Source organism: Afipia sp. DC4300-2b1, assembly GCF_049895725.1.
GTDB classification, from domain to species: Bacteria; Pseudomonadota; Alphaproteobacteria; order Rhizobiales; family Xanthobacteraceae; genus Afipia; species Afipia broomeae.
On sequence record NZ_JAFCSX010000002.1, the window covers coordinates 167,924 to 224,585 of the forward strand.

A 56,662-nucleotide genomic window follows, 5' to 3' on the forward strand; every position below is an offset into this window, starting at 1 on the left:
AGTTCAGCTTTTCTAGTTTAAAGGGCGCGGCGTGATCGCTTCGGGCAGCGACAGAAGCTGCGCCAGAGGCGCCGGCGAGACCCTGAATGCGCCGTTGAACGGATATTCCTGCAGCGCGATGATTCCCAGTGTGACGATCACCGCGCTTGAAAACACGGTCATCGAAGCAGCGAATGCGCGCGGGCGTTCGAGATGAACGAGGGCGATCGCCACCTGCGTGAACAGCGCCAGCAGGATCACGACGAGCCATTTCAGGTCGTTCGTGTGGTCCGACGAGATGGCCACGCGCTCGTTGCGCGTTGTGCCGATCCGCAGTGCGGAGCCAAGCATTGCGGATTGGACGGCAGAGCCCGACGCTTTTCCGATTGATGGGACGCTTACTTCGTGCAGCAGGTCGTCGTATGCGGCCCCTGTGATCGGCGACGTCTGGCCCCTGTCGAGCGTCGGCCACTCGTCGGTGACGACCGATGTGACATACACTTTGATCGCCCTGCGAATGGACTGCATGTCCGAGACCGACGCCACGCTCAGCGTATGAAGGTTGTGGATTTCACCGGCTTCCGTTTCGACGGCGCGATGGGCGCGCCGGTTGCGTTCGCTGACATCGTTGGCGAGGAAGCCGGTCAGGAGCGCGAACAGGATTGCAACCGAACCGAAGAATGGCGCGACCACGCCGGTCAGCGATTGCACGTGCCGGGCCAAAGGGCTGCGAAAAGAGATCAGCGCCAGAAACAGCGAGAAGCCGAAATAAAGCACGATAAGGACGGCAAAAATTCCGATCGCGGACAGGTCGAGCCAGGCTCGGATCATGAAAATAGCCTTCTTGTTGAGCCTCGCTGCCGGCTCCGTTTCCTGTGTCACGGCAACAATACCTGAACTGGTGCGGCTTGGTCATCGGCTCAAATCAGCGTAGGTAGGCGTATCGGGAGAGATCATGAATCAATTCAAACACGTCGCAGTGCTGATGGGCGGATGGTCGTCGGAGCGGGAGGTCTCGCTGCGCTCTGGTAAGGCTTGCGCCGATGCGCTGGAGCGCAAGGGCTACAAGGTCACGCGCATCGACGTGAAGCGCGACATCGCGACCGTTCTCGAACAGTTGAAGCCGGATGCGGCGCTGGTGATGTTGCACGGCAAGCCCGGCGAGGACGGCACCATTCAGGGCGTGCTCGAAACGCTCGGGATTCCCTATTCGCACTCCGGCGTGCTGTCGTCGTCGCTGGCGATGCAGAAGGATCTCGCCAAGACGGTGATGGCGACAGCGGGGGTGCCGGTGCCGGAAGGGCTGACGCTGACCCGCGCCGAAGTGGCCAAGGGGCACGCCATGGCGCCGCCTTATGTCATCAAACCGGTGGCGGACGGCTCCAGCGTCGGGGTTTTCATCGTCACCGAGGCCCATGCCCACCCTCCGCAGGAGCTGTTCCGCGAGGACTGGCCCCATGGCGACCAGCTTCTGGTCGAGAAATACATCGCGGGTAAGGAACTCACCTGTGCCGTCATTAACGGCGAGCCGACGGGGGTGATCGAGATCGTACCTTTAATCAAATTCTACGATTACGAGGCAAAGTACTCTCCGGGCGCATCAAAACACATCCTGCCTGCACCTATTTTACCTTTTGTTTACCAGGAAGTCCGAAGGTTAACGCTGGCGGCGCATGTGGCGCTTGGCTGCCGGGGCGTAAGCCGTGCGGATTTCCGTTACGACGATCGCATCGAGGGAACAGGGGGATTGACCTGCCTCGAGGTAAACACCCAACCCGGCATGACCGAGACGTCACTTGTTCCAGAGCTTGCGGCTCACGCAGGCGTAACATTTGACGAGTTGGTGCAATGGATGGTGGAGGACGCCTCTCTCGATCGGTGAGATCGCAGAGGCCCCAATCTAATCCTCAGACGAGGGGCGCTTCCGCAGCCCAGCGTCCGCGCGCCCGCGCGCAGGGTGCGGCTCGCCGCGCGAACACCGCACCCGTCACCCGATACGAAGAGCCGCAATGGATCGCCGTGCTGGAGCGCCGGCGTCCGCGCGGCTTCGGACTGTTCGCGACCGCCGTGGTGCTGATCGGCGCCGCCGTGCTGGGCGTGGTCAAGGGCGGTCACACCGACGAAGTGCTCGGGGCGCTGAGCGACGCCCGCAACGCTGCGGCCAATTCCGTCGGCTTCCGAATCACCAGCGTCGCTATCACCGGCCGCAAACAGCTTACGCAGGACGAGATTCTCGCCGTCGGCGGCGTCACCGGCCGCTCGTCGCTGCTGTTTCTTGATGCCGCGACCGCGCGCGACAAGCTGAAGGCCGACCCGTGGATTTCCGACGCCACCGTGCAGAAGCTTTATCCGGGCCGCTTGCAGATCGACATCACCGAGCGCTCGCCCTTCGCGCTGTGGCAGGAAAACGGCCGGGTGTCGGTAATTTCGTCCGACGGAACGGTGCTAGAGCCCTATGTGGCGCGGCGTTTCGTGTCGCTGCCGCTGGTGGTGGGCAAGGGTGCGGAAACCCGCGCCAAGGATTTCCTCGGACTGCTGGCGCAGTACCCGCAGGTGCGCTCGCAGGTGAAGGCGATCGTGTTCGTCGGCGAGCGGCGCTGGAATCTGCGTCTGGCCGACGGCGTCGACGTTCGCCTGCCGGAATTCGAGGTCGAGAAGGCGCTGGCGACCCTATCCAAGATGGACAAGGAGACCGGCCTGTTCTCGCGCGACATCACCGCCATCGACATGCGGCTGCCGGATCGGCTGACCGTGCGCCTGTCGGAGGACGCGGCCAAGGCGCGCAATGATCTGCTCAAGGACAAGAAAACCCCGAAGAAGGCTGGAAGCGCATGACCAGTCTTGATGGCGTTCAAACCCCGAAGACCCGGCAGATGCCGCCGAACAAGACGGCGCTCGTCGCCGCACTCGACATCGGCACCAGCAAGATCGCCTGCCTGATCGCGCGGCTGAAGCCGTGCCCGCCGAGCGATGCGCTGCGCGGCCGGACCCATGCCGTCGAACTGATCGGGCTGAGCCATATCCAGTCGCGCGGGGTCAAGGCCGGCGCAGTGGTCGATCTCAATGAATGCGAGCAGGCCGTGCGTCAGGCCGTGGCGCTGGCCGAGCGGATGGCCAAGGTCCGCGTCGAATCGGTGCTGCTGTCGGTCTCCGCCGGCCGCCTGCAAGGCGCTATGGTCGAGGCCTCCTCGGAATTGCGTGGCGGCGCGGTGACGCCTGCCGATATGAGCCGCGTCATCAGCGCCGGCATGCATCATGCGACCCCGCGGGGACGCACGGTGCTTCACGTTCTGCCCGCCACTTACTCGCTGGACGGCGTCAAGGGCGTCCGCGATCCGAGCGGAATGGTCGCACGCCATTTCGGCATCGACATGAACGTCATTACGGCCGACGCGACGGCGGCAAAAAACCTGATGCTGGTGGTCGAGCGTTGTCACCTCAACGTCGAGGCCATGGCTTGCGCGCCTTACGCGTCCGGGCTTGCGGTTCTGACCGACGATGAAGCCGATCTGGGTGCCGCCGTCGTCGAGATGGGTGCGGGCACCACGACGATCGCGACCTATTCCGCCGGTCAGTGCGTTCACGCCAGCGGATTTGCCGTCGGCGGACAACACGTGACGATGGATTTGGCGCGCGGTTTAGGTGCGTGCATTGCGGATGCCGAGCGAATCAAGACGTTATATGGCACCGTGCTGACCGGCGGTTCTGACGCGCGCGAAGTCATGAGTGTGCCGACGGTAGGTGGTCACGACGGTGACGCGCCGCAGATTGTATCCCGCGCCACGATTGCAAACATCGTGAAGCAGCGGGTCGAGGAGATTTTTGAGATGGTCAGGGACCGGCTCGCGGATTCCCCCTTTGCGGCAGAGCCGCGGGCGCGAGTGGTATTGACCGGCGGCGCATCGCAGCTCACCGGCATTCCGGATCTCGCCAGCCGCATTCTCGGCCGCGAGGTGCGTATCGGGCGTCCGCTCGGCTTCGGCCGGCTGCCCAACGAGGCCAAGAGTGCATCATTCGCGGTGCCGACCGGCCTGCTGGTCTATCCGCAATTCGCACACCTTGAACACGTCGAACCGCGGCACACGCGGCAGCTCATGACAGGGACTAACGGCTACTTCGGAAAGGTCGGCAGATGGCTTCGAGAGGGCTTCTGATGATCTCAACACCGGATCGGACCAATTCATCAACCGCTTTGGCGTGCAGCCCAAGCCCCCACGCGCGCGCATAATCGAGAGGCAACCATGACCATCAATCTCACACCCCCGGATGTTCGCGAGCTGAGGCCACGCATCACCGTGTTCGGCGTCGGCGGCGCGGGCGGTAACGCTGTCAACAACATGATCTCCGCCGGTTTGCAGGGGGTCGATTTCGTCGTCGCCAACACCGACGCGCAGGCCCTCACCATGTCGAAGGCCGAACGCATCGTGCAGATGGGCACCCAGGTCACCCAGGGTCTCGGCGCGGGTTCGCAGCCGGACGTTGGCGCCGCGGCGGCCCAGGAAGTCATCGATGAGATCAAGGATCACCTCTCGGGCGCGAACATGGTGTTCGTCACCGCGGGCATGGGCGGCGGCACCGGCACCGGCGCAGGCCCCGTGATCGCTGCGACCGCGCGCGAGATGGGGATACTCACCGTCGGCGTCGTCACCAAGCCGTTCCACTTCGAAGGCCAGCGCCGCATGCGCACGGCGGAGGCCGGCATCGCCGAGCTTCAGAAGGTGGTCGATACGCTGCTGATCATCCCGAACCAGAACCTGTTCCGCGTCGCCAACGAGAAGACCACGTTCGCCGACGCCTTCGCGATGGCCGATCAGGTGCTCTATTCGGGCGTCGCCTGCATCACCGACCTGATGGTGAAGGAAGGCCTCATCAACCTCGACTTCGCCGACGTCCGCGCCGTGATGCGCGAAATGGGCAAGGCGATGATGGGCACCGGCGAAGCCACCGGCGAGAAACGCGCGCTGACTGCGGCGGAAGCTGCGATCGCCAACCCGCTGATCGACGATTCGTCGATGCGCGGGGCGCGGGGCCTGCTGATCTCGATCACCGGCGGCAAGGATCTGACGCTGTTCGAAGTCGACGAAGCTGCCACCCGCATCCGCGAGGAAGTCGACAACGACGCCAACATCATCGTCGGCGCGACGTTCGATGAAACCCTTGAAGGCGTTATCCGCGTGTCGGTGGTTGCCACCGGCATCGACACGGTCGCTGCCAGCCGCGCCGCTCCGGCGCCGCAGGTCACTTCAGGTGCACCTGAAAGCCGCCTTGCCGAATTGACGGCGCGTCTGCGCGCCGACAACCAGCGTATGGCCGAGCGCGCGCAGCAGCAGAAGACCGCTGCCGCACCTGCGCCGGTGCGTGCCACCGCCGACCAGATCGACCGCGCGGCGCTTGCTGCCATCGCGGAAGCCGTGTCGCCGACGGAGCGTCCGGCTCCGGCGCCGATGCAGCCCGCCGCCTATGGCGACGTCAGCGTGCGTCCGATTCCGCCGAAGCCCTCGCTGTTTCCGGATCACGACGAGCCGATGAATCTCCAGGAAGCCGCCCCGCCTGCGTCGTTCATTCCACAGCCTGCCGAGCGCATGCCGCTCCGTGCGCCGCGGATGCCGCAGTTTGAGGAGTTGCCGGTTCCTGCGCAGAACCAGATCCGTCAGGCGCGCGGCGAGACCGCCGAGGAGCATCCGCCTCAGAAGCGCGCTTCGCTGCTGCAGCGTCTGGCCAATGTCGGCCTCGGCCGCCGCGACGAGGAAACCGAGCCGCCGATCGCCGCCCGTGCGTCCGGCCCGGCCATGCCATCGATGCCGCCGTTGCCCGAACGTAAGCCCCAGCGTCCGGTTCCTGCCGAGTTCGGTGGACCCGGCGCTCCGGTATCTGAATACGCTCGACGCCCGGCACCTCAGGGGCTTGATTCGCACGGACGTCCGGCTCCGGCCGCACCGCAGGGCGGTGGGGAGGACCATCTGGATATCCCCGCCTTCTTGCGGCGCCAGGCCAACTGACAATTGTTACAATCGCTGAATGCGACAATGCCCCGGTCACAGGCCGGGGCATTTGCATGAGGCGCCCGCGCAGTTGCCGGGGTGTAAATTAAATATTTGTTTTTCCTGATAAAATCCTTGCGTTACAGGGTGCCCGGGATCGGGTGAAAGCCGTCCCGGGGATCGGGAAAATGGCCAGACCGGCGGCGTGATTGCGGCGAGTTTGGGGTAACAATCTGTAAACAAGCGTGAGTGGCGCTCTTTGTTGCAGAGGTTAAGGTTCTCGCACTTGGGGACGATCCACGGTCGCACCGCCGGCTCAACAGGCGAAACCAGTTCGGTTACAGCGACTTGGGATGACTAAAACTTTGGGCAATCGGGAATGAAATCGAGTCGGCAGACAACGCTCCGGTCGCAGGTCACCGTGACGGGCATCGGCGTTCATTCTGGATCTCCGGTCAGTGTGACGATCGGACCAGCCGAAATCAATTCAGGTTTCATCTTCACCCGCGCTGATCGTGAAGTAGCCGCCATCGCGGCCTCCGTCATCGCCACTGATTTCGCGACCGTGCTGGGCGACGACCAGGGTCCGCTCGTTTCCACCGCCGAACATGTTCTGGCCGCGCTGCGCGGCATGGGCGTCGATAACGCCACCATCGAAGTCGATGGGCCTGAAGTGCCGATCATGGACGGCAGCGCCGCGCCCTTCGTGGATGCGATTGATCAGGCCGGCATCGTTCAGCAGAACGCAGCTCGCCGGTTCATCGAAGTTTTGAAGCCCGTACAGATCGAGATGGGCGAATCGTTCGGCGAACTCCGCCCCCATGCCGGCGGGTTCCGCGCCGAACTCGAAATCGACTTTGCCAATTCTTCAATCGGCCGACAGGCTTACGCCTTCGACCTCGACGCCGGCAGCTTTCGCCGCGATATCTGCCGCGCCCGGACCTTCGGCTGCGTCGGCGACGTCAACAAGCTCTGGAGCGCGGGCTACGCCCTCGGCGCTTCGCTTGAGAATTCCGTCGTGTTCGATGACACACGCGTCCTGAACACCGAAGGCCTGCGCTACGCCGACGAATGCGTCCGCCACAAGGTTCTCGACGTGGTGGGCGATCTGGCGCTGGCCGGCCTGCCGCTGATCGGCCTCTATCGCTCGGTGCGTGGCGGTCACAAGCTCAACCATGCCGTGCTCACCGCGCTGATGGCTGATCGCCATGCCTGGCGGATCGTGGAAGCTGTCGAGCCGGTGCTCGAACGTCCGGCGGTTGCACGCCGCGCCGCGCGAGGCCACGCCGATGTCGCGGGCGGCATGGTCGCCGTAGCCTACGGCCCGGACGTCTCCTGAGCGTTTGCCGTTTGCGCGCTGACGGGTTTCGAAACTCCCTATTCGTCGGTTGACCGGGGTACCGTTTAACCAAGCCATTGTTGAACTGCTGAAATCCGCCTTAATCCCGGCGAATTGTCCACCTATCCGGTTGGTTAAGGCCCGTTTTTCAGTTACATAGGCGCGCTGAACGAGCCTTTGGGGATTGTTTGTGCGGCGATGGCGGCAGCAGGCTGGTCAGCGACCCAAACCAAGTCGGATTCAAATTCAGGTCGGCCCAAACGTATGACGCTCGAACTGCGCAATAGTCCCGACCCGTCCCTGATGAGCCGTATCGGCCGTCAGGCGCGCCTTGCGTTCGGCCTGATGGTTCTGGCCGTGCCGCTCAGCGGCTGCGGCACCGGCGCCCTGTGGGACAAGTATTTCGCCAAGGAAGAAACCTTCGTCGATGAACCGGCGGACAAGCTCTACAACGAGGGCTTGTACCTGATGAACAAGAAGGGTGACCGCAAGTCGGCGATGAAGAAGTTCGAAGAGGTCGACCGCCAGCATCCGTATTCGGAATGGGCGCGTAAATCTCTTTTGATGTCGGCCTACGCGGCCTACGAGAACGGCGACTACGACGAGTGCATTTCCTCCGCCAACCGCTACGTCGCGTTGCATCCTGGCAGCCCCGACGCCGCCTATGCGCAGTATCTGATCGCCGCCTCGAACTTTGACCAGATTCCGGACGTTTCGCGCGACCAGGGCCGTACCGAGAAGTCCATCGCTGCGCTTGAGGAAGTGATCCGCAAGTATCCGACGTCGGAATACGCTACCAGCGCCAAGCGCAAGATCGAAGCCGCCCGCGACCAGCTCGCCGGCAAGGAAATGACCGTCGGCCGCTACTACATGGACAAGAAGGACTACACGGCGGCGATCAACCGCTTCAAGGTCGTGGTGACTCAGTACCAGACCACCCGGCATGTCGAAGAAGCGCTGGCGCGTCTTACCGAGGCCTATATGGCGATCGGCATTGTCGGCGAGGCGCAGACCGCCGCCGCCGTGCTTGGCCACAACTTTCCTGACAGCCGCTGGTACAAAGACGCCTACAATCTTGTAAAGTCCGGCGGTGTCGAACCGGCCGCCAACAAGGATTCGTGGATGACCCGCGCATTCAAGAAGGTTGGCCTCGGCTGATCTTCTCGTTGCAGGACTAACTCCGCATGCTGGCCCGCCTTTCGATCCGCGACATCGTCCTGATCGAGCGGCTCGATATCGATTTCCTCAAAGGTCTGGCTGTCCTCACCGGTGAAACCGGCGCGGGCAAATCCATCCTGCTGGATGCGTTCGCGCTGGCGCTTGGCGGGCGCGGCGATGCGAGTCTGGTCCGCAACGGGGCCGAGCAGGGCCAGGTCACGGCCGTGTTCGATGTTCCGAAGAAGCATCCCGCCAGCGCTATCCTCCGCGAGAACGGCCTCGACGATACCGGCGAGATGATCCTGCGGCGGGTGCAGCTTGCCGACGGGCGCACCCGCGCTTTCCTCAACGATCAGGCGATCAGCGTGCAAACCCTGAAGGCGGTCGGCAGCACACTGGTGGAAATCCACGGCCAGCATGACGAGCGCGCGCTGGTGGACACCGCCACGCATCGGCGGCTGCTCGATGCCTTCGCGGCCCTCGAGAAGGACGTGACCGCCGTCGAAGCACTCTGGGATGCGCGCCGCGCCGCCCGAACGGCGCTGGACGAGCATCGCGCCGGGATGGAACGCGCCGCCCGCGAGGCGGACTATCTGCGCCACGCCTCGGATGAGTTGAAGAAACTCAATCCGCTGGAAGGCGAGGAGACCTCGCTGGCAGAACGCCGCACCGTGATGATGCAGGGCGAGAAAATTGCCGAGGATTTGCGCGAGGCGCAGGCCGCGGTCGGCGGTCCGCAATCGCCGGTCTCGTCGCTGGCAGCGGCCGTGCGCCGGCTGGAGCGTCGTGCGGGCACTGCGCCGGCGCTGATCGAGCCCGCGGTGAAGGCGATGGACGCCGCGATCAATGCGCTGGAAGAAGCCGACCAGCATCTCAATGCGGCGCTGATCGCCGCGGACTTCGATCCGCTCGAACTGGAACGGATCGAGGAGCGGCTGTTTGCATTGCGCGGAGCTGCGCGAAAATACTCGACACCGGTCGACGGGCTGGCGGCGCTGGCGCAGCGTTATGCTTCGGACGTCGCGCTGATCGACGCCGGCGCGGACCAGTTGAAGGTTCTGGAAAAGGCGGCCACCGCCGCCGACAAGGCTTATGACGCGGCTGCGCAGAAGCTTTCCGCCGCGCGCAACAAGGCCGCCGAGAAGCTCAACAAGGCCGTCAATTCCGAACTCGCGCCCCTCAAGCTCGACCGCGCGAAATTCTCGACGCAGATTGAATCTGATCCGGCATCACCCGGACCGCAGGGGTTCGACCGCGTCGAATTCTGGGTGCAGACCAATCCGGGCACCAAACCGGGACCGCTGATGAAAGTCGCGTCCGGCGGCGAGCTGTCACGCTTCCTGCTGGCGCTGAAGGTGGTGCTGTCCGATCGCGGTTCGGCGCCGACGCTGGTGTTCGACGAAATCGATACCGGTGTGGGCGGCGCCGTGGCCGACGCCATCGGCGCGCGGCTGGCGCGGCTGGCCGAGAAGGTTCAGGTCATGGCCGTGACCCACGCACCGCAGGTGGCGGCGCGCGCGGATCAGCATCTCTTGATCTCCAAGGATGCGCTCGACAAGGGCAAGCGTGTCGCGACGCGGGTGGCGACACTGGCCAAGGATCATCGCCGCGAGGAAATCGCGCGCATGCTGGCAGGTGCGGAGATTACCGCCGAGGCGCGCGCGGCGGCAGACCGGCTGCTCAAAGCCGCGACCGCGTGAGGCGCGTCATGGCAGTGAAACCGAAGAAGGCTCCCATCGCCGTCGACAAGCTCACCGAGACGCAGGCCAAGGTCGAGCTTGTACGTCTCGCGTTGGAGATCGAACGTCACAACGAGGCCTACTACAACGAGGACGCGCCGAAGATTTCAGACGCAGCCTATGACGAACTGCGTAAGCGCAGCGACGCTATCGAGGCGCGGTTTCCCGGTCTCGTTACACGGGACTCGCCATCGCAGAAAGTTGGGGCTGCACCCACGGGCCGCTTCGCCAAGGTGCCGCACAGCGTGCCGATGCTGTCGCTCGGCAATGCGTTCAGTGACGAGGATGTCACCGATTTCGTTGATCGGGTGCGGCGGTTTCTGAAGCTTGGTGAGGATGAGATTCCGGCCATCGTTGCGGAGCCGAAGATCGACGGGCTGTCGCTGTCACTGCGTTACGAGGATGGCGTTCTGGTACGCGGCGCGACACGCGGCGACGGCTCGGTCGGTGAAGACGTCACAGCCAACGTGCGGACCATCGCCGACATCCCGCATAAGCTGAGGGGCCGCAACATTCCGGCCGTCTGCGAAATCCGCGGCGAAGTTTATATGCTCAAGAAGGACTTCCTCGCGCTGAACAAGCGGCAGGCGGACGCCGAAGATACCGTATTCGCCAATCCGCGCAATTCGGCTGCGGGCTCGCTGCGCCAGAAAGACGTGTCGGTTACCGCGTCGCGGCCGCTGAAATTTTTCGCCTATGCCTGGGGCGAGATGAGCGAGATGCCGGCCAAGACCCAGTTCAAGATGATTGAATGGATGGAGAAGGCCGGTTTTGTCACCAATCCGCTCACCACGCTGTGCGACAGTGTCGAAGGTGTCCTGAAATTCTACCGCAAGATCGAAGCCCAGCGCGCCAAGCTCAGCTATGACATCGATGGTGTGGTCTACAAGGTCGATCGCCTCGACTGGCAGGAGCGGCTCGGCTTCATCACGCGCACGCCGCGCTGGGCGATCGCACACAAGTTCGCCGCCGAACAGGCGACCACGGTTCTCAACGATATCGAAATCCAGGTCGGGCGCACCGGGGCGCTGACGCCGGTAGCGAAACTCGCACCGGTGACTGTTGGGGGCGTGGTGGTGCAGAACGCGACGCTGCATAACGAGGATTACATCAAGGGCATCGGCAACGATGGCCAGCCGATCCGTGAAGGCGTCGATATCCGTATCGGGGACACGGTGATCGTGCAACGCGCGGGCGACGTGATCCCTCAGATCGTCAGTGTCGTGCTCGACAAGCGGCCCGCGTCCGCGAAGCCGTACAAGTTTCCGACGGTGTGTCCCGCTTGCGGCAGTCATGCGGTGCGTGAGGAAGATCCCAAGACCGGCAGGCCTGACTCGGTGCGCCGCTGCACCAATTCTCTCGCCTGTCCCGCGCAGGCGAAGGAGCGGCTGAAGCACTTCGTCGCCCGCAATGCGTTCGATATCGATGGGCTTGGCGACAAGCAGATCGAGGAGTTCTTCACCGACGGTCTGGTGATGTCGCCGGTCGATATTTTTACGCTCGAAAAACGCGATGCGCGATCGCAGAAAAAGCTGGCCGACCGCGAAGGCTTCGGCGCAACATCGGTACGCAATCTGTTTGCGGCCATCGATGCGCGGCGGACCATCGCGCTGCATCGCTTTATCTTTGCGCTCGGCATTCGTCATGTCGGCGAGGGCAACGCCAAGCTGCTGGCCCGGCACTACGGCACGGTCGAGGCATTCCGCGCGGCGATGATCGCGGCGGGTGAGGGGCCGCAGTCCGAGGCCTATCAGGATCTCAACGGGATCGAAGGTGTCGGCGCGGTTGTCGCAAACGCGCTGGTCGAGTTCTTCAAGGAGCCGCACAGCGTCAAGGCAGTGGACGATCTGCTCGGTGAGATCGAGGTCCAGCCTGCGGAGAAGGCGAAGACCGACTCCCCGATCGCGGGAAAGATCGTGGTGTTCACCGGGTCGCTGGAGAAATTCACCCGCGAAGAAGCCAAGGCCACGGCAGAACGTCTCGGCGCCAAGGCGTCCGGCTCGGTGTCGAAGAAGACGGACTATGTGGTCGCGGGACCGGGCGCGGGCTCCAAGCTGGCCGAGGCGAACAAGCTCGGCGTCCAGGTGCTGACCGAAGACGAATGGCTGGCGCTGGTGGGTGGTGGTTAACCCCACCTCTCCCGTGGGGAGAGGTCGACTTCGCAGCAGCGAAGTCGGGTGAGGGCGTAGAATCTCTCGATAGATCCAGAGCCCCTCACCCCAACCCTCTCCCCGCCGGGGAGAGGGAGTAGCAGCATTGAGGTGGCGAAGCCTCGATCTAAAGGGAAGTGGTTGCCCTAGATCAGCCCCGTCTCTTCGGCTTCCGCTTCGACAATCTTTTCCGTTGTCACCGCGACATGCGTGCGCGGCACCAGCAGAACGATCACGACGGCGCATGATGCCGAAATGATCAGGATCGCGATGTTGAGCGGCAGCGGCGTTGTGAACTGGCCGCCGAGGAATGCGCCGAGCTGAGAGCAGAGGGAGCCGAAGCCCATTTGCAGGAAGCCCATCGTACCGGCGGCCGTGCCTGCGGCCTGCGGACGAATGCTGATTGCGCCAGCGGAGGCGTTGGCCATCGCGAAAGCATTCCCGAACATCACGATCATATGCGTGCCGAACAGCCACAGCGGCATCTGGTTGAGTCCGGTGACGCCCCAGATGACATTGATAATCGATCCGCCGATCTGAAGCGCGATTCCGAGCCAGATCATACGGTCGATGCCATGGCGCGGAGACAGGCGCACCGACACCAGATTGCCGAGCAGGTAAGCCAAGCCCGACGTTGCGAACCACAGTCCGTATTCGGCGGTGGAGCGGTGCATCTGGTTGACGACGATGTAAGGACCGCCTCCGGCGAAGGTGAAGATGATCGCGGAGGCCAGCATTTGACACAGCACATAGCCGAAGAATACGCGGCTGGCCGACAGCGCGCGCACATCCTTGAAGAATCCGCCGTCCTCCGCCGGTCCGCGTGCCGGTCGGGTTTCCGGCAGACCAGCCGCAATTCCCGCCGCGACGGCGACCGACGTCGCCGCCATGAAATAGAAGATGGCGCGCCAGCCGAAGCTGGTTTCCAGCAAACCGCCGATCAGCGGGCTGAGCAACTGCGCGATCATCATCACCGCGATCACAAGGCTGATCATGCCGCCGACGCGCTCGCGCGGGTAGAGATCGCGGATGATGGCGCGGCTCATCACCATGCCGGTGGCGCCGCCCAGCGCCTGCAGGAAACGTCCGGCAATCAGTTGCGGCAGGGTCTGCGCGAACATGCAGATGACGGTCGCAATCACTGCAAGGCCGAGCCCCGCCAGCAGCACCGGCCGCCGCCCGAAGCGATCCGACAATGACCCGGTCACGAGTTGCGAGATCGCCAGCCCGACCATGAACAGCGAGACATTGAGCTGCACGGCGGAGACGTCGCTGTTCAGTGTCTTCGCGAGGATCGGCAGCGCGGGTACCAGAATGTAGAGCGAGACCGGCGCAAGGCCGTTCATCGCCACCAGCATCAGCAGCAGTTTCCACATGGCGGGCGTTGCAGCCTTCACGGCTGCGATCTTTGGTTCGGTCACGTTGTCCGGACTCTTGTTCGTTGTATTCAGCGCGCGGCTTTCACTGTCTCTCGTGTGTCATGGGTTCGGTCGCTGCGTCCAGCCACACTTTCGTCGCCTCGTCGACCAGCGGGCGGATCTCCTGGCGGACTCGCGCGTGATAATCGTTGAGCCAGCGCAGCTCCTGTTTGCTGATGCGGTTGGCGTCGATCAGCCGCCGGTCGATCGGCGCGAGCGTCAGGGTCTCGAACGCGTTCATCTGCTTTTCCGCACCCTCGATCCTGGCCTCGACCACCAGTTCGAGATTTTCGATGCGGATGCCGAAAGCGTCGGTCTTGTAGTAGCCGGGCTCGTTGGACAGGATCATGCCGCGCTTGAGTGGCGTGGTGCCGAGCTTGGAAATGCGGGCCGGGCCTTCGTGCACCGACAGATAACTGCCGACGCCGTGACCGGTGCCGTGATCGAAGTCGATGCCGGCGTGCCACAGAAACTGCCGTGCGAAAGCGTCGATCTGCGCTCCGGTAACGCCGTCGGGAAACACCGCGCGCGAAATGGCGATATGCCCGCGCAGCACGCGGGTGAACCGGTCGCGCATCTCGTCTGTCGGCTCGCCGATGGCGATGGTGCGGGTGACGTCGGTGGTGCCGTCCTCATATTGCGCGCCGGAATCGATCAGCAGCAGGTCGCCCGGCGCGATGCGGCGATTGGACTTGCGGGTGACGCGGTAATGCACGATGGCGCCGTTCGGGCCGGTGCCGGAAATCGTCGGGAAAGACACGTCTTTCAGCACCCCGGTTTCGCGGCGGAAGGTTTCCAGGGCTTCGACGGCGTCGATCTCGGTGAGTTTACCGCTCGGTGCTTCCTTGTCGATCCACGCCAGAAACCGTACCAGCGCCGCGCCGTCGCGTTTATGCGCTGCGCGAGTGCCCGTCATCTCGGCGGCGTTCTTCACGGCCTTCAGCATGGCGACCGGATCGGTCACCCGCACCGGCTTGCCGCCTTCCGCCGCGATCATGCGGCTCAGCGCGTCGGCAGCGGTCGCTGAGTCGAGACCGATGGCGGCCTTGGTGCGCGACAGTTCGGCGAGCTTCGGCATCAAGGCATCGGGCTCTTCGACGGTGGCGTTCTTCTCCAGATGATCGCGCGCGCTGTTCGACAGTTTGCGGTGATCGATGAAGATGGTCGGCCTGCCGTCTTTCGGGACTAGTGCGTAGGATAAAGGCAGCGGAGTGTGCGCAACATCCGCGCCGCGGATGTTGAAGGTCCAAGCCACGGCGTGAGAATCCGACAGCACCAGTGCATCGATGTTGAGCTTCGCGATCTCCCTGCGGATACGCGCGAGCTTGTCGCTTTCGCTCTCACCGGCGAATTGTGCGGGATGAACTTTCACTGCCCCGAGCGGCGGGGCAGGCCGATCATTCCAGATCGAATCGACCGGATTGCTGTCCACCGCAACCAGTTCAGCACCCGCCTTTTCGCAGGCCTTGGCGAGGCGCTCCGCTGCTGCCGAAGTGTGCAGCCATGGGTCAAATCCGAGGCGGTCCCCCGGCGAAAGGTTCGCGGTCAGCCAGGTTTCCGGCGGGGGGTCGATCAGGGATTCGATGGTCCACGCGGTCGCATCGACCTGCTTGGCCGCCTGGATCATGTAGCGCCCGTCGACGAAAACCGCGGCTTTTCCGGTCAGGACGGCGGCCAGTCCCGCCGAGCCGGTAAAGCCTGTCAGCCACGCCAGCCGCTCGTCGGAGGGCGGCACATATTCGTTTTGCTGGCTGTCGGCGCGGGGAATTACGAATCCCGTCAGTTGCCGGCGCAGCAATTCCTCGCGAAATGCGGACAGCCGCGCGGTCAGCGCAACGCCGCCTTCGGGCTCTTCAAATGTCTGGAACTGGGCTTCGAACATCGCTCGACCTTAGGATTCCGGGGCGGGGGCGGCAATCGGCTGCCGACGTCCGCAAGGGTGGCATGACTTGTGCTTATACATACTCAACCCCGCTTCCAACGACGGCTGTGGGGATTAACAGGTGACGGGGAACGGTTTGGCGATTGCAACTGTTGAGGTTACTGCGGCGCCAGGAAATGCGGAGGGGTGTGTTTTCCAACTCAATGAAGAGGGGACAGGGCATGCCAGCTTTTATGTTTGAGAAGATTTCGGCTCCGGCTCGCGCAAGCACTCCGGCGGTGACAATCAAGGAGCCACGCGGGGTTATCGTTCAGATGCTCGACCGGCTGACGGAAAGCCGGTTGCAGCGTGAAGCCCGCAGGGCGCGATTTGAGGCTGGCTATACCGAGGCGGACATCACGCCCCACCGGATGAGACGGGAATAATCCCGACAATTGAGCGCAAGGTTTCAGCGCCGTTGCATCAAGAGGCTGCTCCAGCCTTCGATCTGAATTCGCTTGAGCAGCTTCAATCCTGCGCCGCGATAGGCGGCGACCACGCTGCTCGCCTGGTGCGGCAGCAATCCCGATAGAATAACGAATGCCTGCGGAGCCAGATGCGCCGCCAGCGACGGCGCAAGCTGCCGCAGCGGGTTGGCGAGAATGTTCGCCAGCACCAGTCCGAACGGACCGTTGGCCGCAAAATGCGGCGACTGAAATCCGGCGGCATGGATCGCCTCGACCCAAGTCCCGGCGCCGTTAAGCTGTGCATTTTCCCGCGCCACGGCCACCGAGCGGGGATCGATATCGCTGGCCAGCACGCGCCGCCGAAGCGCCTTGGCGGCCGCAATGGCCAGGACGCCGGTGCCGGAGCCGAGATCGAGCACGCGCTTCGGGGTGCGCCGGTTCAGGACCTGATCGAGCAGCAGCAGGCAGCCGCGGGTGGTGCCGTGATGGCCGGTGCCGAATGCGAGCGCGGCTTCGATCTCGATCCCGATCTTGTTGGGCGGGACGCGCTCGCGGTCGTGGCTGCCGTGGACGACGAACCGTCCGGCATTCACCGGCACCAGATCCGCGAGGCTGGCCTTGACCCAGTCCTTGGTCTCGACCGTGCTGAAGATGATCGACTGGGCCGCCGCGTCGCCGGCGGTCTCCGTCACCAGCGCCCGGATGAAGTCCTCATCCGGGGCTTCGGCGAAATGCATGGTGATGTCCCAGCGGCCGCCCGGCACCTCGAAGGCGGCAATGGCGAGGTCGTGGCTGGGGTAACGTTCGGTGATGGCATCCACAATGCGGCTGGCCGTGCGCTCATCGCCAATGGCGAAGGTGGCCTGCGTCGCGGGTGAGGAAGGAGATGACATCAGGGACGGGTCCAAATGGCTGAAATCACAGACTGCTTGGCCTATTTCCCCACAGTCTGTCCACAGGTTAGGGGCGTGCAGGGACCAGGTTCTTCACAGGTTCTTAACCAGAGTTTTCCACACGTTAGTGAAGCTTTAACCATACGGAATTCCACAGGTTATCCACAGGCTTACCCACAGCTTTTCAACAGCCGTGCGGGCCACTTCAAGTGAATAATCCTTGATGATCTTTCAGAATCACCTGGGCGGCGTTGTGCCCCGGTGCACCGGTCACGCCGCCACCGGGATGGGCGCCCGAGCCGCAGTGATAAAGCCCCTTGAGAGGTCCCCGATAGTCTGCGTGGCCGAGCATCGGGCGGGCCGAGAACAACTGGTTGAGCGACAGCGCGCCATGGAAAATGTCGCCGCCGAGCAACCCGAATTCCCGTTCGAGATCGAGCGGCGACAGCACCTGCCGCTCGATGACGCTGCGGGCAAATCCCGGAGCGTAGCGATCCACGGTGGCGATCATCAGGTCGGCAACCTCGTCGCGATGATCGTCCCAGGACCGGCCACCCGGAAGCTGAGGCGCGACATGCTGACAGAACAGACTGGCGACATGCTTGCCGGACGGGGCCAGCGAGTCATCGAGCGTGGAGGGGATCAGCACCTCGACCACCGGCTCGCGGCTCCAGCCATGTTGGCGGGCCTCGAGCCAGGCGCGGTCCATGTAGCCGAGGCTCGGCGCGAGGATGATGCCGGCGGTGAGATGGTCGCCAGGGCCGGGCAGCGCCTTGAACGAGGGCAGCGCCGACAGCGCCACGTTCATCCGGAAGGTCCCCGAGCCGTTGCGCCAGTTCGTGATTCGGTCGAGGAACGGCTTCGGCAATGCGTCCGCCGGGATCAGCCCGGTGTACAGCAGCTTCGGATTGACGCCGGACACGATATAGCTTGCGCGGACCGTTTGGCCGTTGTCCAGGATCACCCCAATGGCGCGGTCGTTCTCGACGATCACCTCGCGGACCCCGGCATCGGTCTCGATCTGCGCCCCATGGGCGCGCGCGGCCGCAGCCATCGCCTGCGTGATCGCCCCCATGCCGCCGATGGCGTGGCCCCACAGCCCCTTCCGGCCGTTCACCTCTCCGAACGCGTGATGCAGCATGACGTAGGCCGAACCCGCCGCGTAGGGGCTGGCATAGTTGCCGACGATAGCGTCGAAGCCGAACAGCGCCTTGACCAGATCGCTCTCGAAGCGGTCATCGAGCATGTCCCCCGCAGAGCGGGTGAACAGGTCGAGCAGGGTGCGCTGGCTCTCCAGCGTCAACCTGCGCAGGATGTTGGCGGTGCCGGCCGCGTTGATAGCTTCGCGGATCGCGTGGAGGCCGAAGCCTTCGACGATATTCGGGGGCGCGCGGAGCACAAACGCGCGCAGCACGTCGGCAATGGTTTCCAGTTCGCGATTGAACTCGTCGATTTGCAACGCATCCCGTTCGCTGAATTTTGCGATCGATTGATGTGTGCGGCCGTCGCCGGTCAGCAGATAGCGTCCGTCCGGCGCGGGCAGAAAGTTCTGCGCGCGGCGCTCCACGATCCGCAGGCCGTGGCGATGCAATTGCAGGTCCGCAATGACCTTCGGATTGAGCAGGCTGACCGTGTAGGCGGCCACCGAATTGCGGAAACCGGGATGGAATTCCTCGGTCACTGCCGCGCCGCCGACCACCTTGCGGCGATCCACCACCTTCACGCGCAGGCCATTCATCGCGAGATAGGCCGCGCAGGTCAGGCCGTTATGGCCTGCACCGATGATGAGTGCATCGTAATCCGACATGGCTCAGTCATAATCGCGGGGCGCGTCACGTGCGAGTGATTTCTGTCACGCGCATGTTATTGCCCGCTTGTGAAGGCTATGCTCCACTCCGCGCCGCGTCCGGTGATTTGCCGGAAACTGTCCCGGAGCTTCCATGATTTCAGTGCCGTCCGATACCGCGAGCCAGTCCACCGGCGCGAGGAATACGCTTGTCCTGGTGGTCTATACCGCCGCGATCTTCACCAGTGCCCTGCTGCTGTTTTCGGTGCAGCCGCTGTTCACGAAGATGGTGCTGCCCCGGCTCGGCGGATCGCCCGCGGTCTGGTCGGTGGCGATGGTGTTCTTCCAGTCGCTGCTGCTCGGCGGCTACGCCTACGCGCATTACCTGATGACGCTGAAAAGCCGGACCGCGCCGGTGGTTATTCACCTTGTACTGCTGGCGGTCGCGCTGCTCACATTGCCGCTGTCGATCGCGGGCGGGTGGGGCGAACCGCCGGCCAGCGGCTACGCATTCTGGCTGCTGGGCTTGTTCGCGGTCTCGATCGGGCTGCCGTTTTTCGCGCTCGCCGCCAACAATCCGATGTTGCAGGCCTGGTTCGTCCGCACCGGGCATCCTGACGGTCCCGATCCGTATTTTCTCTACGCATCGTCGAACATCGGAAGCTTCCTCGCGCTGCTGTCCTATCCCGTGCTGCTGGAACCGATGTTCTCGCTGCGGACCCAGAACCTGATCTGGACCGGCGGCTATGCGCTGCTGATCGTGCTGATCGCGGCATGCGGCGTGCTGCTGCTTCGCTCCCCGCCGATGACGGTCGCCGCGGTCAGCGCCAGCGAAGGCGACGCGCCGGCGCCGACGTGGCCGATGCGGCTGCGCTGGATATTCCTTGCAGCGGTTCCGTCGGGTCTGCTGATCGCGGTCACGGCGCATATCTCCACCGACGTTGCTGCAGCCCCGCTACTGTGGGTGCTGCCGTTGTCGCTGTATCTGCTGACCTGGGTGCTGGTGTTCCAGTCGCGTCCGCTGCTGCCGCATGATCTGATGCTGTCGTTGCAGCCGTTCGCGATTGCCGGCGTCATGGTTCTGCTGGTGGTCGGCGGCGAGCAGAACCTGCTGGCGACACTCGGCGGCCATCTGCTTTGCTTCTTCATCATCGCCATGGCCTGCCATGGCGAGCTGGCGCGCACGCGTCCGGCGGCTCAGTATCTCACCGGCTTCTACGTTGCATTGTCGTTCGGCGGCATGGTCGGCGGTTTGTTCGCCGGCCTGATCGCGCCCTACACGTTCTCGTGGATTGCGGAGTATCCGATTCTGCTGGCGCTGGCCGCGCTATGCCGCCCCGCGGAGACATCCATCGCCCGCGGCGGCTTTGCGCTGTGGGGTCTCGCGGCTGTTGCCGCGCTCGCCCTGATCGGACTGTCGTTCAGGGAAGGGGGCACGTCCGGGTTGTTCGAGACCAACAGGATCTGGCTGGTCGCCGGCGTGGCTTTTGTCATGGTGGTGCTTGCGGTGCTGTGGAAGATCAACCGCTGGCAAATCACCGCACTGGTGGTGCTGGGGTTGATCCTGATCCGGGTCTATCCCGCCGATGACGGACGCGTCGAGACGGTGCGCAGCTTCTTCGGCGTCCACAAGATCGTGGTGACCTCGAACGGCCAGTACCACGTGCTTATGCACGGCACGACGATTCACGGCGCAGAGAAATTTCTGGAAGACGACGGCTCGCCGGTGAAGGGCCGGCCGGAACCGATCAGCTACTATCACAAGGACGGCGGCATGGGCCGCGCCATCGCCGCCATCCGCGAGCGCAAGGGCGGTCCGATCCGCGTCGCGGTGATCGGTCTCGGCGCGGGCACGCTCGCCTGCCACTCGCAGCCCGGCGAGGACTGGAAGTATTTCGAGATCGACCAGACCATGGTCGATACCGCGCGCGATCCAAAATATTTCAACTACGTGAACGCGTGCGATCCCAACATGAAGCCGGTGATCGGCGACGCGCGGCTGACCTTCGCCAAGGAGAAGGACGGGACCTACGACCTCATCATCGTCGATGCCTATTCATCGGACGCAATTCCGATTCATCTGGCCACCGAAGAAGCAATGGCGATCTACAAGGCCAAGCTCGCGCCGCAGGGTGCGGTGGTGATGCATGTTTCCAACCGGCATCTCGAACTCGCGAGCGTTGTCGTCGGCATTGCCGAGGAAAATGATCTCAAGAGCTGGGTCTTCAATGAGGATTCCGGACGTGACGGCGAATACATCTTCACGACCAATGTCGTGATCTCGGCGCATGAAGAGGCGGACGTCGGCAAGATCGCGTCGGACGAGAAGTGGGTGCTGACGGAAGCCACCGAAGGCCAGCGGGTCTGGACCGACGACTATTCCAACGTACTTGGCGCAGTGTGGCGCAGGCTCAGGAATCCCGACGAATAGCTCACTCAGTCCGCGTAGTAGTAATATCCGCCACGCGGATTGGGAGATCGCGGCTGCTGGTAACGTGCGTCCTGTTCGTAATAGCCCTGTTGTGCGTAACCCTGCGGATAGCCGCGCTGCTGGTAGATGCGGCGCTGCATCGGTCCCGCATCACTGGGGCCGTAGTAAGCCTGATCCTGCGGATAGGACGGATCGCGATAGGCGCGGTCGGGCGTGATCTGGCGTGCGCGTGTGTTGGCGTTGAGGTCTTCGCTGTAAGCCTCCTGCTGACCGGGCGCGATCTGCAACGGCCGGCCATACGCATCGACGTCGCCGCGCGTGGTCGCGACATTGGTGCGCGGCTTCGGATTGCGTGCGAGCGCGACCCGCGACGATCCCGTCAGAGTGACTGTGGTGGTGAGCAGCCCTTCGGCCTTGACCAGGTCCCAGAGCTTCAGCGCATTGGCGCGCGACAGCCGCACACAGCCGTGTGACGCCGGGGTGCCGAGACGGCTCACCGCGTCGGTGCCGTGGATGGCGTGGCCCTGCTTGGTGAAGAAGATCGCATTCGGCATCGGCGCTTCGTCGAATTCCTTCGAATAATGATCTTCCTCCATGCGGAAGGTCTTGAAGCTGCCGTTGGGTGTTTCGTGCGAGGGATTTCCGCTGGAGACGGGCCAGGTGTACTTCGTCACGCCGTTGACCGAGACGGTCATCTGCTGCGCGTCTTTGTCGACGAGAATGGACACGGCAGCCTGCGCCGCGCTGCCGGAAAGCAGCATCAAACCAGTAAGTGAAATCAATACCGCACGCATGACTGTTGCCTCGTCTCTACCCCTCCCTCTCAATAAAGCATGGAAAGCGGCTTTTTTAACAGTGTCTTCGTCTTAAGGTTGATGGAAGCGGCCATACAGTTTCGTGAACGGCGCACGTTTGTGGCGTCTTTTCGCCAAACTTGACGCAACTTTCCGGCGGTTAAGACGTTGCACGACTGGTCAGAATTCGGCCGCTCATGGAGACTTTCACGATGAAGACTGAGGCTTTGTTCATGTTTACCGCGGCGCATCGCCGCTTCACATTTATCGCAGCGGCTTTGGCGATCCTTGCATTGCCGATTGCGGCGCATGCGCAAGGCGTTTTCAGAGGCATGGAAGGCGGCGCAAATGAAGGTGTTTACCGGGGCAATCGCGCGGCAGGGCCTGTCGGCGGTGTTGTCGGCGGCGCGGTCGGGGCGGGCGTCGGCGGTGTCGTTGGAGGCGTGAACGGCGTGCTCGGCATCGACAACCGCCGCAGCTATCGCAGCCGGCACTATCGCAGCCGCCACTATCGCCATCACAGGCGTTATCGCTAACCTGATGTAAGATCATTTCAAATGGCGCGTTCAGAAATGGATGCGCCATTTTTATGTGCCGATGGCTTCGGGCCTTGGGGCCGAATTTGAGATGAGAAATGCTCGAGAGACACCACAGTCGCGCATTGTGTTTCTCCCAAACCTGACGCAACCTCAGCACTGCTGATTTGCTTCAGGGCGGGCCGGGAGTCGGCCGGGCAGGGAGGTTTCCTCACATGAAAATTGCAGCTTCGTTCATATCCATTTTGGTGCTGGCGTTTCTGGCAGTGCCTGCTGCCGCTCAGCAGCAGGATCCCATCAACGGTGCCATCAGCGGCGCGGCACAGGGCACGTATCAGGGAAAGACCGCGGCCGGACCGGTCGGCGGTCTCGTCGGCGGCGCGCTCGGTGCAGGTGTCGGCGCGGTGGCCGGCACGCTCAATGTGGTCGGCACCGGTGTGAGCAATGCCGTGCAGCCGGCGACGGTGCCTCCGCCTCCGGGCACAGGCCCGAGCGGCTATTACGACAGCAACGGAAACTGGCGCCCGAACTAAGCGGGCCGCACGACCGATTTCCTATACGCCCCGCTTGCGGGGCGTATTTCGTTTGGGGTCAGGTCTTGAGCCGATAACCGGTGCGGAAAATCCACCACACCACGATCATGCACAGCGCGAGAAAGCCCAGCGTCATAACGAGGCTGACAGCGACGCTGACGTCGGCGATCTCGAAGAAGCTCCAGCGGAAACCGCTGACCAGATAGACCACCGGGTTGAACAGCGTCACGGTCTGCCAGAACGGCGGGAGCATGTGGATCGAATAGAAACTGCCGCCGAGAAAGGTCAGCGGCGTGATCACCAGCAACGGGATCACCTGCAATTTCTCGAAGCCGTCGGCCCAGATGCCGATGATGAACCCGAACAGGCTGAACGTCACCGACGTCAGCACCAGGAAGGTCAGCATCATGAACGGGTGCGCGATCTTCAGCGGCACGAACAGGCCTGCGGTCGCGAGAATGATGAGCCCGAGGATGATCGACTTGGTCGCCGCGGCGCCGACATAGCCGACCACGGCCTCGAACGATGAGACCGGCGCGGAGAGCAATTCGTAGACCGTGCCGGTGAATTTCGGAAAGTAGATCGCGAACGACGCATTGGCGATGCTCTGGGTCAGCAGCGACAGCATGATGAGGCCCGGCACAATGAAAGTACCGTAGCTGACGCCGTCGATCTCCGTAATGCGCGAACCGATCGCCGAGCCGAACACCACGAAGTACAGCGACGTCGAGATCACCGGCGAGACGACGCTCTGCAGCAGCGTGCGGAAGGTGCGCGCCATTTCGAATTTGTAGATCGCGCGAATGGCATACAGGTTCATTATTGGTGCACCAGACTAACGAAGATTTCTTCGAGCGAGCTTTGGGTGGTGTTGAGATCGTTGAAACGGACACCGGACGCATTGAGGTCGTTCAACAGCGCCGTGATGCCGGTGCGCTCGCCCTTGGTGTCGTAGGTGTAAATCAGTTCATCGCCGTCCGGTGACAGTTCGAGATCATGCGCGGCGAGGGCGGCAGGGATTGCGGCGAGCTTCTCCTGCAGATGCAGCTTGAGCTGCTTTCTGCCGAGCTTCTGCATCAGCTTGGCCTTCTCCTCGACCAGCACGATCTCACCCTTGTTGATGACGCCGACGCGGTCGGCCATCTCCTCGGCTTCCTCGATGTAGTGCGTGGTGAGAATGATGGTGACGCCGGCGTCGCGCAGTCCGCGCACGACCTCCCACATCGCCTTGCGCAGTTCGACATCGACGCCAGCCGTCGGCTCGTCGAGAAACAGGATCTGCGGCTCATGTGCCAGCGCCTTGGCAATCATCACGCGGCGTTTCATACCGCCGGAGAGCGTGATGATCTGGCTCTTTCGCTTGTCCCAGAGCGAGAGCTCCTTGAGCACTTTCTCGATATGTGCGGGGTTGCTCGGCTTGCCGAACAGGCCGCGGCTGAACGAGGCGGTCGACCACGGCGATTCCCATGCGTCGGTATGTAGCTCCTGCGGCACCAGTCCGATCAGCGAGCGGGCGGCGCGGTAATCCTTGACGATATCGTGCCCATCGACCGTCACCGTGCCTGCGGTCTGGACCGCGAGACCGCAGATCACGCTGATGAGCGTGGTCTTGCCGGCGCCGTTCGGGCCGAGCAGCGCGAAGATCTCGCCGCGGCGAATATCGAGATTGATATTCTTCAGCGCGGTGAATCCGGACGCATAGGTTTTCGAGACGTTGGCAACGGAGATGATGGGAGACATGGGGGCAATCTGTCGAGGCGGGAGCATGACATAGGCGCGCGCACGCGCCTGCGCAATGCATTATAACTATCGGGGGGCAGCTACGCGTATCAAAATTCTATTGCGACGAATTAAAATTTGTCATGCGCCGTGGGCGCAACGGCTATGCCTTTGTCACGAAACTGTCGACGACCTTCTTCTCACCGGCCTTTTCAAAGGCAATGGTGAGCTTGTTGCCGTCCACCCTAGCGACATTGCCGTAGCCGAACTTCTGGTGGAACACGCGGTCGCCGAGCGAGAATTCGGAATTGGTGCCGGTGGACTTGGCGATCAGTTCGCCTTCGATCACGGTCGCCTTGCGGCTGAAGCTGCCGCGCGAACCGGAGTCGTAGCGTGCTCCGGTCTCATCAAATCCCTTGCCGCCGCTGCGGGCGCGATTGGCCTGTGCGCGTTGCCAGCCAGGCGTCGTGTAAGTCGAGCCGAACGATTCCACGTTGTCGAAGCGCGATGCGCCGTAACCGCCAGCGCCGCCCCATCCAGAGCCGCCCTTGCTTTCGGTGATCTCGACATTGGCCGTCGGGAGTTCATCGAGGAAGCGCGATGGAATGGTGGTGGTCCATGAGCCATGGATGCGCCGGTTGGTGGCAAAGTAGAGCATGGCGCGCTTGCGTGCGCGCGTAATGCCGACATGGGCGAGGCGGCGTTCTTCTTCGAGGCCCGCGCGGCCCTGCTCGTCGAGCGTGCGCTGGCTCGGAAACAGGCCCTCTTCCCAGCCCGGGAGGAACACGTTGTCGAACTCCAGTCCCTTGGCCGAGTGCAGTGTCATCAGGGACACGGCGTCGTCGTCGGCGCCGCCCTCGCGGTCCATTACCAGCGAGATGTGTTCGAGGAAACCTTGCAGGTTCTCGAACTCTTCCATCGAGCGCACGAGTTCTTTCAGGTTGTCGAGGCGGCCCGCGGCGTCGGCGGACCGGTCCTTCTGCCACATCTCGGTGTAGCCGGATTCATCCAGGACAATCTCGGCAAGCTGCGTGTGCGGGACGATGTCGCGTTGCGCGCGCCAGCGGTCGAAATTGGTCATGACGTCGCGCAGGCTGCCGCGCGCCTTCGGCTTCAGCTCGTCGGTCTCGATCACCGCGCGGGCAGCTTCCGTCAGCGGGATGCGGCGTCTGCGGGCGACATCGTGCAGCATCTGCACGGTGGCGTCGCCGAGGCCGCGTTTCGGCACGTTGACGATGCGCTCGAAGGCGAGATCGTCGGCGGGCGAATTGATCACGCGCAAATAGGCCAGCGCATCGCGGATTTCGGCGCGCTCGTAGAAGCGCGGGCCGCCGATCACGCGATAGGGCAGGCCAAGCGTGACGAAACGGTCTTCAAACTCACGCATCTGAAACGAGGCGCGCACGAGAATCGCAATTTCATTCAGCTTCTGGCCAGCGCGCTGAAGCTGCTCGATCTCCTCGCCGATGCCGCGGGCTTCTTCTTCCGAATCCCATGCGCCGGTAACAGTGACCTTCTCGCCGTCCTCATCCTCGGTGCGGAGCGTTTTCCCGAGGCGGCCTTCGTTGTACGCGATCAGGTGCGAAGCGGCCGCGAGGATGTGACCGGTCGAGCGGTAGTTGCGCTCGAGGCGAATGACCTTCGCGCCAGGGAAGTCGTGTTCGAAGCGCAGAATGTTGTCGACCTCCGCGCCGCGCCAGCCATAGATCGACTGATCGTCGTCGCCGACACAGCAGATGTTCTTCGGTGCGGCGATCACGGGGATGCTCTGCACCTTCTCCCTCTCCCCGCTTGCGGGGAGAGGGGTGGGGTGAGGGGCATCTTCATGCGATGAACTGGAAATTAGCCCCTCACCCGATGCGCTATGCGCATCGGCCTCTCCCCGTGAAGAACGGGGCGAGGTGAAGGAGGACGGCGCCTGCGCCAGCAGCCGCAGCCAGAGATACTGCGCGACGTTGGTGTCCTGATATTCGTCCACCAGGATGTACTTGAAGCGCTGCTGATACTGCCGCAGCACGTCGGGGTGCTCGCGGAACAGGCGGATGTTCTCCAGCAGCAGATCGCCGAAGTCCGCTGCATTGAGAATCTTCAGCCGCTCCTGATAGCTCGCGTAGAGCTTGCCGCCCTTGCCGTTGCCGAACACGGCGGCTTCACCCGCCGGCACCTGCGATGGCGTCAGCCCGCGGTTTTTCCAGCCGTCGATCAGTCCGGCCAGCATGCGTGCGGGCCAGCGCTTGTCGTCGATGTTCTCGGCTTGCAGCAACTGCTTCAGCAGACGGATCTGGTCGTCGACATCGAGCACGGTGAAATTGGATTTCAACTGCACCAGTTCGGCGTGATAGCGCAGGATGCGTCCGCCGATGGAATGGAATGTTCCGAGCCACGGCATGCCCTCCACCGCCTGGCCGAGCATCTGGCCGAGGCGGTGCTTCATCTCGCGCGCCGCCTTGTTTGTGAAGGTGACGGAGAGGATTTCGTGCGGCCGTGCGCGGCCGGTCGAGAGAATATGCGCAATACGCGACGTCAGGACCCGCGTTTTGCCGGTGCCCGCACCGGCCAGAACGAGGACTGGCCCGTCGAGCGTTTCCACGGCCTCCCGCTGCTCGGGATTGAGCGCGCTCAGATATTGCGGTGCAGCCGACGCGCGCGCCCGCGCAGCGATTCCGCCAGCGGCAGGCTGGTGGCTCGGCACGTCGCGGGACAGGTCTGACGGCGGCAGCTTGTTCGGTTCGGTCATGCGATTCGTCTTTGCCGTCACGATGGCATCGCGACGCCCGAAAGGGGAGGCTTCATATCAGGGTACGGGGACATATAGGCATGATTGGGCTCGCCTGACACCGTTGATTTCCCCGCAAACAGGCCGGCGCGGAGGCTGTCCCGCCCATTTTTGTTCCATTTCGGCTGGATTTTTTGACCTTCCAAGCAATGGCACCGGGCTGGAACCCGGGCGCGTCTGGCGGATTGGTTTTGCAGCAGGAGCGCTCGCCGCTCCCCGAACGAAACGCAGGAGCGTGTCATGATGAGTTGGGTGGTTACATTTCTGATTATCGCGCTGGTCGCGGCTCTTTTGGGCTTTGGCGGCATCGCGGGCGCGTCGATCGAGCTTGCCAAGATTGTTTTCTTCGTTGCCCTGATCCTGTTCGTGATCTCGGCGGTGGTGGGCCTTGCCCGCCGCAGCAGCGGTCCGTGATGTGACGACAGACAGCGGCGCGGTGGCGTCATTTGGCCGGCATGGTGATGCGCCGGCCAATGCCATCGGGCCGTGCGACAGTGCCATGCGCCGTGACGACGTGGCGGATGCGCGCAGCGATGTCAGCAGGAAATGGCGCGGTTTTGCGTGCGTTGATGTCCACATGAAGCGTCATGTTTTCGGACGTTGCCGAGAGCCAGCCTTCAGTCGCGTGGCGTAGCTCCTCGAAGGTGTGGATGCGCTTGTCGTCCGCTTCGATCAGATAAACCGACACCTGCACCGGATCGCCCAGATGCACCTCGCGCAGGTATCGTACATGCGCTTCGGCGGTGAAAGTCGATCCGTGACGTGTCTTCATGTAGTCGGGGCCGATTCCGAGTTCGAGCCACATCTGATCGATGCCGCGGTCGAACAGCACATTGTAGTAAGCCATGTTGAGATGGCCGTTGTAGTCGATCCATTGCGGCTCGATCTGCATCACCGTGGTCAGGAACGGCGCAGCGATATGTTGCGGCGCATTGTTTTTCTGAGGCGTGCTTGATGTCATCTCAATTCCCGGTTGGCGTCGGCCCTCTCTCTTGACCCGCTATATATCCTTTGCCACGGTCCGCGCCATATCCGGATCAAAAGAAGAAACGAGCGACCGTGGCCTTTTCCAACGCAGCCCTGACACGTCCCGCAGCATCCGCGCTCTCCGGCGCCATCGAAGCGCTTGCCGCGCGGTTCGGCAATAATCTGATCACGTCGCAGGCGGTGCGCGAGCAGCATGCCCATACCACCACCTGGTTGCCGATGCAGCCGCCGGATGCGGTGGTGATGGCGCGGACCACGGAAGACATCCAGGATGTGGTGCGGATCTGCGCGAAGCACCGAGTTCCGGTGATCCCGTTCGGCACCGGCACCTCGCTGGAAGGGCAGGTCAACGCGCCGGCCGGCGGCGTCTGCATCGATCTGCGGGAGATGAATCGCATTCTTGCGGTGCATGCTGACGATCTCGATTGCGTGATCGAGCCGGGTGTGACGCGCAAGGCGCTCAACGAACATCTGCGCGATCAGGGTCTGTTTTTCCCGATCGATCCCGGTGCCGACGCATCGATCGGCGGTATGGCATCGACCCGCGCGTCGGGCACCAACGCCGTGCGCTACGGCACCATGAAGGACAATATTCTGGCACTGAAGATCGTGCGTGCCGACGGCGAGATCATCACCACCGGCACGCGCGCCAAGAAATCTTCGGCGGGCTACGATCTCACTCACCTGTTTATCGGTGCGGAGGGCACGCTCGGCATCATTTCCGAGATTACACTCAAGCTGCGCGGCATTCCCCAAAGTATCGCCGCCGGTGCCTGCTCGTTCGAGACGGTCAAGGGCGCGTGCGACGCCACCATTCTCGCGATCCAGACCGGAATTCCTGTGGCGCGTATCGAACTGTTGAACGCCGCGCAGGTGAAGGCCTGCAACGCGTATTCAAAGCTAACCTTGCCTGAGACGCCGCTGCTGCTGCTGGAATTCCACGGCACCGAAGCCGACGTGGCCGAGCAGTCAGCAATGTTCGGTGAGATCGCGAAGGAATGCGGTGGCGGTGGATTCGAATGGGCGACACGCCCGGAGGACCGCACCCGGCTGTGGCAGGCGCGGCATGACGCCTACTGGGCCGTGCGCGGGCTTCGCCCCGGTGCGCAGGCGGTGGCGACGGATGTTTGCGTGCCGATCTCCCGGCTGGCCGAATGCGTGGTCGAAACAGAGAAGGATCTCGAAACGGTCGGCTTGATCTCGCCGATCGTCGGTCATGTCGGTGACGGCAATTTTCATTGCTCGATGCTGGTCGATGTCAGCGACCCCGACGAAATGCAGCGCGCGGATGGATTTCTGCATCGTCTGGTCGAGCGGGCTTTGGCCATGGGCGGCACCTGCACCGGCGAACATGGCATCGGGCAGGGCAAGCAGCAGTATCTGGAAACAGAACTCGGGCCCGAAGCCGTGCAGGCGATGCGCGCGCTCAAAGCCGCGCTCGATCCGCACAACATTCTGAACCCCGGAAAGATTCTGCCGTCATGACCGGGACCATGGCCCTGGATGAGAAGAGCGTCGCTGCCGAGGCGTTGTCGGTACTCGGTCAGGGGCGACAGATTTCGCCGTTCTCGTCGCGCGATCCGGCCTTCGGTCTGGACGAGGCCTACAAGGTCACGCCGATCGTCCGGCAGATGCGCGAGGCGCGAGGCGAAAAGGTACTGGGCCGCAAGATCGGTTTCACCAACAGCACGATCTGGGCGCAGTACAATGTGAGCGGCCCGATCTGGGGCTACATGTACGACCGCACCATTCGCAATCTGAGCGACACCGGCGGGTTAGTCTCTCTTGCGGAACTGACCGACCCGCGGATCGAACCTGAAATCGTCTTCGGTTTGTCGGCTGTGCCTGATGCTGCGATGGACGAGCGCGGCCTGCTGTCCTGTATCGGCTGGGTGGCGCTCGGTTACGAGATCGTGCAATCGATCTATCCCGACTGGAAGTTTGCCGCGTCCGATACGGTAGCCGCCTTCGGCCTGCACGGCGCAATGCTCATCGGCGAGCGGCATCAGGTGTCCGGCAACGCCGAGGCATGGATGAAGCAGCTTTCGGAGTTCGACGTCGAACTCGCCTGTAACGGCAATGTCGTGGATCGTGGCCATGCGCGCAATGTGCTTGGGGGCCCACTGTCGGCCTTGCGCCATTTCGTCGATGTGCTGTCAAAGGATGACGTGAACCCGGGCCTCGCGGCGGGAGAAATCGTCACAACGGGCACGCTGACGCGTGCGCTGCCAATCAAGCCGGGTGAGACTTGGACAACGACAGTCTCGGGTATACCGCTCGGAAGTATCAGCGTCGCCTTCGGTTGAAGCCGGCGATCAGTATTTTTTCCGGAAACTGTAACGCATCAGGCTGACCATCCCGGCCCGGAAGCCGCCGGCCGACATGCGCAGGTAGCGGCGGAATTCGTCGGTGTTCGACTTGCCGACAAGCTCTACCGCTTTATCGTAGTTGGCGAGCAGGTTCTGTTCCCACATTACCAGCGTCCGGTAATAGTGATCGGCGTCGTTGCGCGCGGCGATCAGACTGAACGTGCCTTCGGCGGCCGCGATTGGCTCCCATTCCAGCGGCAGATCGCTTTCCGGGAAGGTCTTGTCCAGCAGCGGCTGAACCTTGGTCCGTTCGGAATAGGCGATGGTTTGCAGCGACACTTTTCCGTTGATCGCCAGCACGCTGTCGCAGTACGCGAAAAATTCGCGATAGGATTTGAGCTTGGCCGCCGGATCGAGTCCCTTCTGGACGAAATGCTCGAACGCGCCGACCGAAATGATGGCGTCGTATCGGCGTTCAGGCTTGTGGTCGCGCCAGTCCTGCTCCAGCACTTCGATTTTTGGATTCTTGCCGTCGCGGATCCAGGCAGCCTGGGACGGGCTGAGCGTCAGGCCGACTGCATGGGCGACACCGGCATGGTCGACCAGCCGCCGGAGCATCGCGCCCCATCCGCAGCCGATGTCGAGAACCCGCGCGGCGTTCGCTGCACCGGCGGCTTCGATATGGTGATCGAGTTTGCGGCGCTGTGCCGTGACTAGATCGTCGCCGTCCTCGAACAGCGCGCACGAGTAGATCATCTCCGGATCAAGCACGAGCCGGAAAAAGTCATTGCCCATGTCGTAATGCGACATGATCGCCTCGGGCGAAGCGCCTGTTCTTTCCGCGGGCCGCGCAATTTTTTCGGACATTTTCCCCACTGGGTTACAGGGTTGTGAACGGAGCCTGTTAAACTTAGTATTCTAACCCACACACAGGTTCAATATTCGTGCCATCCGGTGTCCGATCCCACTGAGGAAAGACCTTGCAGACCACGCTGCTCGGACTGGCCATCGCTTTCATCCTTGCGCTGATTGCGGCGCTGGTCGGCCCGTATTTCGTCGACTGGAACCAGTTCCGCTCGCAATTCGAGACGGAAGCATCCCGTATTGTCGGTGCGCCGGTGCGCGTCGCCGGCAAACTGGACGCCCTGCTGCTGCCGACGCCGACGCTGCGGCTGCGATCGGTCGCCATCGGCGGCGACAGCGATCCTGCCAGGGTCCGGGCCGGCAAGCTCGACGTCGAGTTCAGCCTGGGCGCACTGATGCGGGGCGAATGGCGGGCCAGCGAACTGTCGCTGGAGGATTTTGCACTGGATCTCGGCCTCGATCATCAAGGCCGCTTCGAATGGCCGGCGACGGCGGGCCGCTTCAATATCGGCTCGCTCGCCATCGACCGGATGAACGTCGCCGGGCGGATCGCGCTGCACGATGCGTCCAGCGGCAAGACGCTGCGGATCGACGATCTCAAATTCAGCGGAGATGTGCGCGCACTGGCCAGCAGCCTGCGCGGAGATGGATCGTTCACGCTGCTCGGTGCGCGGACGCCCTTCCGCATCTCGTCGGGTCAGAGCAGCGACGGCAAGGGTACGCGTGTGCGCTTTATCACCGAGCCGGGTGAGCGGCCGCTCCTGGCCGATCTCGATGGCGTGCTGACGTTCGACAATGCCGTGCCGAATTTCGAAGGTGGCCTGACACTGGCGCGGCCGTCCGATGCCAAATCCGCGGTGCCCGGACAGCCGTGGCGGATGACATCGCGGGTGAAAGCCAGTCCGTCGTTGGCAACGTTCGAGCAGGTCGAAGCGGCGTATGGCCCCGAAGACAATGCGCTGAGGCTGACAGGCGGCGGGGAAATTCGCTTCGGCGCGTCGCCGTTGCTGCGTCTCGCGCTGTCGGCGCGGCAACTCGATGCAGACCGTCTGTTGACCCGAGGTGCAGCGAGCGCCGAGCCGCTGCGATTGCTTCCTGCGCTGCGGACGCTGGTCACGTCGCTGCCGGTGATGCCGCTTCCAGCACAGATCGAAGCCAGTGCCGATCAGATCGCACTCGGCGGGCGGCCACTCCAGAATATTGCCGTCGAACTGCGCGGCGATGAACAGTCGTGGACCATCGGGAAGTTCGAGATGCGCGCGCCGGGCGCGACCCGTGTCTCGGCAAACGGCACCGTTGCGCAGCCGGGAGCGTCGGCGCGTTTCACCGGGCCGATCAATATTGAATCATCCGACCCCGATGTGCTGGCTGCATGGCTGCAGGGCCGCAGCGACACCGCGTATCGCAATCAGAAGCCGCTGCGCCTGCGCGGCGATGCGACGCTTGCGGCGGATCGGGTCGCGCTGGACGGTATCAAGGCCGACATCAATGGAGGCACGATGGAGGGCCGCGTCGCGCTGTTGAATGTCGCCAACGGCAAGACGCGGATCGAGGCTGCTCTGAATACGGCGAGCCTCGATCTCGACGCGATGTCGTCGCTTGCAGGTGCGCTGGCCGGTCCGCAATCCGGATGGCCGGACGAAGGGCAAGTCGCGCTCAATGCCGAGAGCGCCGTGCTCGCGGGAGAGACGGTTCGCCCGGTCGCTGTCAGTCTGAGTTACAGTCCCACAAAATTCACGCTCGATCGTGTGGAGATCGGCAACACGAGCAGTGATTTCGCCGTCAGCGGGACTGGATCGTTCGATCGCACCGAGGGCGGCGGCAAGCTTGGCCTGTACGCATCGGCCTCATCGCTGGAGCGTGTCGGAAGCCTTCTCTCCCCGTTTGCCCCCGCGCTTGCGGAGCGACTGGCGGCGGTTCCGAAAGAGCCCGGATCGGCGGTGATGCTGGTGGCCGCCACACTTGGCAAGGCGAAGGACCGTTCCGGCCGCACCGATGCGGAAGCTGTGTTCAATCTGGAAGCGCCGCAGCTCAAGGGTACGATCACGCTAAAGGGATCTCCGAACATCGATCTCGCGCGCGGGCTTGATCTTGCGGCGTTGCGAGGCAACCCATTCAATCTGGAAACCAGCCTGACGGCGAACCAGACTTCAACCATCGTGGCATCGCTCGGCCTGGACCGGATCATTTCGCCGGGTGATGGGCCCGCGCAATTTGAATCGTCGGTCGCCGGCGTCTGGGGTTCGCCGCTGCAATTGAACGCCAAGCTGACCGGGGCGGGTGTCGATGGCGACATTCAAGGCACCGGCAATCCATGGGCGGACCAACCGACGGCCGCGTTGACCGTCGCGGTGCGCCGCGCCGATCTCGCCGCGCTGTTCGATCTGCAACGTGGGAGCATGCCAGCGCCAGGCGTTTCGCTGTCGTCGCGTCTTGGTGTCGCGGGCAACATCTTCACCTTCGACGATCTCGACGCCACCGTGGGCGGGTCGCGGATCCGCGGACGGCTTGTGTTGACCCGTGGTGACGAGATCGGCGTCGACGGTGAACTCGGTCTCGACACGCTCGATCTTGCGGCGGTGACCGGCGTCGCCTTCGGAGCTATGGGACGTGATGCCTCGGCGCCGCTCGGCCGGGGATGGTTGCGCGGCTGGCGCGGACGTCTCGCGTTTCAGGCCTTGAGCGGGGTGTTGCCCGGAGGCGGAGAGTTGCGTCCTGTCAGCGGCGCGATCAAGGGCGACGGACAATCCCTCGTGCTGGAGAATGTCAAAGCGGGCATCGGCGGCGGTGAAGCAGTGATCGATCTCGATGCGCGGCAGGCCGCGCAGGGAACGGGTCAGGGAACATCGTTCAATGCGCGGGTGCAGTTGGCCGGCGTCGATGGCGCGGCGCTTCGCTACCGCGGCCTTGCGGTGCCGGACGGGAAGGTGGCGCTGCAAATGACACTGGCCGGCCAGGGGCGCAGCGCCGCCGGATTGACCGGTGCGCTCTCGGGCGCTGGCACGCTAACGCTGACCGATGCGCGAATCCCCGGACTCGATCCACGTGCGTTCGAGGTGGCCGTTCGCGCCAGCGACGGAGGGCAGGCGACCGACGATCTCAAGCTGAAGGAGATCGTCGAGCCTGTGTTGGCGGCGGGTGCGTTGAAGGTTCCGTCGGCGCAGATTCCTTTCACCATTAAGGATGGCCGCTTGCGGATCGAAGCAGCGACGCTGGGCGCTGCGCGCGCCCGCGTCGCGATTGCCGGGGGATACGACCTGCTGGCGGATCAGGCCGACATCCGCGCGGTGATGTGGCCGGTCACCACGCGCCCGATTCAGGGCCGTCCCGAAATTCGCGTTGACCTGAATGGTTCGCCGGACCGGCTGGCGCGTGCCGTCGACGTTGCTGCGCTATCGTCCTGGCTCGGCATGCGTGCGATCGATCGCGAAACGCGGCGGCTCGATCAACTCGAGCGTGGCGTCGGGCCGGGGCCTGAACCCGACGAACTGTGGGAGGAGGAGTTGCCGAAGGCGGAACCGATTCCACCGTCGGAAGTGAAGATTCCAACTCGCGATCCGCGTCGAAAGAATTCCGGAACAAAGGCCGCGTCTCCCCGACCGCCTGTGGCTGTCCAGCCGGTCCCGCAACCTGCTCCCGCGCCGAGCGGAGGGCCGCTGGTGCAGCCATTGCCGCCGCCGATCGACATCAAACCTGCGCCGGGTGCCATGCGGCTGCCGAAGCAGCGGCCGGCGACTCAGGCGCCCGCCGGGACGTTCTGATTCGATTTCTAGCTTGTCGGCGCGATGCTCGGCGATGGTTGCCGTTCGCCGATGAAGACTGATGTGACGGCGCGCGCGCGGAAGTGATCCAGCACGAACAATCGAATCGCGGACGACAGGTTGCTGGTCTTGCGGGTGCGATCGATGGCGTCGATCTGGGTCGAGAGCGGCAGGCCGCGTCGTGTCGCGATGTCCTTCAGGCTGGTCCAGAATGCGTCTTCAAGGCTGACACTGGTCTTGTGGCCGCCAACCACGACAGAGCGTTTGACCACCGCGAATTCTTTCACGCCCCGGGTCCGGATGTTGTCCGCAGCATCCGTATCCCGCATCATCGTGTCGTCCTGCATCGAAGTTTCCTCCGCTTTGGCCAAGCGTCCGCACGCGGCGAGACGCTGTCTCGCCGCAGAGGAACTCTGGCACATTGGGTCCGATGTTCGCTCGGGACTGCGCGGGATCAGAATACAGATCGCTGCCGCGAAAACTGAATGGCCGCCCCCGCAGCCGGTCTCGAAACGGTATGTGGTTCGAGACACGGGTACATAGTAACTGAAACCAGTTACCTGCGGTATTCGTGCGAAAACCTATGACGGAGTCAGGATCGTAGCCGGGCCGTGCGCAAAACTACGGATGCGAATCTTCCGCCTGCATCCGGCTGCTGCCGTTCCCCGCTGAAGGCATTGCTCGCGAGCGGAAGTAATCCAGCACGAACAGGCGGATTGCGGAGGACAGGTTCCCCTGCTGCCGGCCGCCGTCGATCTCACCGACGAGTTCCGACAGCGTCAGGTTCCGCACCGATGCGATTTCCTTCATGCCATTCCAGAAGGCTTCTTCGAGGCTGACGCTGGTCTTGTGGCCGGCGACGACGATCGACCTTTTGACGACGGGGGATTTCATGCCGGCGTCCCATCATCGATGCGGTGGTGATCGAGGATGTCGCTGGCGCGCTGCGCCTGCTGTTCGTCGCGGCTACGCTCGCCCTTGGTGCGGCCGAAGCGAATGCGATTGGTCTCCGCCTGCTTGTCTGCTTGTTCGCGCGCAATGCGCTTTTTGATTTGTTTCAGGTTGACCAGGTCGCCCATGACGCCTCCTTTATTTCAGGACAGGTTCAACAAAGGCGCGGCATGCAACGGCGCGGTTTGTTCTGTCCTGCGACTCATCCGAGCAGGCTGCTCACACGAGTCCGTTTAAAAGTTATTCGTTTTGGTATGCACGTGCAGTGCCGCAGCTCCCAAAAGTTAGCATGCGATAAGTAGCAGATGGTAGCCAATCGGCGTAGGACTTTAGAAGGTGCGACGAGATGTCCGAACGTTACAGCGAGTTAATGTACGTGAAGACGCGCTCTACCCGGGGTGCGTCATCCTGTCGGGCTTCACGAGCCGATCGAATTCAGCTTCCGAAACGAAGCCGAGACGCACGGCTTCTTCCTTCAGCGTCGTGCCGCGCGCGTGAGCAGTCTTCGCGACCTTCGCAGCATTGTCGTAGCCGATCTTCGGCGCCAGCGCCGTCACCAGCATCAGCGAGCGCCGCATCAACTCGTCGATGCGCTTTTCGTCGGCGCGGATGCCGACGACGCAATGTTCGGTGAACGAACGCGCCACATCCGCCATCAACTGGATCGATTGCAGCATGCAATGCGCCAGCACGGGCTTGTAGACGTTGAGTTCGAAGTGGCCCTGGCTGCCGGCGACGGTGATCGCCGTTTGATTGCCGAAGATCTGGCAACACACCATGGTCATCGCCTCGCACTGAGTCGGGTTGACCTTGCCGGGCATGATCGATGATCCCGGTTCGTTTTCGGGCAGAATCAGTTCGCCGAGCCCGGAGCGCGGCCCAGAGCCGAGCAGCCGGATGTCGTTGGCGATCTTGAACAGGCCGGTGGCCATGGAATTGATCGCGCCGTGCACAAACACATAGGCGTCGTTCGACGCTAGAGCCTCGAACTTGTTCTGCGCGCTGGTGAAGGGCAGCTTGGTGAGCGAGGCGACCTGTTTGGCGAACAGTTTGGCAAACCGCGGCTTGGAGTTAAGGCCGGTCCCCACCGCCGTTCCGCCCTGCGCCAGCGGGTAGAGATCCTTTGCGGCGGCGCGGATACGCGCGATTCCGCTCTCGACCTGCGCGGCGTAACCGGAGAATTCCTGGCCAAGCGTCAGCGGCGTCGCGTCCTGGGTATGGGTGCGGCCGATCTTGACGATCCTGGCGAAGGCTTTCTCTTTCTGGCGCAGCGCTTTCAGCAGGATAGTCAGTGCGGGGATGAGGTCGTGGGTGATGCGCTCGGCGGCGGCGATATGCATCGCGGTCGGAAACGAGTCGTTCGACGACTGGCTCATGTTGACGTGATCGTTCGGATGCACCGGCTTCTTGGTGCCGGGCTGGCCGCCGAGCAATTCGCTGGCGCGATTGGCGATCACCTCGTTGAGGTTCATGTTTGACTGCGTGCCCGAGCCGGTTTGCCAGACCACCAGCGGGAAGTTGTCATCGAGCTTGCCGTCGATGACTTCCCGAGCCGCGCGGACGATGGCGCGTGCGCGGCGCTGGTCGAGCAGGCCGAGCTCAAGATTGGTCTGTGCCGATGCCAGCTTCACGATCGCCAGTGCGCGGACGATCGGCATCGGCATGCGCTCATTGCCGATCTTGAAGTTGTGCTTCGAGCGTTCGGTCTGTGCGCCCCAATAGTGGTCCGCCGGCACTTCGATCGGTCCGAACGTGTCGGTTTCGGTGCGCGTTGTTTTCTTCTGGGCGGCCATGATGCTTTTCCGGTGCGTTTTGGGGACGACGAAGTGTAGGACTTCGCAACCAACAGAAGCAACCGCCGCGCGCTTCCGCATGTGCGGAAACGCGTGTCCGAATTTAGAAAAGCTTCAAGATGACGTGAGGTGAGGGCGCGCCGGATTACTTCTTGCGGAAGCGATCGAGCCGCACGACTTCGGCGCCTTCGCCCTGCTTGACAGGCTCGCCGTCCGTTTCAGCAGGGGCTTCGGGTGCAGCCGCGACCGGCAGCGTCTCCACGGTGGGCGTGTCGGCCGCCGCGGCGGCCTCCTCAACGGGCTCGAACTGCAAGCCGAACTGCACCGACGGATCGAAAAAGCTCTTGATCGCGCTGAACGGAATGACCAGGCGCTCGGGAATTCCGTTGAACGACAGTCCAACCTCGAATCGGTCATCGGTGACGACCAGATCCCAGAACTGGTGCTGAAGGATGACGGTCATTTCCTGCGGATATTGCGACAGCAGGCGCGGGGAAATCTTCACGCCTTCGGCCTTGGACAGGAACGTGATGTAGAAATGATGTTCGCCAGGCAGGCCATGCTCGGCGGCGTCCGCGAGCACATGCTTCAGTACACCGCGCAAGGCGTCGCGCGCGAGAACGTCGTAACGAATATGATCGGTCGCCATTAATGTAGTCCTGTCGAAAAGGTAGCTAGTCGAATTTCAGGTCGTCAGACGTGAACGTTCCGACTCGCAAATTCGATCCATGCTATCCGGTCATGGCCCGCAGGTCAGCACCTGCGCTTGGCAGATCGCAGATATTCTCATGCGCTGCGACGCATTCGCCTGACAAATTGAATGCAACAAGATGAAAGTGGAGGCTTCTGTTGCCAGGTGCCTCCGAACCCCGCCTAGAGGGGCTTAATCCCCTAGGACTTTAGACTTGGTTTTTCAAACTGCGTTACGCAGCCTGAGCAACCGGAGCATAGTTGTCGTTTGCAACTATTGCATAGCCCGATAACGGCGGAACCATACCGGGAAAAAGCGAGCCCTTTACGCCCTCGTCGATCCTGTTTCGCCCCCGCCGAAACCCGCCCTTTGGTCGGGAAATCCACGCTTTGGTGGAGGCGCCGGGTGCTGCCCCCGGGTCCGAATGGTTTATTACGACGGCCATTTATTTCCATAGCCGGCGAACCGGCTCCCTCAATATAGGGGGCAAACCCTAACGACAAAAGGCCTTGTTTCCACTTTCGGGATGGCGCGCGCGGACGGTTTCAGGACGGACTGCAAGGTTGCGCACTTCGCCTGATCCGCGTCCAGCGCATGCGCCCCGCACCGGAATATCGATTGGCCGCCGCCTGCGGCCATTCTAAATCGGGCCATGTCTCAAGAGACCGCTCCCGCGATTCCCCAGACCCCTGATGCTTTCGCGCCGGAGCGGCCGGGACTGTTTGAACTGTTCGTGGCGTTCGCCAAGATGTCGCTTGCGGGCTTCGGCGGGGTACTGGTGTGGGCGCGCCGCGCCATCGTCGAGCAGCATCGCTGGATGACGCCTGAAGAATTCAACGAAGCGTTCGCGCTCTGTCATTTCCTCCCGGGTCCGAACATCGTCAATCTGTCCGTGGTGTTCGGCGCGCGCTTTCGCGGAATCCCGGGAAGCATTGCCGCTTTCTTTGGGCTGGTCGGACCGCCGGTGGTGATTGTTACGGCGCTGGCCGCAATCTATGCGCGCTATGGTGAGATTCCGGCGTTGCAGCGCACACTGGCGGGCGTGTCCTGCGCTGCGGTCGGACTCTTCCTTGCGGTTATCCTGCGCATGATGATGCCGTTGCTGAAAAAGCGCGATCCTACCGCGCTTGCGCTGCTCGCCGCCGTTTTCATAGCGATCGGGGTATTGCGGTTGCCGCTGGTGGCGGTTCTGCTGACAGCGATCCCGCTCAGCATTGTCGTGACGTTCCTGATACGAAGGAAGGCGTCATCGTGAGTTCGCCCAGCGGAACGCTTCTGACGATGGCGTGGACGTTCGGTCTGATGTCGCTGCTCGCGATCGGCGGCGCCAATTCCACGATTCCGGAAATGCATCGGGTCGCTGTCGACGTGCAGCACTGGATGTCGAATGCGCAGTTCGCGGACATGTTTGCGATCTCGCAATTATCGCCGGGGCCGAACGTCCTGATCGTGACGCTGATTGGATACCATGTGGCCGGCATCGCGGGCGCACTGGTCGCCACATTCGCCATGTGCGGTCCGTCCGCGGTCTTTGCCTATTTCGTCAGCAAGATGCTGACGCGGTCGAGCCAATCGATCTGGCCTGCGATCCTGCAGGCTGCGCTGGTTCCAATCTCGATCGGGCTGATGTGCGCCAGCGGCTTCATTCTCGCATTAACCACCGGCAGCACATGGGTCGGGGCCGCCCTTATTATTGGCGCCGGGGTGCTTGCATTGGCAACCCGGCTCAACCCACTGTGGATGCTGATTGTGGGCGGCATTCTCGGTTTTGCTGGCGTCGTCTGACGAAAATCGATAAGCAAAGTGCGCAGGGGACAGCCTGCGCGACAAGAATAGACCGGGCTCAAGCCCGTGACTTAAGGGGGATGACGATGAGTGAAGCGCCAGATAGCGCTGCGGGAAAACCCGCGCCGGGGCTTATCAAAGGACCGCAGGACTTCTACGGCGGCCTGGCGCTGATGGCAATCGCGCTGTTCGCCCTGTGGGCATCGAGCGATCTGGCAGGGATGCGGGGATTTTCATTCGGTCCCGGCACCGCGCCGCGCATGTTCGCTTATCTCCTTCTGGCGCTCGGTGCTGGTGTTGCCCTTACCGGCTTTTTAGTCGAGGGCCCGCAGTTGCAACGCTACGGCATTCGCGGCCCTGTCTTCGTGACGTTGTCGATCCTGGCTTTCGCTGTCGCAATTCGTCCGCTCGGTCTGATTGTTTCTGCATTCGTGAGCTTCCTGATCGCTGCGATGGGAAGCGACGAGACGCGGTGGAAGGAAGCCGTCATCGTCGGAATAGGCCTGACGATCGGCTGTGCTCTGCTGTTCCCGTATGCACTCGGGCTTCCGCTCGATCTCTTCCCACGCATTCTGCGCTGAGGCCATCATGGATGTTTTTGCAAATCTCGCGCTCGGCTTCGGCGTCGCGTTCTCACCCATGAATCTCGGTCTCTGTCTGATCGGCGCGCTGGTCGGCACGCTGGTCGGCGTGCTGCCCGGAATCGGCACCATTGCTACTGTGGCGATGCTGCTGCCGATCACGTTCGGACTGCCGCCGGTCGGCGCGCTCATCATGCTCGCCGGCATTTATTACGGTGCGCAGTACGGCGGTTCGACCACGTCGATCCTGGTCAACATTCCCGGCGAAGCCGGCTCGGTTGTGACGGCGCTCGACGGCTTCCAGATGGCCAAGCAAGGCCGCGCCGGCCCGGCTCTCGCGATCGCCGCGATCGGCTCGTTCTTCGCGGGCTGCGTTGCAACCTTTTTGATCGCATTGCTGGGCGCGCCGCTGACCAAGCTCGCACTGGCATTCGGTCCTGCCGAGTATTTCTCGCTGATGGTGCTCGGCCTGATCTTCGCCGTCGTGCTGGCGAAGGGCTCAGTGCTCAAGGCCATCGCGATGATCGCCTTCGGCGTGCTGCTGTCGATGGTCGGCTCCGACATCGAGACCGGCGCGTCGCGCATGTCGTTCAACATTCCGGAACTCGCCGACGGTCTTGGTTTCGCGACCGTGGCGATGGGTCTGTTCGGTTTCGCCGAAATCATCCGCAATCTTGATCACGGCGCGTCGATGGACCGTGAACTGGTGCAGCAGAAAATCTCCGGTCTGATGCCGACCAAGAAGGATATGAAGGATTCGGCTCCGGCTATTCTTCGCGGCACGGTGCTGGGATCGATCCTCGGCATTCTGCCCGGCGGCGGCGCGGTGATCGCGTCGTTTGCGGCCTACACGTTCGAGAAGAAGATTTCGAAGCATCCTCAGCGCTTCGGCCGCGGTGCGATCGAAGGCGTCGCGGCGCCGGAAAGCGCCAATAATGCCGCGGCGCAGACCTCGTTCATTCCGCTGCTCACCCTCGGCATTCCGCCCAACGCGGTGATGGCGCTGATGGTCGGCGCGATGACCATTCATGGCATCGTTCCCGGTCCTCAGGTGATGCAGAAGCAGCCCGAACTGGTCTGGGGCATGATTGCCTCGATGTGGATCGGCAACCTGATGCTGCTGGTCATCAACCTGCCGCTGGTCGGCATCTGGGTGCGATTGCTGCGGGTGCCTTACCGGCTGCTGTTCCCGTGCATCGTCATCTTCTGCGCGATCGGCATCTACTCGGTGAACAACGCGCCGATGGACGTGGTTCTGACAGCTGCTTTCGGTCTCGTCGGCTACTGGCTGGTGAAGCATGACTTTGAACCCGCGCCGCTGCTGCTCGGCATGGTGCTTGGCCCGTTGATGGAAGAGAATCTTCGCCGTGCGCTTCTGATCTCGCGCGGCGACTGGTCGGTCTTCCTGACGCGGCCGCTGTCTGCGACCCTGATGGCGATCGCAGCGTTCCTGCTGATCCTCTCGCTGCTGCCCGCACTTCGCAAGAAGCGCGACGAGGTCTTCGTCGAGTCCGAGAACTAAGGGTAACGAGGTGCGGCGTTGCGCCGCGCCTCATCCCTCTGTCTTGGCTGCAAGTTGAATAGACTCGTCCAGTGCAGTGATGCTGAGACTGGCGTGCAACCTAATGAAAATACTCGGGAGAGACCCCATGAATTTGCTTAAGCGTATGCTCGCGACCTGCGGGTTTTCAGCGCTGGCCGCGGTCGGCGTTGCCGTCGGCGCAGCTCAGGCGCAGGACTATCCGACCCGCAACATCACGATGATCGTGCCGTTCGCGGCCGGTGGTCCGACCGACGTCATCGCTCGCATCGTGACCGGCCACATGCAGCAGACGCTCGGCCAGTCGATCATCATTGAAAACGTGGTTGGAGCAGGCGGCACCACCGCGTCCACGCGCGCCGCCAAGGCCGCTCCGGATGGCTACACCCTCATCACCGGCCATATGGGCACGCACGCCGCTTCTGTGCCGCTCTATCCGAAGCTGGCCTATCATCCTTCGAAGGACTTCGAGCCCGTCGGACTGATCGCCGGCACGCCGATCCTGATCCTGGCGCGCAAGGATTTCCCGGCAAAGGACCTCAAGGAATTCGTGGCCTATCTGAAGGCCAACACCGACAAGCTCAATGAGGCTCATGCGGGTGTCGGTTCGGTGTCCTACTCCTCGTGCCAGCTTCTGGACGCGGTGCTGAAGATCTCGCCGACGGGCGTTCCGTTTAATGGCACCGGTCCGGCGATGAATGCGCTGGTCGGCGGGCAGGTCGATTACATGTGCGACCAGATCGTCAACGCCGTTCCGCAGGTCAAGGGCGGCACCATCAAGGCCTATGCCGTCGCGACGCCTGAGCGCAATCCCTCGCTGCCGGACGTTCCGACCACGGCGGAAGCCGGTCTTCCTGAGTATCAGGCACAGGCCTGGAACGCGATTTTCGCGCCGAAAGGCACCCCGGCGCCGATCGTCGCCAAGCTCAACGCTGCGCTGGTCAAGGCGCTCGATGACGAAGGCGTCAAAAAGCGCCTGCTCGACCTCGGCAGCGTCATTCCGAAGCCGGCAGAGCGCACCCCGGAATCGCTCAAGACCCTGGTCGACAGCGAGATCACCAAGTGGTCGGGCGTGCTGAAGCCGCTTTCGAATTGATATTGTTGAAATCTAACGGGTTTGGCGGGGGCGGGACGTGAGTTCCGCCCCTTGTCTTTTGTCATTTGGGGCATGATCTTTCGGAAAACTGGTTCCCGCTTTTCCGGATCATGCGCGTTCGCCGCGGGCTGCCACTTTTCAGGGTATAATTGCCCGGCCGAAATCGAATCGCGGCACGCGTCAGGCTAAATAGGTCCCATGAACCAGTATCACGACCTGCTCGAACGCATCCTCAGCGACGGCGCGGAAAAGACCGACCGCACCGGCACCGGGACGCTGTCGATCTTCGGCCATCAGATGCGGTTCAATCTGGCATCGGGCTTCCCGCTGCTGACAACCAAGAAGCTTCATTTGAAGTCGATCGTCCACGAACTGCTGTGGTTCCTGGCGGGTGACACCAACATCAAATACCTGAACGACAACGGCGTTCGCATTTGGGACGAGTGGGCTGACGAGAACGGCAATCTCGGCCCGGTCTATGGCTCGCAGTGGCGGTCATGGCCCGCGCCGGATGGCGGCACAATCGACCAGATTTCCAATGTGATCGAGATGATCCGGAAAAATCCGGACTCGCGCAGGCTGATCGTCAGCGCGTGGAATCCGGCCGAAGTCGACAAGATGGCGTTGCCGCCGTGCCATTGCCTGTTCCAGTTCTATGTCGCGAACGGCAAGCTCTCGTGCCAGCTCTACCAGCGCTCGGCGGATGTGTTCCTCGGCGTGCCGTTCAATATCGCGTCCTACGCCCTGCTGACGATGATGGTGGCGCAGGTGACCGGACTGAAGCCCGGAGACTTCGTGCATTCGTTCGGCGATACGCATCTGTACCTGAATCATCTCGATCAGGCGCGGCTGCAACTGACGCGCCCGACGCGTCCGCTGCCGACCATGACAATCAATCCCGATGTGACGGACATCTTCTCTTTCCGCTACGAGGATTTCAAACTCGAGAACTACGATCCGCATCCGCATATCAAGGCCGAGGTCGCGGTGTGACAGCGCCGCCGTCCGGGACGTCATCTCCGCAGATCGTCTTTGTCGTTGCCGTCGCCGAGAATGGCGTCATCGGCCTCGATAATGCGATGCCGTGGCATCTCAGGTCCGATCTAAAACGCCTGAAGGCGATCACGATGGGGCGGCCTGTCATCATGGGCCGCAAGACGTTCGCGTCGATCGGCCGGCCGCTGCCGGGGCGTACCAACATTGTCGTGACCCGTGACAAGGGCTTTCAGGCGCCGGGTGTTGTCGTTGCGACGTCTCTTGAGGCCGCGCATGACATCGCGCTCGGCGATGCGCTGCGGCGTTTGGTCACTGAGATCATGGTGATCGGCGGCGCCGAGATCTTTGCGCAATGGCTGAGCAGGGCGGATCGTCTCGAAATCACCGAGGTTCATGACAAGCCTGAGGGCGACACCTTCCTTCCGCCGGTCGATCCGGCGAAATGGGAAGAAACCGCACGCGCACGTCATTCCAAAGCGGACGGCGATACGGTCGATTTCTCCTATGTCAGCTATCGGCGGCGCGGCTGAACACCGCATTTCACGCAACCGCTATCCTTGGCATTAACTGCAAACAGCATGTTTGCATTGACAAATTCGCCCTGCGCCATAGCTGTCGTGGGCGGGTGTCCTGCGTTGTAAGGACCGGCCGCGTCCCCTATAAGGCCCCAAGAGTTTGCGGAGCGTGAGCTTCGCGCGGAGGAGATCGACGATGCCGTGGAAGAATCAAGGCGGAGGCCCCTGGGGCTCCGGTCCGAAAGGTCCCTGGGGCTCCGGACCGCAATCACCGGGACCGAAGCCGCCCGATCTCGAGGATCTTCTGCGCCGTGGCCAGGACAAATTGCAGACGATGCTGCCCGGAGGAAACTTCAGCGGCATGGGCATCGCGCTGATCCTCGTCGCCGCACTGGCGATCTGGGGATTGTCCGGCTTCTTCCGCGTGCAGTCCGAAGAACTCGGCGTGGTGCTGCGCTTTGGCAAGCACGTCCGCACGGTTCAGCCCGGCCTGAACTATCATCTGCCTTATCCGATCGAGACCGTGCTGCTGCCGAAGGCGCTGCGTGTTTCGACACTCAGCATCGGCATGCGCGTCGTCGATGACTCGCGCCGCGGCGGTGGCACCACCATCCGCGACGTTCCCGAGGAAAGCCTGATGCTGACCGGCGACGAAAACATCGTCGACGTGGATTTCACCGTGCTCTGGCGCATCAAGCCCGACGGCGTCGGCGACTTCCTGTTCAACATCCAGAATCCGGAAGGCACCGTGAAGGCAGTCGCCGAGAGCGCGATGCGCGATATCATCGGCCGTTCGCAGATCCAGCCGATCCTCACCGGTGCGCGCACCACCACGGAAGCCGCGGTGCTCGAGCTGATGCAGAAGACCCTCGACAGCTACGGCTCCGGCATTCTGATCCAGCAGGTGCAGATGCAGAAGGTCGACCCGCCGTCGCAGGTGATCGACGCGTTCCGCGACGTGCAGGCGGCTCGCGCGGACCTTGAGCGTTTGCAGAACGAAGCCCAGACCTACGCCAATCGCGTCGTTCCTGATGCACGCGGTCGCGCCGCGCAGATCCTGCAGGTCGCGGAAGGCTACAAGGAGCAGGCGGTCGCCGAGGCCAAGGGCCAGAGCGCGCGCTTCCTGAAGGTCTACGACGAATACAAGAAAGCGCCGGACGTCACGCGCCAGCGCATCTATCTGGAAACGATGGAGCGTGTTCTCGGTGGAGCCGACAAGCTCGTGCTCGACCAGGGCGCGAACGGCTCGGCGCCGGGCGTCGTGCCTTATCTGCCATTGAATGAAATCGGACGCCGCACGACACCACCGGCTGCGCCACAACAAGGCGGGAGCAACCGATGAAAAACGGCATCGCAGGCATTGTCGCTCTTTTCGTTCTGCTCGTCGCAATCGTTGTCGGCTACAGCTCACTGTTCACTGTGAGCGAGACGCAGCAGGTTCTGCTTGTGCGCCTCGGCGAGCCGGTGCGCGTGGTGACGACGCCGGGCCTGAACTTCAAGGTGCCGTTCATCGACACCGTGATCAGTATCGACAAGCGCATTCTCGATCTGGAAAATCCGGCGCAGGAAGTGATCGCGTCGGACCAGAAGCGTCTCGTTGTCGATGCATTTGCGCGCTATCGCATCAAGGATGCGCTGCGCTTCTATCAAACGCTGGGTTCGATCCAGGCCGCCAACATCCAGCTCACCACGCTGCTCAACGCGTCGTTGCGTCGCGTGCTCGGCGAGGTGACCTTCATCAACGTGGTGCGCGACGAACGCGACCTTCTTATGAGCCGAATCCAGAAACAGCTCGACCGTGAAACCACCAGCTATGGCATCTCGGTGATCGATGTGCGAATTCGCCGCGCCGATCTGCCCGAGCAGAACAGCCAGGCGGTTTATCAGCGCATGCAGACCGAACGTCAGCGTGAAGCGGCCGAGTTCCGCGCGCAGGGCGGCCAGAAGGCGCAGGAAATCCGCTCCAAGGCCGACCGCGAAGCCACCGTCATCATCGCCGATGCCAACTCGCAGGCCGAGCAGGTCCGCGGTGAGGGCGACGGCGAGCGCAACAAGCTGTTCGCCGAAGCATATGGCAAGGATGCTGACTTCTTTGCGTTCTATCGCTCGATGACGGCTTACGAGAACAGCATGAAGGGCAACGACACGCGCTTCCTGTTGCGGCCAGATTCGGAGTTCTTCCGCTACTTCGCCAACCCGGCGGGCAAGCCTCCCGCCGCTGCCGGTTCCGCGCGTTAATATGCGGCGCCGCGAGCGGGATCAGGCAGGAGCCGTTTTCGGATGAAGTCGATCGGATACGGCGACCTCCTTGTCGGGGTCGGAATTATGCTGGTTCTGGAGGGATTGCTGTTCACGGCGCTCCCGAACTGGATGCGTTCGGCGATGAAAAGCGCACTGTCCTCGCCGGACAACATCCTGCGCGCCGTAGGACTGGTTTCCGCGGTGGTCGGCCTGCTCCTGATCTGGCTGGTGCGGCACTAGCACACATGAGCCGGACCCGGCCCAAAGCCGGGTTTTCGCCGTAATCGGCAGGTTGATCGCTTGAATTACGCTAAATGGTGGTGCTTGCGCACCCGTCGTGTTCAGGCGCAATCTAGATGCAAATGATCCGCCCCTTTTCAGGAGATTTTTCGACCATGTCCGATGCGTTTCAAGCATTGAGCCGCCGCCTGTTGCCGCTGGCCGCGGCTGTCGGCTTCGCCATCGTTGCGACGCCGGCGCTGGCCCGCGGACCGGAAGGCATCGCCGACGTCGCGGAGAAAGTGATTGACGCAGTCGTCAACATTTCCACTTCGCAGACCGTCGAAGCCAAGAACTCCGACAATGACAAGGGCAGCGACGAGCGCGGCAACAGGCGCGGCGCCAATCCGCAACTGCCGCCGGATTCGCCGTTCAGCGAGTTCTTCGACGAGTTCTTCAAGAACCGCCGCGGCGGTCCGGGTGGCGGCAACAATTCGCCGCGCAAGGTGAACTCGCTCGGCTCCGGCTTCATCATCGACACCGACGGCACCGTGGTGACCAACAATCACGTCATCGCCGATGCCGACGAGATCAACGTCATTCTCAACGACGGCACCAAGATCAAGGCCGAACTGATCGGCCGGGACAAGAAGAGCGACCTCGCGGTCCTGAAGTTCACGCCCGAGAAGAAAATCACCGCGGTGAAGTTCGGCAATTCCGACAGCCTGCGTCTCGGTGAGTGGGTGATAGCCATCGGCAACCCGTTCAGCCTCGGCGGTACTGTCACCGCCGGCATCGTCTCGGCGCGCAACCGCGACATCAACTCGGGGCCCTATGACAACTACATCCAGACCGATGCGGCGATCAATCGCGGCAACTCCGGCGGTCCGCTGTTCAATCTCGACGGCGAAGTCATCGGGGTAAACACCGCGATCATCTCGCCGTCGGGCGGTTCGATCGGCATCGGCTTCGCCGTGCCGTCGAAGACCGTGATGGCGGTGGTCGATCAGCTCCGCCAGTTCAAGGAAGTCCGCCGCGGCTGGCTCGGCGTCCGCATCCAGCAGGTCACCGACGAAATCGCGGAGAGCCTCAGCATCAAGCCTGCGCGCGGTGCGCTGATTGCCGGCGTCGACGACAAGGGGCCGGCAAAGCCCGCCGGCATTGAACCGGGTGACGTCGTCGTCAAGTTCGACGGCAAGGACATCAAGGAGATGAAGGATCTTCCGCGCGCTGTGGCCGACTCGCCGGTCGGCAAGGCCGTGGATGTCGTCATCATCCGGAAGGGCAAGGAAGAGACCAGGAAGGTGACCCTCGGCCGTCTCGACGATGGCGAGAAGCCGGTCGAGGCCTCGGCCAAGACCACCAGCCCGGTCGAAGCCGAAAAGCCGGTGACGCAGAAGGCGCTGGGCCTCGACCTCGCCGGCCTCAGCAAGGATCTGCGGACGCGCTACAAGATCAAGGACAGCGTCAAGGGCGTGATTGTCACCGGCGTTGACGATGGCTCCGATGCCGCCGAAAAGCGGCTCAGCGCCGGCGACGTGATCGTCGAGGTCGCGCAGGAGGCGGTGACGAATGCCGCCGACGTCAAGAAGCGAGTCGACCAGTTGAAGAAGGACGGCAAGAAGTCCGTTCTGCTTCTGGTGTCTAACGGCGCCGGCGAACTTCGCTTTGTAGCGCTGGCGGTGAAGTAACGCGCCAGATCAACAGAATAAAAAATGCCCGGCCAATGTGCCGGGCATTTTCGTTTCGGACAGCGATCGATATGCGGTTTCAGCCCGCAACGAACTCGCTGCGCTTGTAACCCTGCATGTAAAGCAGCGCGGTGAGATCGCCGTGATCGATCCGCGCGCCGGCGGCGGCCGCAACGGCGGGCTTGGCGTGATAGGCGACGCCCGCGCCGGCCTGTTCGATCATGGCAAGATCGTTGGCGCCGTCGCCGACCACCATCGTGTCCAGATTGTCGAGATCGAAGGACTCGCGCAGGTCCACCAGCGTCGCGAGCTTCGCTTCGCGTCCCAGAATTGGCTCGGCCACCTCGCCGGTCAGCTTGCCGTCCTCGACCAGCAGCACGTTGGCGCGGTTTTCCTGAAACCCGATCATTTCAGCAACAGCTTTCGTGAACAGCGTGAAACCGCCCGAGACGAGGCAGGTATAGGCGCCGTGTGCGCGCATGGTGCGGACGAGGTCGACCGCCCCCGGTGTCAGCGTAATGCGGCTCTTGAGAACTTCATCGACCACGGTGACCGGCAGGCCTTTCAGCAGCGCAACGCGTTCGCGCAGCGCCGGCTCGAACTCGATCTCGCCGCGCATGGCGCGCTCGGTGATCGCAGCGACGTGCGTCTTGAGACCGGCGAAGTCGGCCAGTTCGTCGATGCATTCCTGCCCGATCATGGTTGAATCCATGTCCGCGAGCAGCAGCTTCTTGCGCCGATCGAGCGCCGGCTGCACCACCACATCGACAGGCAGTTCGCTCAGCGCTTGGCGCAGGCGATCGGAAATTGTGCGAATGTCGTCCGTGCTGCTAAAGCGGATGTCGGCGGCTACTTCGTTGAAAAGCCATTGCGCCTGAGACGGAGAGGGAAGCGCGGCGCTGGCCGCGTCAATCACGGTGGTGTCGAGTTGGGGATCGACGGGATTGCTGATCAGCGTGGCGACGAGAGACATGACGGCTCGATGTTGAAAGATGGCATAGACGGAAAGGGTGACACCAAGGCCGTGCTTATCGCAGGGCCGACGGCCAGCGGCAAGTCGGCGCTGGCGCTCGCTCTTGCGGAAGCGACCGGCGGCGTCGTCATCAATACCGATTCCATGCAGGTTTATCGGGACTTGGGGATCATCACGGCGCGGCCTTCGGTGGAAGAAGAAGCGCGTGTTCCGCACCGGCTCTACGGATACTGCGACGCTGCGGTGAACTGCTCGGCCGGCACGTGGGTGGCGGATGCCGCCGCAGTGCTCGCGGAAGCCCGGACGGCCGGGCGTCTGCCGATTTTCATTGGCGGTACCGGCTTGTATTTCAAGGCGCTGACGCGGGGGCTGTCGGCGGTGCCGCCAATTCCGCAAGAGGTGCGTGACGATGTGCGGGCGCGGATGGAGCGCGAGGGCGTCGAAGCGTTGCATGCTGAGTTGGTGCGGCGCGATCCGGTGTCCGGCGCAAAACTCAAACCGCGCGACAGCGCGCGCATCGCGCGTGCGCTCGAGGTGATCGAGGCGACAGGGCGCGCATTGCCGGACTGGCATAGCGAAGGTCTGCCGCCGCTGCTCGAACCGGGCGGCGTCAAAGCCATATTCCTCGCGCCGGACCGCAAGGAGCTTTATGCGCGGGTCAATGCGCGCTTCGAAGGCATGCTTGAGAGGGGAGCGCTGGACGAGGTCGCGGCGCTGGCGGCCCGCAAGCTCGATCCGATGCTGCCTGCGATGAAGGCGCACGGGGTGCCGGCCCTGATCCGGCATCTTGCGGGTGAGATTACGCTGGAACAGGCGATCTACACCGGCCAGATCGACACCCGTCATTACGCCAAGCGGCAGTTCACCTGGTTCAGGCACCAATTGCCGGAGTTCGAATGGGTGGCCCCCGATGCGGCCCGGGAATGGCTCACCCATGCACTTTCGCTATCGCCAAATGCAATGAAACCGATAAGCTCCGAAACCTGAGTGCGGGCTTGACTTTCGACCTGTGGGTCGTATAACCCGCGCAACCTTTGGAAACGCTTAAACGATCATGCGCAATAAAATTACCAGCCTTCTTATTACCGTCGTACCCTGGCGCACCGCTGGGGGTAGCTGACGGCTACCCACGAGAAGGCGGTGTGCGAAGGGTCCCTCTCGGGCCCTTTTTTGTTTTTTGCGCATGACCCCGAGAGTTTGAAGCGGTTTCAAATCAGGTCATGCGGTAAGGAAGCCTCGACAAATCAGCGCCAGCGGCGCCCCGGAGCGAACCATGAGTGACAGCAAGACACACGATCCCAACCAGATGACCGGCGCGGCGATGATCGTCCGCGCGCTCAAGGACCATGGGGTCAAGCACATCTTCGGTTATCCGGGCGGCGCGGTGCTTCCGATCTACGACGAGATTTTCCAGCAGAGCGATGTCGAGCACATTCTTGTGCGGCACGAGCAGGGCGCGGGCCATGCGGCGGAGGGCTACGCGCGCTCCACCGGTTTGCCGGGCGTTGCGCTGGTGACGTCCGGGCCGGGCGCCACCAACATGGTGACGCCGCTGACCGACGCACTGATGGACTCGATCCCGCTGGTCTGCATCACCGGACAGGTTCCGACGCATCTGATTGGTAATGATGCGTTCCAGGAATGCGACACCGTCGGCATCACCCGGCCCTGCACCAAGCACAACTGGCTGGTGCGGCGGATCGAAGATCTGCCGAAGGTGCTGCATGAGGCATTCTATGTCGCGACCACGGGCCGTCCCGGTCCGGTGGTGGTGGACGTGCCGAAGGATGTGCAGTTCGCGACCGGCACCTATCATCCGCCGCGCAAATCCGACGTGCATGTTTCCTACGCTCCGCGCGTGAAGGGCGATGCCGCGCAGATCCGCAAGGCAGTGGCGCTGCTCGCGTCGGCCAAGCGGCCGGTGATCTATTCCGGCGGCGGCGTCATCAATTCCGGCCGGGAAGCTTCGAAGCTGCTGCGCGAACTGGTCGAGGTCACGGGCTTTCCGATCACCTCGACGCTGATGGGCCTTGGGGCCTATCCGGCGTCTGGCAAGAACTGGCTCGGCATGCTCGGCATGCACGGCACCTACGAAGCCAACATGGCGATGCACGACTGCGACGTCATGCTGTGCGTTGGCGCACGCTTCGACGATCGCATCACCGGCCGCACCGACGCGTTCTCGCCGAACTCGAAGAAGATTCACATCGATATCGATCCGTCGTCGATCAACAAGAACATTCGCGTCGATGTACCGATCATCGGCGATGTCGCCAATGTGCTCGGCGACATTCTGACGGTGTTCAAGGCCGAGGCGAAGAAACCGAAGATCGATCCGTGGTGGTTCGAGATCGGGCGCTGGCGTGCGCGCAACTCGCTGGCCTACAAAAAGAATGACGACATCATCCTGCCGCAGTATGCGATCCAGCGGCTGTTCGAGCTGACGAAGAAGCACGACACCTACATCACGACGGAAGTCGGCCAGCATCAGATGTGGGCGGCGCAGTTCTTCGGCTTCGAGGAGCCGCATCGCTGGATGACCTCCGGCGGTCTCGGCACCATGGGTTATGGATTGCCGGCCGCGCTCGGCGTCCAGGTCGCGCATCCGGACAGCCTCGTCATCGACATCGCGGGTGACGCCTCGGTGCAGATGACCATGCAGGAAATGTCGTCGGCGGTTCAGTATGAATTGCCGATCAAGATCTTCATCCTGAACAACCAGTACATGGGCATGGTGCGCCAGTGGCAGCAACTGCTGCACGGCAACCGGCTGTCGCATTCCTATTCCGAGGCGCTGCCGGATTTCGTCAAGCTGGCCGATGCATTCGGCTGCGTCGGGCTCCAGGTGATGAAGCCCGGCGACCTCGACGGCGCGATCAACGAGATGATCAAGGTCAAACGGCCGGTGCTGTTCGATTGCCGCGTCGCCGCGCTGGAAAACTGCTTCCCGATGATTCCGTCGGGCAAGGCGCACAACGAAATGCTGCTTCCGGCGGAAGCAAATGAAGAAGCAACGACCGCGGCGTTCGCCGGCGGCAAGGCTCTGGTTTAAAGGCGCTGGTGTGACAATGAAAGCAGAGACAATGGAACAGCCCGCATCCGCGTACTTCATGGAGGAGCGTCACGATCCGAACGAGACGCACACCTTGTCCGTGCTCGTGCAGAACGAGCCGGGTGTGCTCGCGCGCGTCATCGGCCTTTTTTCCGGCCGCGGCTACAACATCGACAGTCTCACGGTGTCGGAGACCGAGCATGCCAAGCACATGTCGCTGATCACCATCGTTACCACCGGTACGCCAATGGTGATCCAGCAGATCAAGCATCAGCTTGACCGCATGATCCCGGTCTATCGCGTCGTCGACATGACGCTGACCGGCCGCGCCATCGAACGCGAACTGGCGATGGTGAAGGTCAAGGGCACGGGCGATCTGCGGATGGAAGCGCTGCGGCTGTCGGAAGCGTTCCGCGCGCGCGTGATCGATGCCACCACCGAAAGCTTCGTGTTCGAGATCACCGGCGGCACCGCCAAGATCGATCAGTTCATCAACCTGATGGTTCCGCTCGGTCTTGTCGAAGTGTCGCGCACCGGCGTTGCGGCGATCTCCCGCGGCCCGGAAAAGATGTAATCTCGCGCGCATCCCATGAAACCGATCGACATCGTGCTGGCGGTGGTCGTCGCCGTCATCTGGGGCGTTGGCTTTGTCGCGACCCGGTTTGCGGTTGACGAGATGTCGGCGACACTGCTGACCACGCTGCGGTTTGCCATCACCGCGCTGCCGTGCCTGTTTTTGCCGCGCCCGAAATTGTCATGGGGACTGATCATTGCGATCAGCTGGCTGCTGGTCGCGCAGTTTCTGGCCCAGACCTATGGCCTGGCCCATGGCGTGCCGGCCGGTCTGACGGCGGTGATCGTGCAGAGCCAGGCGCTGTTCACGGTGGCCTTCGCGGCAATTTTCCTGCGGGAATTGCCGACGCGGATTCAGGTGCTTGGTATTGCGATCGCGATGTGCGGGTTGCTGCTGATCTGCTTTACGGTCGGCTACGACTTCAGCGTCTGGGCGTTTTCGGTGTCGATGACCGCGCCGGTCAGCTTTGCGGTTTCCAACCTGATGCTCCGCCGCGCTCAGGACGTGTCGATGCTCGACCTGTTCGCATGGATTGGCCTTTTGGCAATGGTGCCGTTGCTGATGGTGCTGTGGTTTGTCGATGGTCCCGCTGTGACATGGCAGGCATTGACTCATATGTCGCTGCTGGCGGCGCTGTGTGTGCTGGCGCTGGCGGTGCTCGGAACGACGCTTGGCTACTGGATTTGGGGCCGGCTGCTCCGGAGGTATTCCGCCGCGCAGGTGGTGCCGTTCGCGCTGCTGGTGCCGTTCTTCGGCGCGGGTGCATCGAGCCTCGTTTTCGGAGAGACGTTCGGGACGCTGCGCCTGACCGGCATGATCGTCGTTGTGTTCGGGATTGCGGTGATGCTGCTGTCGCGCCGTCCGCCGCCTCTGGTCGAGGTGGCCTGAACCATGATCTCTCAGCAACTCGCCATCGCCTTCATCGCCTTTGCCGCTGCGGCGCTGTTCACGCCGGGGCCGAACAACATCATGCTAATGGCGTCTGGGCTGAACTACGGATTTCGGCGAACATTGCCGCATGTCGCCGGTGTCACCATCGGATTCTCGTTTCTGGTTGCGGTGATCGGGCTTGGATTAGGCGCGGTATTCGCGGCCTATCCGGTGCTGCACACGATCCTGAAGTACGCGGGCGCGGCCTATCTCGTCTATCTCGCGATCATGATTGCGCTGTCCGGGCCTGCGGATACCGGCGGAGCGGGCGAGGGCAAGCCGATGACCTTCCTCGGGGCCGCAATGTTCCAGTGGGTGAACGTCAAGGGCTGGGTGATCGCAGTGGGCGCCATTACCGCCTATGCCGCCATTGCCGCCTATCCGCTGAACATCGCGGCGCTCTCGATCCTGCTGTTCCTGATCGGGCTGGGCTCCTCGCTGACCTGGGTGCTGCTCGGCACCTCGCTGCAAGCGCTGGTAAAATCCCCGCGCGCCGTCCGGATCTTCAATATCGTCATGGCCCTGCTTTTGCTGGCCTCGCTTTACCCCGTGCTGAAGGAGCCGTGAGCTTACTGCACCGCAGAAATCGGGGTTGCGGGCTTGTCTCGCACCACCAGCCGCCCTACACAACGGCGGCAATTCATCCGGGCCCTGGCCCGATCCACCCGAAAACGTTCGATAATTGGCCAATCGGGGCCGCCTGAGAAGGAAAATGAAAATGCGTGTTTATTACGATCGCGATGCCGACCTGAACCTGATCAAGGGCAAGAAGGTGGTCATCGTCGGTTACGGCAGCCAGGGCCACGCCCACGCGCTGAACCTGAAGGACTCCGGCGTCAAGGATGTCGCCATTGCGCTCCGCAAGGGCTCCGCCACCGTCAAGAAAGCCGAGAATGCCGGCTTCAAGGTGATGGAAGTTGCCGACGCCGCGAAGTGGGCCGACGTCGTGATGATGCTCACGCCTGACGAACTGCAGGGCGACATCTATCGTGAGCACCTGCACGACAACATGAAGCAGGGCGCTGCGCTGCTGTTCGCACACGGCCTCAACGTGCACTTCAACCTGATCGAGCCGCGTGCCGACCTCGACGTGCTGATGGTCGCACCGAAGGGTCCGGGCCATACCGTCCGCTCCGAGTATCAGCGTGGCGGCGGCGTGCCGACCCTGATCGCGATCCACAAGGATTCGTCGGGCAACGCGCATGACCTCGGCCTGTCCTATGCTTCCGCCATCGGCGGCGGCCGCGCGGGCGTCATCGAAACCACCTTCAAGGAAGAGTGCGAAACCGACCTGTTCGGCGAGCAGGCCGTTCTGTGCGGCGGTACCGTCGAATTGATCCGCGCCGGCTTCGAGACGCTGGTGGAAGCGGGCTACGCGCCGGAGATGGCCTACTTCGAGTGCCTGCACGAGCTGAAGCTGATCGTGGACCTGATCTACGAAGGCGGCATCGCCAACATGAACTACTCGATCTCCAACACCGCTGAGTACGGCGAGTATGTCACCGGCCCGCGCATCATCACCCCGGAAACCAAGGCCGAGATGAAGCGCGTGC

Annotated in this window: 51 protein-coding genes and 1 other RNA gene (2 of these 52 cut by a window edge); 34 read left to right on the top strand and 18 right to left on the bottom strand. The window is 62.8% G+C overall.

Features of this window, described 5'->3' with window-relative positions; translation table 11 throughout:
- Nucleotides 1-2 carry a 2-nt sliver of a UDP-N-acetylmuramate dehydrogenase gene (gene murB, locus ACP7AL_RS07480; protein ID WP_425990291.1) on the top strand. 922 nt of this gene lie to the left of the window's left edge, so just 2 of its 924 coding nucleotides fall inside the window; its start codon lies beyond the left edge, outside the window; only part of the stop codon is in view: it crosses the left edge, with 2 bases visible at nucleotides 1-2.
- A gap of 10 nt (nucleotides 3-12) precedes the next feature.
- Here the strand turns inward: murB and ACP7AL_RS07485 are convergent, their stop codons facing one another.
- Nucleotides 13-810: a DUF4239 domain-containing protein gene (locus tag ACP7AL_RS07485; protein WP_006021711.1), complete on the bottom strand. Its 798-nt coding sequence runs from the start codon at nucleotides 808-810 to the stop codon at nucleotides 13-15.
- Nucleotides 811-934: 124 nt separating this feature from the next.
- Between ACP7AL_RS07485 and ACP7AL_RS07490 the strand changes: the two genes are divergently transcribed.
- From ACP7AL_RS07490 to ligA, 8 genes are all read left to right on the top strand, one after another.
- Entirely contained in the window at nucleotides 935-1,861 is a 927-nt protein-coding gene (locus tag ACP7AL_RS07490) for a D-alanine--D-alanine ligase (RefSeq protein ID WP_425990293.1), read from the top strand.
- Nucleotides 1,828-2,814 (top strand): cell division protein FtsQ/DivIB, encoded by a 987-nt coding sequence (locus ACP7AL_RS07495; protein ID WP_425990295.1) that lies wholly within the window; start codon nucleotides 1,828-1,830, stop codon nucleotides 2,812-2,814. The genes ACP7AL_RS07490 and ACP7AL_RS07495 overlap by 34 nt, the downstream gene beginning before the upstream one ends.
- Entirely contained in the window at nucleotides 2,811-4,133 is a 1,323-nt protein-coding gene (gene ftsA, locus ACP7AL_RS07500; protein ID WP_006021708.1) for a cell division protein FtsA, read from the top strand. The genes ACP7AL_RS07495 and ftsA overlap by 4 nt, the downstream gene beginning before the upstream one ends.
- Nucleotides 4,134-4,220: 87 nt before the next feature.
- A complete protein-coding gene (gene ftsZ, locus ACP7AL_RS07505; protein WP_425990297.1) occupies nucleotides 4,221-5,978 on the top strand; it encodes a cell division protein FtsZ in 1,758 nt (585 codons plus the stop codon).
- 361 nt (nucleotides 5,979-6,339) lie between these two features.
- Entirely contained in the window at nucleotides 6,340-7,299 is a 960-nt protein-coding gene (gene lpxC / locus ACP7AL_RS07510) for a UDP-3-O-acyl-N-acetylglucosamine deacetylase (RefSeq protein WP_425990299.1), read from the top strand.
- Between the two features lie 264 nt (nucleotides 7,300-7,563).
- Nucleotides 7,564-8,457 (top strand): outer membrane protein assembly factor BamD, encoded by an 894-nt coding sequence (locus ACP7AL_RS07515; protein ID WP_006021705.1) that lies wholly within the window; start codon nucleotides 7,564-7,566, stop codon nucleotides 8,455-8,457.
- A gap of 26 nt (nucleotides 8,458-8,483) precedes the next feature.
- Nucleotides 8,484-10,157 (top strand): DNA repair protein RecN, encoded by a 1,674-nt coding sequence (gene recN, locus ACP7AL_RS07520; RefSeq protein WP_425990302.1) that lies wholly within the window; start codon nucleotides 8,484-8,486, stop codon nucleotides 10,155-10,157.
- An 8-nt stretch (nucleotides 10,158-10,165) separates the two neighbouring features.
- On the top strand, nucleotides 10,166-12,325 hold the full coding sequence (ligA, locus tag ACP7AL_RS07525) for an NAD-dependent DNA ligase LigA (protein ID WP_425990304.1): 2,160 nt from the start codon (nucleotides 10,166-10,168) through the stop codon (nucleotides 12,323-12,325).
- Nucleotides 12,326-12,492: 167 nt separating this feature from the next.
- Here the strand turns inward: ligA and ACP7AL_RS07530 are convergent, their stop codons facing one another.
- Nucleotides 12,493-13,767 carry a multidrug effflux MFS transporter gene (locus ACP7AL_RS07530; RefSeq protein ID WP_425990305.1) on the bottom strand — a complete coding sequence of 425 codons (1,275 nt, stop codon included), beginning with the start codon at nucleotides 13,765-13,767 and terminating at the stop codon, nucleotides 12,493-12,495.
- 40 nt (nucleotides 13,768-13,807) lie between these two features.
- Complete coding sequence (locus tag ACP7AL_RS07535; protein ID WP_425990307.1) at nucleotides 13,808-15,646, bottom strand: aminopeptidase P family protein; 1,839 nt, start codon at nucleotides 15,644-15,646, stop codon at nucleotides 13,808-13,810.
- Nucleotides 15,647-15,867: 221 nt separating this feature from the next.
- Between ACP7AL_RS07535 and ACP7AL_RS07540 the strand changes: the two genes are divergently transcribed.
- The gene (locus ACP7AL_RS07540; RefSeq protein WP_006021700.1) at nucleotides 15,868-16,071 is read left to right on the top strand and encodes a hypothetical protein; all 204 of its coding nucleotides are present in this window, start codon (nucleotides 15,868-15,870) and stop codon (nucleotides 16,069-16,071) included.
- A 23-nt stretch (nucleotides 16,072-16,094) separates the two neighbouring features.
- Here the strand turns inward: ACP7AL_RS07540 and ACP7AL_RS07545 are convergent, their stop codons facing one another.
- Entirely contained in the window at nucleotides 16,095-16,985 is an 891-nt protein-coding gene (locus ACP7AL_RS07545) for a 50S ribosomal protein L11 methyltransferase (protein ID WP_425990309.1), read from the bottom strand.
- A gap of 205 nt (nucleotides 16,986-17,190) precedes the next feature.
- Nucleotides 17,191-18,792 carry a phytoene desaturase family protein gene (locus ACP7AL_RS07550; RefSeq protein ID WP_425990311.1) on the bottom strand — a complete coding sequence of 534 codons (1,602 nt, stop codon included), beginning with the start codon at nucleotides 18,790-18,792 and terminating at the stop codon, nucleotides 17,191-17,193.
- A 133-nt stretch (nucleotides 18,793-18,925) separates the two neighbouring features.
- Between ACP7AL_RS07550 and ACP7AL_RS07555 the strand changes: the two genes are divergently transcribed.
- On the top strand, nucleotides 18,926-21,202 hold the full coding sequence (locus tag ACP7AL_RS07555; protein WP_024920350.1) for a fused MFS/spermidine synthase: 2,277 nt from the start codon (nucleotides 18,926-18,928) through the stop codon (nucleotides 21,200-21,202).
- A 5-nt stretch (nucleotides 21,203-21,207) separates the two neighbouring features.
- Here the strand turns inward: ACP7AL_RS07555 and ACP7AL_RS07560 are convergent, their stop codons facing one another.
- On the bottom strand, nucleotides 21,208-21,996 hold the full coding sequence (locus ACP7AL_RS07560; protein WP_425990314.1) for a L,D-transpeptidase: 789 nt from the start codon (nucleotides 21,994-21,996) through the stop codon (nucleotides 21,208-21,210).
- Nucleotides 21,997-22,208: 212 nt separating this feature from the next.
- Here ACP7AL_RS07560 and ACP7AL_RS07565 point away from each other — a divergent pair, with 212 nt between their 5' ends.
- Nucleotides 22,209-22,532, top strand: coding sequence for a hypothetical protein (locus ACP7AL_RS07565; protein ID WP_425990316.1), 324 nt, complete (start codon nucleotides 22,209-22,211; stop codon nucleotides 22,530-22,532).
- A 215-nt stretch (nucleotides 22,533-22,747) separates the two neighbouring features.
- Complete coding sequence (locus tag ACP7AL_RS07570; protein ID WP_425990318.1) at nucleotides 22,748-23,065, top strand: hypothetical protein; 318 nt, start codon at nucleotides 22,748-22,750, stop codon at nucleotides 23,063-23,065.
- A gap of 58 nt (nucleotides 23,066-23,123) precedes the next feature.
- Here ACP7AL_RS07570 and ACP7AL_RS07575 read toward each other — a convergent pair whose 3' ends face one another.
- The 3 genes from ACP7AL_RS07575 to ACP7AL_RS07585 form a co-directional block, all read right to left on the bottom strand.
- A complete protein-coding gene (locus ACP7AL_RS07575) occupies nucleotides 23,124-23,885 on the bottom strand; it encodes an ABC transporter permease (RefSeq protein WP_425990320.1) in 762 nt (253 codons plus the stop codon).
- On the bottom strand, nucleotides 23,885-24,805 hold the full coding sequence (locus tag ACP7AL_RS07580) for an ABC transporter ATP-binding protein (protein ID WP_425990322.1): 921 nt from the start codon (nucleotides 24,803-24,805) through the stop codon (nucleotides 23,885-23,887). Before ACP7AL_RS07580 ends, ACP7AL_RS07575 begins: the two co-directional genes overlap by 1 nt.
- 142 nt (nucleotides 24,806-24,947) lie before the next feature.
- Nucleotides 24,948-27,521, bottom strand: coding sequence for an ATP-dependent helicase (locus tag ACP7AL_RS07585; RefSeq protein WP_425990324.1), 2,574 nt, complete (start codon nucleotides 27,519-27,521; stop codon nucleotides 24,948-24,950).
- 279 nt (nucleotides 27,522-27,800) lie between these two features.
- Between ACP7AL_RS07585 and ACP7AL_RS07590 the strand changes: the two genes are divergently transcribed.
- Nucleotides 27,801-27,974 (top strand): DUF1328 domain-containing protein, encoded by a 174-nt coding sequence (locus ACP7AL_RS07590; protein ID WP_006021690.1) that lies wholly within the window; start codon nucleotides 27,801-27,803, stop codon nucleotides 27,972-27,974.
- 28 nt (nucleotides 27,975-28,002) lie between these two features.
- Here ACP7AL_RS07590 and ACP7AL_RS07595 read toward each other — a convergent pair whose 3' ends face one another.
- Entirely contained in the window at nucleotides 28,003-28,521 is a 519-nt protein-coding gene (locus ACP7AL_RS07595) for a thioesterase family protein (RefSeq protein ID WP_425990326.1), read from the bottom strand.
- 98 nt (nucleotides 28,522-28,619) lie between these two features.
- Here ACP7AL_RS07595 and ACP7AL_RS07600 point away from each other — a divergent pair, with 98 nt between their 5' ends.
- The gene (locus ACP7AL_RS07600; RefSeq protein WP_006021688.1) at nucleotides 28,620-30,032 is read left to right on the top strand and encodes an FAD-binding oxidoreductase; all 1,413 of its coding nucleotides are present in this window, start codon (nucleotides 28,620-28,622) and stop codon (nucleotides 30,030-30,032) included.
- On the top strand, nucleotides 30,029-30,853 hold the full coding sequence (locus ACP7AL_RS07605) for a 2-keto-4-pentenoate hydratase (RefSeq protein WP_425990328.1): 825 nt from the start codon (nucleotides 30,029-30,031) through the stop codon (nucleotides 30,851-30,853). Before ACP7AL_RS07600 ends, ACP7AL_RS07605 begins: the two co-directional genes overlap by 4 nt.
- 9 nt (nucleotides 30,854-30,862) lie before the next feature.
- Here the strand turns inward: ACP7AL_RS07605 and ACP7AL_RS07610 are convergent, their stop codons facing one another.
- Nucleotides 30,863-31,723: a class I SAM-dependent methyltransferase gene (locus tag ACP7AL_RS07610; protein WP_425990330.1), complete on the bottom strand. Its 861-nt coding sequence runs from the start codon at nucleotides 31,721-31,723 to the stop codon at nucleotides 30,863-30,865.
- Nucleotides 31,724-31,836: 113 nt separating this feature from the next.
- Between ACP7AL_RS07610 and ACP7AL_RS07615 the strand changes: the two genes are divergently transcribed.
- Complete coding sequence (locus ACP7AL_RS07615) at nucleotides 31,837-35,481, top strand: AsmA family protein (RefSeq protein WP_425990332.1); 3,645 nt, start codon at nucleotides 31,837-31,839, stop codon at nucleotides 35,479-35,481.
- An 8-nt stretch (nucleotides 35,482-35,489) separates the two neighbouring features.
- Here the strand turns inward: ACP7AL_RS07615 and ACP7AL_RS07620 are convergent, their stop codons facing one another.
- From ACP7AL_RS07620 to ssrA, 6 genes are all read right to left on the bottom strand, one after another.
- On the bottom strand, nucleotides 35,490-35,828 hold the full coding sequence (locus tag ACP7AL_RS07620; protein ID WP_425990334.1) for a ribbon-helix-helix domain-containing protein: 339 nt from the start codon (nucleotides 35,826-35,828) through the stop codon (nucleotides 35,490-35,492).
- Between the two features lie 274 nt (nucleotides 35,829-36,102).
- On the bottom strand, nucleotides 36,103-36,375 hold the full coding sequence (locus ACP7AL_RS07625) for a ribbon-helix-helix domain-containing protein (RefSeq protein WP_006021683.1): 273 nt from the start codon (nucleotides 36,373-36,375) through the stop codon (nucleotides 36,103-36,105).
- Nucleotides 36,372-36,560 (bottom strand): DUF4169 family protein, encoded by a 189-nt coding sequence (locus ACP7AL_RS07630; RefSeq protein WP_006021682.1) that lies wholly within the window; start codon nucleotides 36,558-36,560, stop codon nucleotides 36,372-36,374. The genes ACP7AL_RS07625 and ACP7AL_RS07630 overlap by 4 nt, the downstream gene beginning before the upstream one ends.
- Nucleotides 36,561-36,821: 261 nt before the next feature.
- Nucleotides 36,822-38,225 carry a class II fumarate hydratase gene (fumC, locus tag ACP7AL_RS07635; RefSeq protein WP_425990336.1) on the bottom strand — a complete coding sequence of 468 codons (1,404 nt, stop codon included), beginning with the start codon at nucleotides 38,223-38,225 and terminating at the stop codon, nucleotides 36,822-36,824.
- A gap of 145 nt (nucleotides 38,226-38,370) precedes the next feature.
- A complete protein-coding gene (locus tag ACP7AL_RS07640) occupies nucleotides 38,371-38,874 on the bottom strand; it encodes an SspB family protein (protein ID WP_425990338.1) in 504 nt (167 codons plus the stop codon).
- Nucleotides 38,875-39,060: 186 nt separating this feature from the next.
- Nucleotides 39,061-39,425: a transfer-messenger RNA gene (ssrA, locus tag ACP7AL_RS07645) on the bottom strand.
- 143 nt (nucleotides 39,426-39,568) lie between these two features.
- Here ssrA and ACP7AL_RS07650 point away from each other — a divergent pair.
- The 11 genes from ACP7AL_RS07650 (at nucleotide 39,569) to ACP7AL_RS07700 (ending at nucleotide 49,580) form a co-directional block, all read left to right on the top strand.
- A complete protein-coding gene (locus ACP7AL_RS07650; protein ID WP_425990340.1) occupies nucleotides 39,569-40,171 on the top strand; it encodes a chromate transporter in 603 nt (200 codons plus the stop codon).
- 26 nt (nucleotides 40,172-40,197) lie between these two features.
- Nucleotides 40,198-40,701, top strand: a complete 504-nt coding sequence (locus ACP7AL_RS07655; RefSeq protein WP_425991648.1) for a chromate transporter — start codon at nucleotides 40,198-40,200, stop codon at nucleotides 40,699-40,701.
- Between the two features lie 86 nt (nucleotides 40,702-40,787).
- A complete protein-coding gene (locus ACP7AL_RS07660) occupies nucleotides 40,788-41,282 on the top strand; it encodes a tripartite tricarboxylate transporter TctB family protein (RefSeq protein WP_425990342.1) in 495 nt (164 codons plus the stop codon).
- Nucleotides 41,283-41,289: 7 nt separating this feature from the next.
- A complete protein-coding gene (locus ACP7AL_RS07665) occupies nucleotides 41,290-42,804 on the top strand; it encodes a tripartite tricarboxylate transporter permease (protein ID WP_425990344.1) in 1,515 nt (504 codons plus the stop codon).
- 127 nt (nucleotides 42,805-42,931) lie between these two features.
- Entirely contained in the window at nucleotides 42,932-43,918 is a 987-nt protein-coding gene (locus ACP7AL_RS07670; protein WP_425990346.1) for a tripartite tricarboxylate transporter substrate binding protein BugD, read from the top strand.
- Nucleotides 43,919-44,116: 198 nt separating this feature from the next.
- Entirely contained in the window at nucleotides 44,117-44,911 is a 795-nt protein-coding gene (locus ACP7AL_RS07675; protein ID WP_425990348.1) for a thymidylate synthase, read from the top strand.
- A complete protein-coding gene (locus ACP7AL_RS07680; RefSeq protein ID WP_425990350.1) occupies nucleotides 44,908-45,444 on the top strand; it encodes a dihydrofolate reductase in 537 nt (178 codons plus the stop codon). Before ACP7AL_RS07675 ends, ACP7AL_RS07680 begins: the two co-directional genes overlap by 4 nt.
- Before the next feature lie 181 nt (nucleotides 45,445-45,625).
- Complete coding sequence (hflK, locus tag ACP7AL_RS07685; protein ID WP_425990352.1) at nucleotides 45,626-46,771, top strand: FtsH protease activity modulator HflK; 1,146 nt, start codon at nucleotides 45,626-45,628, stop codon at nucleotides 46,769-46,771.
- Entirely contained in the window at nucleotides 46,768-47,667 is a 900-nt protein-coding gene (gene hflC, locus ACP7AL_RS07690; RefSeq protein ID WP_425990354.1) for a protease modulator HflC, read from the top strand. The genes hflK and hflC overlap by 4 nt, the downstream gene beginning before the upstream one ends.
- 42 nt (nucleotides 47,668-47,709) lie before the next feature.
- Nucleotides 47,710-47,910, top strand: coding sequence for a DUF2065 domain-containing protein (locus ACP7AL_RS07695; protein WP_425990356.1), 201 nt, complete (start codon nucleotides 47,710-47,712; stop codon nucleotides 47,908-47,910).
- 155 nt (nucleotides 47,911-48,065) lie between these two features.
- Entirely contained in the window at nucleotides 48,066-49,580 is a 1,515-nt protein-coding gene (locus ACP7AL_RS07700; protein WP_006021669.1) for a DegQ family serine endoprotease, read from the top strand.
- Nucleotides 49,581-49,659: 79 nt separating this feature from the next.
- Here the strand turns inward: ACP7AL_RS07700 and serB are convergent, their stop codons facing one another.
- Nucleotides 49,660-50,553 carry a phosphoserine phosphatase SerB gene (serB, locus tag ACP7AL_RS07705; protein WP_425990358.1) on the bottom strand — a complete coding sequence of 298 codons (894 nt, stop codon included), beginning with the start codon at nucleotides 50,551-50,553 and terminating at the stop codon, nucleotides 49,660-49,662.
- Nucleotides 50,554-50,562: 9 nt separating this feature from the next.
- Between serB and miaA the strand changes: the two genes are divergently transcribed.
- From miaA to ilvC, 6 genes are all read left to right on the top strand, one after another.
- The gene (gene miaA / locus ACP7AL_RS07710) at nucleotides 50,563-51,540 is read left to right on the top strand and encodes a tRNA (adenosine(37)-N6)-dimethylallyltransferase MiaA (RefSeq protein ID WP_425990360.1); all 978 of its coding nucleotides are present in this window, start codon (nucleotides 50,563-50,565) and stop codon (nucleotides 51,538-51,540) included.
- Nucleotides 51,541-51,826: 286 nt separating this feature from the next.
- Entirely contained in the window at nucleotides 51,827-53,605 is a 1,779-nt protein-coding gene (locus ACP7AL_RS07715; protein WP_425990362.1) for an acetolactate synthase 3 large subunit, read from the top strand.
- A 31-nt stretch (nucleotides 53,606-53,636) separates the two neighbouring features.
- Nucleotides 53,637-54,179 carry an acetolactate synthase small subunit gene (gene ilvN / locus ACP7AL_RS07720; RefSeq protein ID WP_006021663.1) on the top strand — a complete coding sequence of 181 codons (543 nt, stop codon included), beginning with the start codon at nucleotides 53,637-53,639 and terminating at the stop codon, nucleotides 54,177-54,179.
- Nucleotides 54,180-54,194: 15 nt separating this feature from the next.
- Nucleotides 54,195-55,067: an EamA family transporter gene (locus tag ACP7AL_RS07725; protein WP_006021662.1), complete on the top strand. Its 873-nt coding sequence runs from the start codon at nucleotides 54,195-54,197 to the stop codon at nucleotides 55,065-55,067.
- Between the two features lie 3 nt (nucleotides 55,068-55,070).
- A complete protein-coding gene (locus tag ACP7AL_RS07730; RefSeq protein WP_425990365.1) occupies nucleotides 55,071-55,676 on the top strand; it encodes a LysE family translocator in 606 nt (201 codons plus the stop codon).
- A 151-nt stretch (nucleotides 55,677-55,827) separates the two neighbouring features.
- Nucleotides 55,828-56,662 carry the 5' portion of a ketol-acid reductoisomerase gene (ilvC, locus tag ACP7AL_RS07735; protein WP_006021660.1) on the top strand. 185 nt of this gene lie beyond the right edge of the window, so the window shows 835 of its 1,020 coding nt (coding positions 1-835); it begins with the start codon at nucleotides 55,828-55,830; the stop codon falls past the right edge of the window.

Excerpts from the sequence above, each read along its gene's own strand:
- ACP7AL_RS07485 (WP_006021711.1), bottom strand. The coding sequence starts at position 810 with ATGATCCGAGCCTGGCTCGACCTGTCCGCGATCGGAATTTTTGCCGTC.
- ACP7AL_RS07490 (WP_425990293.1), top strand. The coding sequence starts at position 935 with ATGAATCAATTCAAACACGTCGCAGTGCTGATGGGCGGATGGTCGTCG.
- ACP7AL_RS07495 (WP_425990295.1), top strand. The coding sequence starts at position 1,828 with ATGGATGGTGGAGGACGCCTCTCTCGATCGGTGAGATCGCAGAGGCCC.
- ftsA (WP_006021708.1), top strand. The coding sequence starts at position 2,811 with ATGACCAGTCTTGATGGCGTTCAAACCCCGAAGACCCGGCAGATGCCG.
- ftsZ (WP_425990297.1), top strand. The coding sequence starts at position 4,221 with ATGACCATCAATCTCACACCCCCGGATGTTCGCGAGCTGAGGCCACGC.
- lpxC (WP_425990299.1), top strand. The coding sequence starts at position 6,340 with ATGAAATCGAGTCGGCAGACAACGCTCCGGTCGCAGGTCACCGTGACG.
- ACP7AL_RS07515 (WP_006021705.1), top strand. The coding sequence starts at position 7,564 with ATGACGCTCGAACTGCGCAATAGTCCCGACCCGTCCCTGATGAGCCGT.
- recN (WP_425990302.1), top strand. The coding sequence starts at position 8,484 with ATGCTGGCCCGCCTTTCGATCCGCGACATCGTCCTGATCGAGCGGCTC.
- ligA (WP_425990304.1), top strand. The coding sequence starts at position 10,166 with ATGGCAGTGAAACCGAAGAAGGCTCCCATCGCCGTCGACAAGCTCACC.
- ACP7AL_RS07535 (WP_425990307.1), bottom strand. The coding sequence starts at position 15,646 with ATGTTCGAAGCCCAGTTCCAGACATTTGAAGAGCCCGAAGGCGGCGTT.
- ACP7AL_RS07540 (WP_006021700.1), top strand. The coding sequence starts at position 15,868 with ATGCCAGCTTTTATGTTTGAGAAGATTTCGGCTCCGGCTCGCGCAAGC.
- ACP7AL_RS07545 (WP_425990309.1), bottom strand. The coding sequence starts at position 16,985 with ATGTCATCTCCTTCCTCACCCGCGACGCAGGCCACCTTCGCCATTGGC.
- ACP7AL_RS07550 (WP_425990311.1), bottom strand. The coding sequence starts at position 18,792 with ATGTCGGATTACGATGCACTCATCATCGGTGCAGGCCATAACGGCCTG.
- ACP7AL_RS07555 (WP_024920350.1), top strand. The coding sequence starts at position 18,926 with ATGATTTCAGTGCCGTCCGATACCGCGAGCCAGTCCACCGGCGCGAGG.
- ACP7AL_RS07560 (WP_425990314.1), bottom strand. The coding sequence starts at position 21,996 with ATGCGTGCGGTATTGATTTCACTTACTGGTTTGATGCTGCTTTCCGGC.
- ACP7AL_RS07565 (WP_425990316.1), top strand. The coding sequence starts at position 22,209 with ATGAAGACTGAGGCTTTGTTCATGTTTACCGCGGCGCATCGCCGCTTC.
- ACP7AL_RS07570 (WP_425990318.1), top strand. The coding sequence starts at position 22,748 with ATGAAAATTGCAGCTTCGTTCATATCCATTTTGGTGCTGGCGTTTCTG.
- ACP7AL_RS07575 (WP_425990320.1), bottom strand. The coding sequence starts at position 23,885 with ATGAACCTGTATGCCATTCGCGCGATCTACAAATTCGAAATGGCGCGC.
- ACP7AL_RS07580 (WP_425990322.1), bottom strand. The coding sequence starts at position 24,805 with ATGTCTCCCATCATCTCCGTTGCCAACGTCTCGAAAACCTATGCGTCC.
- ACP7AL_RS07585 (WP_425990324.1), bottom strand. The coding sequence starts at position 27,521 with ATGACCGAACCGAACAAGCTGCCGCCGTCAGACCTGTCCCGCGACGTG.
- ACP7AL_RS07590 (WP_006021690.1), top strand. The coding sequence starts at position 27,801 with ATGATGAGTTGGGTGGTTACATTTCTGATTATCGCGCTGGTCGCGGCT.
- ACP7AL_RS07595 (WP_425990326.1), bottom strand. The coding sequence starts at position 28,521 with ATGACATCAAGCACGCCTCAGAAAAACAATGCGCCGCAACATATCGCT.
- ACP7AL_RS07605 (WP_425990328.1), top strand. The coding sequence starts at position 30,029 with ATGACCGGGACCATGGCCCTGGATGAGAAGAGCGTCGCTGCCGAGGCG.
- ACP7AL_RS07610 (WP_425990330.1), bottom strand. The coding sequence starts at position 31,723 with ATGTCCGAAAAAATTGCGCGGCCCGCGGAAAGAACAGGCGCTTCGCCC.
- ACP7AL_RS07620 (WP_425990334.1), bottom strand. The coding sequence starts at position 35,828 with ATGCAGGACGACACGATGATGCGGGATACGGATGCTGCGGACAACATC.
- ACP7AL_RS07625 (WP_006021683.1), bottom strand. The coding sequence starts at position 36,375 with ATGAAATCCCCCGTCGTCAAAAGGTCGATCGTCGTCGCCGGCCACAAG.
- ACP7AL_RS07630 (WP_006021682.1), bottom strand. The coding sequence starts at position 36,560 with ATGGGCGACCTGGTCAACCTGAAACAAATCAAAAAGCGCATTGCGCGC.
- fumC (WP_425990336.1), bottom strand. The coding sequence starts at position 38,225 with ATGGCCGCCCAGAAGAAAACAACGCGCACCGAAACCGACACGTTCGGA.
- ACP7AL_RS07640 (WP_425990338.1), bottom strand. The coding sequence starts at position 38,874 with ATGGCGACCGATCATATTCGTTACGACGTTCTCGCGCGCGACGCCTTG.
- ACP7AL_RS07650 (WP_425990340.1), top strand. The coding sequence starts at position 39,569 with ATGTCTCAAGAGACCGCTCCCGCGATTCCCCAGACCCCTGATGCTTTC.
- ACP7AL_RS07655 (WP_425991648.1), top strand. The coding sequence starts at position 40,198 with ATGGCGTGGACGTTCGGTCTGATGTCGCTGCTCGCGATCGGCGGCGCC.
- ACP7AL_RS07660 (WP_425990342.1), top strand. The coding sequence starts at position 40,788 with ATGAGTGAAGCGCCAGATAGCGCTGCGGGAAAACCCGCGCCGGGGCTT.
- ACP7AL_RS07665 (WP_425990344.1), top strand. The coding sequence starts at position 41,290 with ATGGATGTTTTTGCAAATCTCGCGCTCGGCTTCGGCGTCGCGTTCTCA.
- ACP7AL_RS07670 (WP_425990346.1), top strand. The coding sequence starts at position 42,932 with ATGAATTTGCTTAAGCGTATGCTCGCGACCTGCGGGTTTTCAGCGCTG.
- ACP7AL_RS07675 (WP_425990348.1), top strand. The coding sequence starts at position 44,117 with ATGAACCAGTATCACGACCTGCTCGAACGCATCCTCAGCGACGGCGCG.
- hflK (WP_425990352.1), top strand. The coding sequence starts at position 45,626 with ATGCCGTGGAAGAATCAAGGCGGAGGCCCCTGGGGCTCCGGTCCGAAA.
- hflC (WP_425990354.1), top strand. The coding sequence starts at position 46,768 with ATGAAAAACGGCATCGCAGGCATTGTCGCTCTTTTCGTTCTGCTCGTC.
- ACP7AL_RS07695 (WP_425990356.1), top strand. The coding sequence starts at position 47,710 with ATGAAGTCGATCGGATACGGCGACCTCCTTGTCGGGGTCGGAATTATG.
- ACP7AL_RS07700 (WP_006021669.1), top strand. The coding sequence starts at position 48,066 with ATGTCCGATGCGTTTCAAGCATTGAGCCGCCGCCTGTTGCCGCTGGCC.
- serB (WP_425990358.1), bottom strand. The coding sequence starts at position 50,553 with ATGTCTCTCGTCGCCACGCTGATCAGCAATCCCGTCGATCCCCAACTC.
- miaA (WP_425990360.1), top strand. The coding sequence starts at position 50,563 with ATGTTGAAAGATGGCATAGACGGAAAGGGTGACACCAAGGCCGTGCTT.
- ACP7AL_RS07715 (WP_425990362.1), top strand. The coding sequence starts at position 51,827 with ATGAGTGACAGCAAGACACACGATCCCAACCAGATGACCGGCGCGGCG.
- ilvN (WP_006021663.1), top strand. The coding sequence starts at position 53,637 with ATGGAACAGCCCGCATCCGCGTACTTCATGGAGGAGCGTCACGATCCG.
- ACP7AL_RS07725 (WP_006021662.1), top strand. The coding sequence starts at position 54,195 with ATGAAACCGATCGACATCGTGCTGGCGGTGGTCGTCGCCGTCATCTGG.
- ACP7AL_RS07730 (WP_425990365.1), top strand. The coding sequence starts at position 55,071 with ATGATCTCTCAGCAACTCGCCATCGCCTTCATCGCCTTTGCCGCTGCG.